General features: G+C 68.1%; 52 protein-coding genes (1 of these 52 cut by a window edge). 20 read left to right on the forward strand and 32 right to left on the reverse strand.

Annotation, left to right across the window (positions count from 1 at the left end):
• Positions 1–655 carry the 5' portion of an SDR family oxidoreductase gene (locus SK803_RS11940; protein ID WP_319966086.1) on the reverse strand. The gene continues 44 nt to the left of window position 1, outside the view, so 655 of the gene's 699 nt are visible here — the first part of the coding sequence; the start codon lies at positions 653–655; its stop codon lies beyond the left edge, outside the window.
• A 102-nt stretch (positions 656–757) separates the two neighbouring features.
• Between SK803_RS11940 and SK803_RS11945 the strand changes: the two genes are divergently transcribed.
• On the forward strand, positions 758–1612 hold the full coding sequence (locus tag SK803_RS11945) for a helix-turn-helix transcriptional regulator (RefSeq protein WP_319965976.1): 855 nt from the start codon (positions 758–760) through the stop codon (positions 1610–1612).
• Here SK803_RS11945 and SK803_RS11950 read toward each other — a convergent pair.
• A complete protein-coding gene (locus tag SK803_RS11950; protein ID WP_319965977.1) occupies positions 1527–2285 on the reverse strand; it encodes an enoyl-CoA hydratase-related protein in 759 nt (252 codons plus the stop codon). The genes SK803_RS11945 and SK803_RS11950 overlap by 86 nt on opposite strands.
• 21 nt (positions 2286–2306) lie before the next feature.
• The gene (locus SK803_RS11955; RefSeq protein ID WP_319965979.1) at positions 2307–4298 is read right to left on the reverse strand and encodes a protein meaA; all 1992 of its coding nucleotides are present in this window, start codon (positions 4296–4298) and stop codon (positions 2307–2309) included.
• Positions 4299–4420: 122 nt separating this feature from the next.
• Between SK803_RS11955 and SK803_RS11960 the strand changes: the two genes are divergently transcribed.
• The gene (locus SK803_RS11960; RefSeq protein ID WP_319965980.1) at positions 4421–4708 is read left to right on the forward strand and encodes a hypothetical protein; all 288 of its coding nucleotides are present in this window, start codon (positions 4421–4423) and stop codon (positions 4706–4708) included.
• On the opposite strand, the gene murA is transcribed toward SK803_RS11960, so the two are convergent.
• On the reverse strand, positions 4698–5966 hold the full coding sequence (murA, locus tag SK803_RS11965; protein ID WP_319965981.1) for a UDP-N-acetylglucosamine 1-carboxyvinyltransferase: 1269 nt from the start codon (positions 5964–5966) through the stop codon (positions 4698–4700). The two genes, SK803_RS11960 and murA, sit on opposite strands and share 11 nt — an antisense overlap.
• Positions 5967–6001: 35 nt before the next feature.
• Between murA and SK803_RS11970 the strand changes: the two genes are divergently transcribed.
• Positions 6002–6574: a cob(I)yrinic acid a,c-diamide adenosyltransferase gene (locus tag SK803_RS11970; RefSeq protein ID WP_319965983.1), complete on the forward strand. Its 573-nt coding sequence runs from the start codon at positions 6002–6004 to the stop codon at positions 6572–6574.
• A 55-nt stretch (positions 6575–6629) separates the two neighbouring features.
• On the opposite strand, the gene SK803_RS11975 is transcribed toward SK803_RS11970, so the two are convergent.
• Both SK803_RS11975 and SK803_RS11980 read right to left on the reverse strand, forming a co-directional pair.
• Positions 6630–7061, reverse strand: a complete 432-nt coding sequence (locus SK803_RS11975; protein WP_319965985.1) for a DUF2550 domain-containing protein — start codon at positions 7059–7061, stop codon at positions 6630–6632.
• Between the two features lie 22 nt (positions 7062–7083).
• On the reverse strand, positions 7084–7449 hold the full coding sequence (locus SK803_RS11980) for a F0F1 ATP synthase subunit epsilon (RefSeq protein ID WP_319965986.1): 366 nt from the start codon (positions 7447–7449) through the stop codon (positions 7084–7086).
• Between the two features lie 106 nt (positions 7450–7555).
• On the opposite strand from SK803_RS11980, the gene SK803_RS11985 reads away from it, so the two are divergent.
• Positions 7556–8044 carry a SigE family RNA polymerase sigma factor gene (locus tag SK803_RS11985; protein ID WP_319965987.1) on the forward strand — a complete coding sequence of 163 codons (489 nt, stop codon included), beginning with the start codon at positions 7556–7558 and terminating at the stop codon, positions 8042–8044.
• Positions 8035–9255, forward strand: coding sequence for a hypothetical protein (locus SK803_RS11990; protein ID WP_319965988.1), 1221 nt, complete (start codon positions 8035–8037; stop codon positions 9253–9255). Before SK803_RS11985 ends, SK803_RS11990 begins: the two co-directional genes overlap by 10 nt.
• Here the strand turns inward: SK803_RS11990 and SK803_RS11995 are convergent.
• The 13 genes from SK803_RS11995 to SK803_RS12055 all read right to left on the reverse strand — a co-directional run bounded on the left by SK803_RS11995 (position 9252) and on the right by SK803_RS12055 (position 23449).
• Positions 9252–10982 carry an ABC transporter ATP-binding protein gene (locus SK803_RS11995; protein ID WP_319965989.1) on the reverse strand — a complete coding sequence of 577 codons (1731 nt, stop codon included), beginning with the start codon at positions 10980–10982 and terminating at the stop codon, positions 9252–9254. The two genes, SK803_RS11990 and SK803_RS11995, sit on opposite strands and share 4 nt — an antisense overlap.
• Positions 10979–12490 carry an ABC transporter ATP-binding protein gene (locus SK803_RS12000; protein WP_319965990.1) on the reverse strand — a complete coding sequence of 504 codons (1512 nt, stop codon included), beginning with the start codon at positions 12488–12490 and terminating at the stop codon, positions 10979–10981. The genes SK803_RS11995 and SK803_RS12000 overlap by 4 nt, the downstream gene beginning before the upstream one ends.
• 15 nt (positions 12491–12505) lie before the next feature.
• On the reverse strand, positions 12506–13672 hold the full coding sequence (locus tag SK803_RS12005; RefSeq protein ID WP_319965991.1) for an MFS transporter: 1167 nt from the start codon (positions 13670–13672) through the stop codon (positions 12506–12508).
• 636 nt (positions 13673–14308) lie between these two features.
• Positions 14309–15745: a F0F1 ATP synthase subunit beta gene (gene atpD / locus SK803_RS12010; RefSeq protein WP_319965993.1), complete on the reverse strand. Its 1437-nt coding sequence runs from the start codon at positions 15743–15745 to the stop codon at positions 14309–14311.
• The gene (locus SK803_RS12015) at positions 15738–16652 is read right to left on the reverse strand and encodes a F0F1 ATP synthase subunit gamma (protein ID WP_319965994.1); all 915 of its coding nucleotides are present in this window, start codon (positions 16650–16652) and stop codon (positions 15738–15740) included. The genes atpD and SK803_RS12015 overlap by 8 nt, the downstream gene beginning before the upstream one ends.
• A gap of 8 nt (positions 16653–16660) precedes the next feature.
• Positions 16661–18307: a F0F1 ATP synthase subunit alpha gene (gene atpA, locus SK803_RS12020; RefSeq protein ID WP_319965995.1), complete on the reverse strand. Its 1647-nt coding sequence runs from the start codon at positions 18305–18307 to the stop codon at positions 16661–16663.
• A gap of 47 nt (positions 18308–18354) precedes the next feature.
• On the reverse strand, positions 18355–19182 hold the full coding sequence (locus SK803_RS12025) for a F0F1 ATP synthase subunit delta (RefSeq protein WP_319965997.1): 828 nt from the start codon (positions 19180–19182) through the stop codon (positions 18355–18357).
• A gap of 9 nt (positions 19183–19191) precedes the next feature.
• Entirely contained in the window at positions 19192–19728 is a 537-nt protein-coding gene (locus SK803_RS12030; RefSeq protein ID WP_319966087.1) for a F0F1 ATP synthase subunit B, read from the reverse strand.
• Positions 19729–19775: 47 nt separating this feature from the next.
• The gene (locus SK803_RS12035; RefSeq protein ID WP_319965998.1) at positions 19776–20027 is read right to left on the reverse strand and encodes an ATP synthase subunit c family protein; all 252 of its coding nucleotides are present in this window, start codon (positions 20025–20027) and stop codon (positions 19776–19778) included.
• 64 nt (positions 20028–20091) lie between these two features.
• On the reverse strand, positions 20092–20868 hold the full coding sequence (gene atpB, locus SK803_RS12040; protein WP_319966000.1) for a F0F1 ATP synthase subunit A: 777 nt from the start codon (positions 20866–20868) through the stop codon (positions 20092–20094).
• Between the two features lie 149 nt (positions 20869–21017).
• On the reverse strand, positions 21018–21464 hold the full coding sequence (locus tag SK803_RS12045) for a hypothetical protein (RefSeq protein WP_319966002.1): 447 nt from the start codon (positions 21462–21464) through the stop codon (positions 21018–21020).
• A 110-nt stretch (positions 21465–21574) separates the two neighbouring features.
• Complete coding sequence (locus tag SK803_RS12050) at positions 21575–22714, reverse strand: glycosyltransferase family 4 protein (protein ID WP_319966003.1); 1140 nt, start codon at positions 22712–22714, stop codon at positions 21575–21577.
• A gap of 84 nt (positions 22715–22798) precedes the next feature.
• Positions 22799–23449, reverse strand: coding sequence for an L-threonylcarbamoyladenylate synthase (locus SK803_RS12055; RefSeq protein ID WP_319966004.1), 651 nt, complete (start codon positions 23447–23449; stop codon positions 22799–22801).
• A 738-nt stretch (positions 23450–24187) separates the two neighbouring features.
• Here SK803_RS12055 and SK803_RS12060 point away from each other — a divergent pair.
• The 8 genes from SK803_RS12060 to SK803_RS12095 all read left to right on the forward strand — a co-directional run bounded on the left by SK803_RS12060 (position 24188) and on the right by SK803_RS12095 (position 29795).
• Positions 24188–24628: a hypothetical protein gene (locus tag SK803_RS12060; protein WP_319966005.1), complete on the forward strand. Its 441-nt coding sequence runs from the start codon at positions 24188–24190 to the stop codon at positions 24626–24628.
• Positions 24625–25149 carry a DUF3558 family protein gene (locus SK803_RS12065; protein ID WP_319966006.1) on the forward strand — a complete coding sequence of 175 codons (525 nt, stop codon included), beginning with the start codon at positions 24625–24627 and terminating at the stop codon, positions 25147–25149. Before SK803_RS12060 ends, SK803_RS12065 begins: the two co-directional genes overlap by 4 nt.
• A 22-nt stretch (positions 25150–25171) precedes the next feature.
• Positions 25172–26398 (forward strand): hypothetical protein, encoded by a 1227-nt coding sequence (locus SK803_RS12070; RefSeq protein WP_319966007.1) that lies wholly within the window; start codon positions 25172–25174, stop codon positions 26396–26398.
• Positions 26395–27147 (forward strand): ESX secretion-associated protein EspG, encoded by a 753-nt coding sequence (locus SK803_RS12075; RefSeq protein ID WP_319966008.1) that lies wholly within the window; start codon positions 26395–26397, stop codon positions 27145–27147. Before SK803_RS12070 ends, SK803_RS12075 begins: the two co-directional genes overlap by 4 nt.
• Entirely contained in the window at positions 27144–27629 is a 486-nt protein-coding gene (locus SK803_RS12080) for a YbaB/EbfC family nucleoid-associated protein (protein ID WP_319966009.1), read from the forward strand. Before SK803_RS12075 ends, SK803_RS12080 begins: the two co-directional genes overlap by 4 nt.
• A complete protein-coding gene (locus SK803_RS12085; RefSeq protein WP_319966010.1) occupies positions 27626–27928 on the forward strand; it encodes a type VII secretion target in 303 nt (100 codons plus the stop codon). The genes SK803_RS12080 and SK803_RS12085 overlap by 4 nt, the downstream gene beginning before the upstream one ends.
• Positions 27925–29169 (forward strand): WXG100 family type VII secretion target, encoded by a 1245-nt coding sequence (locus SK803_RS12090; RefSeq protein ID WP_319966011.1) that lies wholly within the window; start codon positions 27925–27927, stop codon positions 29167–29169. The genes SK803_RS12085 and SK803_RS12090 overlap by 4 nt, the downstream gene beginning before the upstream one ends.
• A 98-nt stretch (positions 29170–29267) precedes the next feature.
• Positions 29268–29795 carry a hypothetical protein gene (locus SK803_RS12095; protein ID WP_319966012.1) on the forward strand — a complete coding sequence of 176 codons (528 nt, stop codon included), beginning with the start codon at positions 29268–29270 and terminating at the stop codon, positions 29793–29795.
• A gap of 112 nt (positions 29796–29907) precedes the next feature.
• Here the strand turns inward: SK803_RS12095 and SK803_RS12100 are convergent, their stop codons facing one another.
• Entirely contained in the window at positions 29908–30864 is a 957-nt protein-coding gene (locus tag SK803_RS12100) for a toll/interleukin-1 receptor domain-containing protein (RefSeq protein ID WP_319966013.1), read from the reverse strand.
• A 217-nt stretch (positions 30865–31081) separates the two neighbouring features.
• Between SK803_RS12100 and SK803_RS12105 the strand changes: the two genes are divergently transcribed.
• Positions 31082–32755, forward strand: coding sequence for a hypothetical protein (locus SK803_RS12105; RefSeq protein ID WP_319966014.1), 1674 nt, complete (start codon positions 31082–31084; stop codon positions 32753–32755).
• A complete protein-coding gene (locus SK803_RS12110; RefSeq protein ID WP_319966015.1) occupies positions 32755–33078 on the forward strand; it encodes a hypothetical protein in 324 nt (107 codons plus the stop codon). Before SK803_RS12105 ends, SK803_RS12110 begins: the two co-directional genes overlap by 1 nt.
• Before the next feature lie 4 nt (positions 33079–33082).
• Here SK803_RS12110 and prmC read toward each other — a convergent pair whose 3' ends face one another.
• From prmC to rpmE, 5 genes are all read right to left on the reverse strand, one after another.
• Positions 33083–33952, reverse strand: a complete 870-nt coding sequence (gene prmC, locus SK803_RS12115; RefSeq protein ID WP_319966016.1) for a peptide chain release factor N(5)-glutamine methyltransferase — start codon at positions 33950–33952, stop codon at positions 33083–33085.
• A gap of 20 nt (positions 33953–33972) precedes the next feature.
• Complete coding sequence (gene lpdA / locus SK803_RS12120; RefSeq protein WP_319966017.1) at positions 33973–35358, reverse strand: dihydrolipoyl dehydrogenase; 1386 nt, start codon at positions 35356–35358, stop codon at positions 33973–33975.
• A 9-nt stretch (positions 35359–35367) separates the two neighbouring features.
• Positions 35368–36576: an acyl-CoA thioesterase/bile acid-CoA:amino acid N-acyltransferase family protein gene (locus SK803_RS12125; protein ID WP_319966019.1), complete on the reverse strand. Its 1209-nt coding sequence runs from the start codon at positions 36574–36576 to the stop codon at positions 35368–35370.
• Between the two features lie 22 nt (positions 36577–36598).
• Positions 36599–37663: a peptide chain release factor 1 gene (gene prfA, locus SK803_RS12130; RefSeq protein WP_319966021.1), complete on the reverse strand. Its 1065-nt coding sequence runs from the start codon at positions 37661–37663 to the stop codon at positions 36599–36601.
• Between the two features lie 100 nt (positions 37664–37763).
• Positions 37764–37976 carry a 50S ribosomal protein L31 gene (rpmE, locus tag SK803_RS12135; protein ID WP_319966023.1) on the reverse strand — a complete coding sequence of 71 codons (213 nt, stop codon included), beginning with the start codon at positions 37974–37976 and terminating at the stop codon, positions 37764–37766.
• Positions 37977–38255: 279 nt separating this feature from the next.
• Between rpmE and SK803_RS12140 the strand changes: the two genes are divergently transcribed.
• A complete protein-coding gene (locus SK803_RS12140) occupies positions 38256–38618 on the forward strand; it encodes a hypothetical protein (protein WP_319966025.1) in 363 nt (120 codons plus the stop codon).
• A 104-nt stretch (positions 38619–38722) separates the two neighbouring features.
• Here SK803_RS12140 and rho read toward each other — a convergent pair whose 3' ends face one another.
• The 6 genes from rho to argS form a co-directional block, all read right to left on the reverse strand.
• The gene (rho, locus tag SK803_RS12145) at positions 38723–40765 is read right to left on the reverse strand and encodes a transcription termination factor Rho (RefSeq protein ID WP_319966026.1); all 2043 of its coding nucleotides are present in this window, start codon (positions 40763–40765) and stop codon (positions 38723–38725) included.
• 320 nt (positions 40766–41085) lie between these two features.
• On the reverse strand, positions 41086–41940 hold the full coding sequence (gene thrB / locus SK803_RS12150; RefSeq protein ID WP_319966027.1) for a homoserine kinase: 855 nt from the start codon (positions 41938–41940) through the stop codon (positions 41086–41088).
• Positions 41937–42989, reverse strand: a complete 1053-nt coding sequence (gene thrC, locus SK803_RS12155; RefSeq protein ID WP_319966029.1) for a threonine synthase — start codon at positions 42987–42989, stop codon at positions 41937–41939. The genes thrB and thrC overlap by 4 nt, the downstream gene beginning before the upstream one ends.
• An 11-nt stretch (positions 42990–43000) precedes the next feature.
• Positions 43001–44293 carry a homoserine dehydrogenase gene (locus tag SK803_RS12160; RefSeq protein ID WP_319966030.1) on the reverse strand — a complete coding sequence of 431 codons (1293 nt, stop codon included), beginning with the start codon at positions 44291–44293 and terminating at the stop codon, positions 43001–43003.
• Positions 44294–44320: 27 nt separating this feature from the next.
• The gene (gene lysA / locus SK803_RS12165; RefSeq protein WP_319966032.1) at positions 44321–45739 is read right to left on the reverse strand and encodes a diaminopimelate decarboxylase; all 1419 of its coding nucleotides are present in this window, start codon (positions 45737–45739) and stop codon (positions 44321–44323) included.
• Positions 45739–47367: an arginine--tRNA ligase gene (gene argS / locus SK803_RS12170; protein WP_319966034.1), complete on the reverse strand. Its 1629-nt coding sequence runs from the start codon at positions 47365–47367 to the stop codon at positions 45739–45741. Before argS ends, lysA begins: the two co-directional genes overlap by 1 nt.
• 169 nt (positions 47368–47536) lie before the next feature.
• Here argS and SK803_RS12175 point away from each other — a divergent pair, with 169 nt between their 5' ends.
• From SK803_RS12175 to SK803_RS12185, 3 genes are all read left to right on the forward strand, one after another.
• Positions 47537–48367 (forward strand): DUF3105 domain-containing protein, encoded by an 831-nt coding sequence (locus tag SK803_RS12175; RefSeq protein WP_319966088.1) that lies wholly within the window; start codon positions 47537–47539, stop codon positions 48365–48367.
• On the forward strand, positions 48367–49074 hold the full coding sequence (locus SK803_RS12180) for a DUF305 domain-containing protein (RefSeq protein WP_319966036.1): 708 nt from the start codon (positions 48367–48369) through the stop codon (positions 49072–49074). The genes SK803_RS12175 and SK803_RS12180 overlap by 1 nt, the downstream gene beginning before the upstream one ends.
• A gap of 803 nt (positions 49075–49877) precedes the next feature.
• A complete protein-coding gene (locus tag SK803_RS12185) occupies positions 49878–51752 on the forward strand; it encodes an acyl-CoA dehydrogenase family protein (RefSeq protein ID WP_319966038.1) in 1875 nt (624 codons plus the stop codon).
• 223 nt (positions 51753–51975) lie between these two features.
• Here the strand turns inward: SK803_RS12185 and SK803_RS12190 are convergent, their stop codons facing one another.
• Positions 51976–53145 (reverse strand): ROK family transcriptional regulator, encoded by a 1170-nt coding sequence (locus SK803_RS12190; protein ID WP_319966039.1) that lies wholly within the window; start codon positions 53143–53145, stop codon positions 51976–51978.
• A gap of 153 nt (positions 53146–53298) precedes the next feature.
• On the opposite strand from SK803_RS12190, the gene SK803_RS12195 reads away from it, so the two are divergent.
• Positions 53299–57528 (forward strand): GH92 family glycosyl hydrolase, encoded by a 4230-nt coding sequence (locus SK803_RS12195; protein ID WP_406601520.1) that lies wholly within the window; start codon positions 53299–53301, stop codon positions 57526–57528.
• Positions 57529–57671: the final 143 nt, after the last annotated feature.

Here is a 57671-nt window from a genome sequence, read left to right on the forward strand (position 1 = left end):
CCTCCGCCGGCTGCGAGATCGCGTAGGCGATGGCGTCACCGATGGCGGACGCGGGCAGCGCGAGCTTGCGGAAGTCCTCCATCATCGACGCCGCGAAGTCCTCGGTGATGGTGTCCGCCAGCTCGGACTCCGTGACGCCGGGCGAGATCACGGTGACGCGCAGGTCGTCGCGCTCCTGGCGCAGGCCCTCGGACAGCGCCCACACCGCGTACTTCGTCGCGCAGTACACGGCGGCGGTCGGCATCACCATGTGCGCGCCGATCGAGGCGACGTTCACGACGTGCCCGCCGCCCGTGAAACGCGGCAGCACGGCGGCGATGCCGTTCAGCACGCCCTTGATGTTCACGTCCACCATGCGGTCCCACTCGTCGACCTTCAGCGAGTCCATGAGGGACAACGGCATCACGCCCGCGTTGTTCACCAGCACGTCGACGCGGCCGTACCGTGCCACGGCCGCGTCCACAAAGGACTGGAACGACTCACGGGAGGTCACGTCCAGCGGCGCGTGGGCGCCGCCGATCTCGTCGGCCAGCGCGGCCAGCCGGTCCTCCCGCCGTGCTCCCAGGAACACCTGGTGCCCGGCCTTGGCCAGGACGCGGGCGGTCGCCTCGCCGATACCGCTGGAAGCTCCACTGATCACCACGACTTTGCTCATGTCCACCACGATGGCCAGCCAGAAGAGCGCCAACCAGGACACCTTCTCCCCAGGTGTGGCACACCCAGGCAAAGCACGGACCGACCGAATAACCTCGACAACGTGCTCGGCGAGTTCCTGAAAGCCCACCGCGCCCGCGTCAATCCTCAGGACGCGGGCCTGCCCAGCCACACCCAGCGCAAGGTCAAAGGCCTGCGCAGGGAAGAAGTCGCTGTGCTGGCAGGCGTCAGCGCGGACTACTACGCCCGTCTCGAACAGGGCCGTGAGACCAACCCGTCGGCCCAGGTCCTGGACGCGCTGAGCCGCGCGCTCCGGCTCGACACCGACGCACGCGCCCATCTGCACCGCTTGGCCGGAGTCGTCGCCGACGAAGGTCACGCGCCGGACGTGGTGAGCCCGGAACTGCGGCAGCTCATCAGCGGCCTGCACGACATGCCGGCGTTCGTGATGAACTCGCTGCTCGACATCCTCGCCACGAACGCGCTGGCCGAAGCCCTGTACGAGCCGTTCACCCCGGCCGACAACGCCGCCAGGATGACGTTCCTCGACCCCGCCGCCGCGAGTTTCTACCCGCGCTGGAACTGGGTCGCGCAAAGCACCGTCGCGCACCTGAGGCAGACCGCGGACCCGAAGTCCCAGCGCCTCAAGCAGATGGTCGAAGCGCTCAACGAGAGCCCGGTGTTCAGAGAGCTGTGGGAACAGCACGAGGTGCGTGGGAAGACCCAGGACGCCAAGGAGTTCGTGCATCCCGCGGTCGGCCCGCTCAAGCTGAACTACCACGCGCTCGACGTGCGCGAGGCCCCCGGCCAGTACCTGGTGATCTACCAGGCGGAGGCCGGCCCGAACGCGGACGCGTTGAAGCTCCTCGCGACTAGTCGGGCCACACGGGCTGCCGCTTCTCCAGGAACGACGCCCGTCCCTCTTTGGCTGACGGGGACTGCGACGTCTCGGCCATGACGGACAGCGCGATCTCGTACCCGTCGATCTCCGGCCGGTCCAGCTGCGCGTAGATCGTGCGCTTGCCGATGGCCTTCGACGCCCGGCTGCCCCGTGTCGCCCGCGCCAGCAACTCGTCCGTCGCCGCGTCCAGTTCGCCGGCAGGCACCGCGCGGTTGATCAGCCCCCACTCCACCGCCGTCGCCGCGTCGATCACGTCACCGGTGAGCACCAGTTCCATCAACCGCTTGCGCCCGATCGACCGCGCCACCGGCACGGCGGGCGTGTGGCAGAACCACCCGGCCTTGCCACCCGGCAAGGAGAACCCGGCCGTGTCCGCCGCGACCGCGAGGTCGCACGACGCCACCAGCTGGCACCCGGCGGCCGTCGCCAGCCCCTGCACGCGCGCGATCACCACCTGCGGTGCGGACTGGATGGTCTTCATCAGCACGGTGCACAGCTCCAGCAGCAGCCGCACACCCTCCTCGTCGCGGGCGTGCACGTCCGCGAAGTCGTGCCCGGCCGAGAAGACCGGCCCTTCCGCGGCCAGCACGATGCCCGCCGCATCCGACGTGCGCACCTCGCGGAACGCGTCCAGCAACTCGCTCAGGTGCTCGGCGGACAGCGCGTTGCGCTTCGCCGCACGGTTCATCGTGATCCGGACTACCGAACCCTCACGCGCAACGTCGACCATCTCAGTGACACTAAGGCCCTGCTACAGCGAATGCACCTCACGGATCACGGTGACGATCTCGTCCATGATCTCGGTCAGCTCGTAGTCCTTCGGCGTGAACACCCGTGCCACACCCCGATCGCGCAGCTTCGCGGCGTCGTCCGGCGGGATGATGCCGCCGACGATCACAGGGATGTCCCCGGCACCGGCCGCGCGCAGTCCGTCGACCACCGCGGGCACGACCTCGAGGTGAGAGCCGGACAGGATCGAGAGGCCGACGACGTGCACGTCCTCCTGCACGGCCGCGGCCACGATCTGCGACGGCGTGAGGCGAATGCCCTGGTAGACGACCTCGAAACCGACGTCGCGGGCCCGCACGGCGACCTGTTCGGCGCCGTTGGAGTGCCCGTCCAGGCCCGGCTTGCCAACCAGCATGCGCAGCCGCTCGCCGATCTCCTCACCGGTCGTGCGCACCCGGTCGCGCACGCGCGCGATCTCCGAGCCGGCCTCTCCCGACGCCGAAGCACCGGAAACGCCCGTGGGCGCGCGGTATTCGCCGAACGTCTCACGCAACGCCTGCGACCACTCACCGGTCGTCACGCCGGCGCGCGCACACGCCAGTGTCACCTCAACCAGGTTCTGGTCGGTCTTCGCAGCCTCACGCAACGCGTCCAAAGAAGCAGCAACAGCAGCGTTGTCGCGGTTGGCGCGCCACTGCTGGATCGCCTCAACGGCGTGCATCTCGACGATCGGGTCGATGGTCTCGATCGCGTTCGCACCCTCGGCCTGCAACGGCGACGGCTCCGTGGTGTCGAACTTGTTGACGCCCACCACGACGTCCTCGCCCGCCTCGACACGGCGACGGCGGTCCGCCAGTGACGACACCAGGTTCGACTTCATGTAGCCGGACTCGACGGCCGCGACGGCACCGCCCATCGCCTGCACGCGGTCGATCTCCTCCCGCGCACCGGCGAGGATCTCGTTGACCTTGGCCTCGATCACCGGTGAGCCGTCGAAGATGTCGTCGTACTCGAGCAGATCGGTCTCGTAAGCCAGGACCTGCTGCATGCGCAACGCCCACTGCTGGTCCCACGGACGCGGCAGGCCGAGTGCCTCGTTCCACGCCGGCAGCTGGATCGCACGCGCACGGGCGTTGCGGGACAACGACACCGCGAGCATCTCCAGCACGATCCGCTGGACGTTGTTCTCGGGCTGCGCTTCCGTGAGCCCCAGCGAGTTGACCTGCACGCCGTAGCGGAACCGGCGGTGCTTCGGGTTCTCGACGCCGTAGCGCTCCAGCGTGATCTCGTCCCACAGCTGGGCGAACGCGCGCATCTTGCACATTTCCTCGATGAACCGCACACCGGCGTTCACGAAGAAGGAGATGCGGGCGACGACCTCACCGAACTTCTCCTGCGGCACCTGACCCGAGTCGCGCACCGAGTCGAGAACCGCGATCGCCGTGCACATCGCGTACGCGACCTCCTGCGCCGGCGTCGCGCCGACCTCCTGGAGGTGGTAGCTGCAGATGTTGATCGGGTTCCACTTCGGCACGTTCGACACGGTCCACGCGACCATGTCGGTGATCAGCCGCAGCGACGGTCCCGGCGGGAACACGTAGGTGCCGCGGGACAGGTACTCCTTGATGATGTCGTTCTGCGTCGTGCCGGCGAGGGCCGACGGGTCCGCGCCCTGCTCCTCGGCCACGGTGACGTACATGGCGAGCAGCCACATGGCTGTCGCGTTGATCGTCATCGACGTGTTGGCGCTGCTCAGCGGGATCTGGTCGAACAGCTGCCGCATGTCGCCGATGTGGCTGATCGGCACACCGACCTTGCCGACCTCGCCCTTCGCGAGCTCGTCGTCGGGGTCGTAGCCGGTCTGCGTCGGCAGGTCGAACGCCACCGACAACCCGGTCTGGCCCTTCGACAGGTTCCGGCGGTAGAGCGCGTTGGAAGCGGCAGCCGACGAGTGACCCGCGTACGTGCGCATCACCCAGGGACGGTCGCGTTCGCGGTCAGCTGGGTACGGCACAGCAGCAACCTCCCACATCGTCGTTCCCCGCTGTGTTGAATTCCTCGAAGGGTACTGGCCGGTAACCATTGCTGCGCGTGCGATTGCTCACTGAATCGTGACCACAAGAGCATGATGAAGAGGTGACGGGCTTCTACCAGACAGCTGTCGTGTTCGGAGTGCTCGGCCTGCTCGCACTGACGTTGAGGTACTTCGCCGGCAACGACAAGCGGCCCGTGCCGGATCTGGACGGCACGGACTTCGGGTTGTTGAGCGAGGTGGCCGTCGTGCCCACGGAAGAGGCCGCGAACGTCCTGGTGCAGAAGTTGAAGCGGAACGGCGTGCGTGCCACGCGTTCGCGAAACGCGCCTTACCGGGTGATGGTGTTCCCGGCGGACGTCGCGAACGCGCGGCTGGTGCTCAGGAGCTGACGCGTTCCACGTCGGCGCCCAGCTTGCGGAGGTTTTCCACGAACCCAGGGTAACCGCGCTCGATGTGGAAGATCTCGTAGACCTCGGTGGCCCCGTCCGCGCACAGACCGGCCAGGACAAGGCCCGCACCAGCGCGAATGTCGCTCGCCCAGACCGGCGCGCTCGACAGCTTCTCGACGCCGCGGATCACCGCGTGGTGACCGTCGGTGCGCGCGTCCGCCCCGAGCCTGATCATCTCGTCGATGAACCGGAACCGCGCCTCGAACAGGTTCTCGGTGATCATCGAGGTGCCCTCGGAAACCGCGGACAACGCGATCGCGAACGGCTGGTTGTCCGTGGCGAAGCCGGGGTACGGCAGCGTCACGAAGTCGACCGCCTTGGGCCGGCCGTCCATGACGACGCGGAAGCCCTCGTCCTCGCCGCCCTCGTAGACGGTCACCTCGGCGCCCGCCATCCGCAGCTTCTCCAGCACCAGGTCGAGGTGGTGCGGGTTCACGCCGCGCACCCGGACGTCGCCGCGCGTCATCGCGGCGGCGAATCCCCAGGTGGCGCCGACGATCCGGTCACCGATCACGCGGTGCTCGGTCGGCTTGAGGCCGGGCACGCCGTGCACCGTCAGCGTGGACGTGCCGGCGCCCTCGATCCGTGCGCCCATCTGGGTCAGCATCAGGCAGAGGTCGATGATCTCCGGCTCGCGCGCGGCGTTGTCGATGACCGTCGTGCCGTCGGCCAGCACGGCCGCCATCAGGATGTTCTCGGTGGCGCCCATGCTCGGGAAGTCGAGCCAGATCTGCGCGCCGTGCAGCCCCTCGGCCTCGGCGACGATGCAGCCGTGCTCGATCCACGTCTTGGCGCCGAGCTTCTCGAGCCCGCTCTGGTGCATGTCCAGCGGCCGCGAACCGATCGCGTCACCGCCCGGCAACGCCACGACCGCGCGCTTGCACCGGCCGACCAGCGGCCCGAGCACGCAGATGGACGCCCGGAGCTTGCCCATCGCCTCGGAATCGGCGTGGTAGCTCAGCTCCTTCGGCGTCGTGATCCTCGCCACGTCACCTTCGAGCTCGACCTCGCACCCGAGGCTCCGCAACGCGTCCGCCATCAGCGGCACGTCGAGGATGTCCGGGCAGTTGGTGAGGGTTGTCGTGCCCTCGGAGAGCAGAGCCGCCGCCATCAACTTGAGGACGCTGTTCTTGGCGCCGACGACATCAACCTCGCCGACCAGACGTGCGCCACCGTGTACCCGGAAATGCTCGCTCACGCGGCAATCCTACGTACGCCCTTAAAGTGCGAGCCATGGCGGTGCATCTCACCAAGATCTACACGCGAGTCGGCGACGACGGCACGACCGGCCTCGGCGATTTCTCGCGCGTCCCGAAGACCGACCCGCGCATCGAGGCGTACGCGGACGTCGACGAGACCAACGCGTCCCTCGGCGTGGCCCTGGCTCTGGGCCAGCTCGCGGAAGACGTCCACGACGTCGTGCGCAAGGTCCAGAACGACCTGTTCGACGTCGGAGCGGACCTGTGCACGCCGATCGTGCCGGACCCGAAGTACCCGCCGCTGCGCATCACCCAGGCCTACGTGGACCGCCTGGAGGGCTACTGCGACACGTTCAACGAACGCCTGGGCAAGCTCGACTCGTTCATCCTGAACGGCGGCACCCCCGGCGCGGCCCTGCTGCACCAGGCCCGCACGATCGCCCGGCGCGCGGAACGGCGTGCGTGGTCGTTGATCGAGGCCGACGCCGAGCACACCAACGTGCTGACGGCCAAGTACCTGAACCGGCTCAGCGACCTGCTGTTCATCCTGGCGCGCGTGGCGAACCCGGACGGCGACGTGCTGTGGCAGCCGGGCGAGAACGCCTGACGAACGACAAAGGGCGCTTCCTCCACCTGACGTGGATGAAGCGCCCTTCGCGTTGCTAGGAAGCCCAGGGAATGGCACGGCCCGGAGGCGATGACTCCAACCAGGACAAGAATCCGGTCAGCGCGTCCGGGCCCATCGCGATCTCGACCACACCGGAAGCGGATCTGCACCGCAGCACCGTCGCGCCCACCGGCATCGCGTACGTCTCCGGCCCTGTCGGCTCGCGGCGCGCGTCGATCTCGAGCCCGTCTCTGGAGATCAGCTGGTTGGGCCCTGACCCGAGCGAGAGCACCCGGAACCAGGCGAACGAGTCGCCCCGGTAGTGCCCCACACCCAGATGCCAGCCACGACCGCGATCGTCGAACTGACTGCGCAGCGCCACGTGCACGCCACCCTCACGCAGCAGCCGGATGCGGCGCCAGGCGAAGTAGACGATGACGATCGCCACTCCAAGCAGGATCAGTCCGGCAATCTCGGTGATCCCCACGGCTTGGCCCTCGCGCCTGTTCTCAGGCCGACTGTTCCACGGCCCGCACGCGCGCTGCCGCACGTGCGCGCTCTGCGTCGTCCGCGTCCTGCAGCGCCGATCGCGCCGCGTCCACGTCGATCTCGCCCGCGAGCTCGGCGTCCTCGGCGAGAATCGAAACGCCGGTGCCGGTCACGGAGAGGAAGCCACCATGCACGGCCGCGGTGACCAGGCCACCGTCCGTCGTGTGGACCCGCACCACGCCACCCTCGACCAGCTGGCCGAGAACGGGCTCGTGACCGGGCAGGATGCCGATCTCACCCTCGGTCGTCTGCGCCGAAACAGAGGTGGCCTTACCGGACCACAGGCGGCGTTCAACGGCGACCAGTTCAACGGTCATCTCGGCCACGCGTATCTCCCTCGTCGTCTGGAGTCGAACTGAGTCTAAACGGTCGCCCGACAACCTTGCCGCCCCGCCCGGTGTCAGTACGTTCGACAACCGCCGGAGGGGGGACATGCAGGACTTCGAGGACTTCGTCGCGTTGCGTTCACAGGCTCTGTTGCGCACCGCGTATCTGCTCTGCGGCGGCGACAAAGGTGCCGCTGAGGACATTCTGCAGGACGTCCTCATGGGCATGTACGGCAAGTGGCGCCGAATCAAGACTTCTCCTGAAGCCTACGCGCGCAAAGCACTGGCCAACACCGCGGCGAACCGCTGGCGGCGACGGTCACGCAAGCCGGAAGCGCCGTTCGAGCAAGCGGTGACGCCCACCACCACGGGCCATGAACAACAGGTCGTGGACGCGGACAGCGTGGTGCGCGCGTTGGCGCAGCTGCCGAACAAGATGCGCGCCGTTCTGGTGCTGAGGTTCTTCGACGACCTCAGCGAGGCCGACACCGCCCGCACGCTCGGCTGCGGCCTCGGCACGGTGAAGAGCCAGACCTCGCGCGGCCTCGCTCGCATGCGGGAACTGATGGGTGAGCAGGTGCTGACGTGGAACTGAAGGACGCAATGGAGGCCGCAACGGCAGACCTGGACGTGCGGCCGGGATTCGTGGGGGACGTCATGACCGGGGCTCGACGACGGCACACGCGCAGGCTGCTGGCGGTGACCGCGGTGGTGGCGCTGCTCGCCGGCGTGACGACGGGAGTGGTGCTGACCCGCCCGTCTCCTGATCAACCCACCACCGGTGACGCACGGCTGACCGCGGCGACGAGTGGAGACCTGTCGGGCGATTCCGAGTTCATCGAACAGACGTTGACCGTGTGGAACAACGCGCAGAAGCAGGGCTGGCGCTCGTACGACAAAGTGACGGACTTCACCGCGCCGTCGAACGTCTTCTGGGCCGCGAACACCCCGAGCGGCCCGGCGGCACTGGTCGCGCAGGCCGTGCGGATCAACGACCAGCCGGAGTCGCACACGGTCGTCGGCCTGGTGGCCGGGGGTGCCCTGGTGCAGCGCGAGGTCGACTACGGCCAGCAGGCGGGGTTGTTCCGGTTCGGGCCGGACAACTCGACGTACGTCGCGCTGGGTCTGGGCAGCGAGGTGTACTGGTCGGTGAATCCGGTGCGCGGCCCGGACCGCCGGCTGACCCGCACGTGGCAACGCGCCGAGATGGGGCCTGGCGGTGTCGCGGTGGTGACCGCGAAGCCGTCGGAACGGCCGGTGTTCGTCCGGGGCAGCAGTCCGCCTGCGGCCGGTGACTTCACGCGCGAACCGCTGCGCGGCGAGTTCGACTCGCGGCCGGAACGCGCCTTCGTGCCGCATCCAGGCCTCGGCTGGTCGGGACAGGAGTGCGCGTCGGACGCGCCCTCCGGCGTGACGTGGCCCGGGATGAAACCGGCGTCGCCGCAGAGCGATCTGCAGAAGGCGGCGTTGCTCGACTACCTGGTCGCCTGGGACGTGACCGGTGACTGGAGCGTCTGCGCGTGGCTGCCCGACGGCCGTTACGCCATGGTGTTCGAGGCGTATGGCGAGGTGTACGGCGGCATCTACAGGCAGGACGGCGCGTTCAACGCCCACCTGCTCGGTGGCCCGACGGTGAAGGGCTCGCCGGTGGTGCTGGTGCTGCCGGACGGCCAGGGCACGCTCGTCGCCGACTTCGAGGCCCGCATCGGCCCGCAGGAACGCCCGCACGCGTGGCTGGCTCCCGCGGGCACGAAAGAGGTGCCGGTGCGGCACGGCGACGCGACCAAGGTCGTGCAGCTGGGCTAACCGCCGTGCCAGGAACGCCAGAGCGTCGCGTAGGTGCCGTCTCTGGCGACCAGGTCGTCGTGGGACCCCAACTCCACGACACGACCCGCGTCGACGACCGCGATCCGGTCAGCGTCACGCGCGGTCTGCAGCCGGTGCGCGATCGCGATCACCGTGCGTCTCTCCCGCACGGCCGCGATCGCGCGCTCGGCGTGCCGGGCCGTCGCGGGGTCGAGTGACGACGTCGCCTCGTCCAGCACGAGCGTGTGCGGATCGGCGACCTCCACCCGTGCGAGCGCGAGTTGTTGTGCCTGCGCGGGATCCAGCTCCACCCCACCCGCGCCGAGAGCCGTGTCCAGCCCGTCCGGCAGATCGTCGAACCACCGCGCGTCAACGGTGCGCAGCGCTTCGACGAGCCGTTCGTCCGGAGCGGCGGGGGCGGCCATCGCGAGGTTCTCCCGCAGCGTGCCGATGAACACGTGATGCTCCTGCGTCACCAGCACGATCCGTTGCTCGCCCGCGGCCGTGAGGTCCGCGACCGGTACCCCGCCCACCAGCACCGAGCCCGCCGCCGGCCGGTCGACGCCCGCGAGCAGCCTGCCGAGCGTCGACTTGCCCGCGCCGGACACGCCGACGATCGCGAGCCGTTCCCCTGGCTGCACAACGAGATCCACGCCGTGCAGCACCTCGTGGCCGTCCACATAGGAGTAGTGAACGCCGCACACCTCGATGCGATCACCGTCCGGTTCGGCGACGACCGGTGCGGGTTCGACGTTGGCGCCGATCCCCTCGACCCGCGCGAACGACGCACCACCGCGCTGCAGGAACTCGATCCAGAACAGGATGCGGTCCATCGGCTCCACGAGCCTCCACACCCACAACGCACCCGTGACGACGACCTCGATGTCAACACCGTCCGCCGCGTAGAACAGGCCGCCGACGAGCAGCACCACCGCGGTCGGCACGGTGTTCATGAAGCTGGTCACCGGGAACAGCCGGTTCCTCAGCCTGAGGGTCCGCAACCGCGCCTGGTAGGAGCGTGCGATCGTGTCGTCGGCGGCCGCCACCATCCGGTCCCGCAGCCCGTACGTCTCGATCGTCCGGCTGCCCTCGCCGACCGCCGCGGAAATCTCCGCCACGTCACCGTTGGCCTCGCTCTCGGCGAGATACGCGTCGCGCGCACGAGCGAGGTACCAGCGCACGACCCACACGACGAACGGCGTGCCGACCAACGCGGCGAGACCCAGCACCGGATCCAGCCAGAACACCGCCGCGAACACGACCACGAGGTGCACCACGCCCGTGAGCACCTCGGGCACGCTGTCCCGCAACGCCTGCCCGATCGTGCCGACGTCGCTCGTCACGCGGGTGAGCAGATCGCCGGTGCTCAGCCGATCGACCACGCGTGCCGGCAACGCCAGCGTGCGCGCCACCGCCTCCTCGCGCAACGAGGCCAGCAACCGTTCGCCGAGCCTGGTCGTCAGCAACGCGCTGTACCGCACCAGCAACAGGTGCGCCACCGCCGCGCCCAGCACGCCCAGCGCGATCCAGTCCACAGTGGAGAGAGTGAGCTCCCCGCTCTCCACCCCGCCGACGATCTTGCCGAGCAGGTACGGCCCGACGAGCCCGGCCAGCGCCGTCAGCACGGTGAGCGCGAGCACCACAGCCAACGCACGTCGTTCGCCCCGCAGCAACCGCACGGCGGCCAGCCGCACCTCGCGCCGGTCGGCGATCGGCAACCGGTTCATCGGCCCTCCTCCAGGTGCACGACCTGATCCGCCTGTCCCGCCCACAACGGTGACGACGACACGACCACGGTGGTCCGGCCGATGCGCGCCTGTCGCACCCGCTCGGCCACCGCCGCCTCGGTCACCGCGTCGAGCGCCGACGTCGGCTCGACGAGCACCAGCACTTCCGGCTCGCTGAGCAACGCCCTGACGAGCCTGAGCCGTTGCCGCTGGCCGCCGGAAACGTTGCGCCCCTGGGACTCCAGGTGTGAGTCGAGCCCGTCCGGCAACGCCTCCACGACATCCGCCGCGACGGCCGCCCAGATCGCCCGGCCGAGTTCGGCATCGCTGTGGCAGCCCACCGACACCGCCTCGCGCACCGGCCCCGCGAACAGGTAGTCGTCGTTGTCCGCCACCACGACCTGCCCCGGCAACCGTTCCACCGCTTCCCGTGCCAGCGTCGCGTTCGCCGAAGCCACCACCGTCAACGCGCCGCTCTTCACGTCCAGGGTCGCGGCACCGGTGTCCTCGCCGGCCGGCCGCAACCGCAACAGGTCCACCACCCGCCGCGCCGACACCAACGCGCGCGGAATCGCGTCGGCGCCCTCCATGAAGAAGCTGACGGGCACGATCAACGTCGTGACGTACAGGTAGACCGCGACCATCTCCTCGATCGAGATGGCGCCGGTCACCACCATCCGCGCCACGATCCACGTGACCACGGCGAGGAACAGCGTCGGCAGCCCCCACGTGAGCGCCTGCACCCAACTCAGCCACGCGGACACCCGGTAGCCGTCCTGCAGCACCTCACGCGACTTCGCCCGAAAACGCGCCTCGAACGCCGGCTTGCCCCCGATCCCGGACAACACCCGCAGCCCGGCCACGATGTCCCCGGCGCGTGAGCTCAACTCCCCCTGACGGTGCCGATACCCGGCCTCCACCGCGTGCAGCCGACGCAACACCGGCCCGGTGACGACCGCGAGCACCGGCACACCGAGCAACACCACCAGGGCAACAAGCGGTGAGATCCGCACCAGCAACACCGCCGTTGCGGCGTAAGCGATCACCGCCCCGACACCGGGCCCGGTGCTCGTGAGCGCATGCGCGATGCGCGCGGTGTCCCCGTTCTGCAGGTACGTGATCTCCCCGGTGGACAACTTCCGCCGCACCACACCACCAAGCCGCGTGACGTGTCTGACGACCAGCTGCGCCGTCCGCAACGAGGCGTCAGTGCGCACCAACGTCATCGTGCGATGCCGCACGATGGAGACAAGTGCCAACGCACCAGCCGCACCGAGCAACGCCCCACACCACCACACCAGTGCAACGCGGTCACCGCCCCGCAGACCGTCCTCAATGGCCCGCGAGATCAGGTAAGGCGGCAGAATCAGCCCGCACATCCACAGCGACCCCCACCACGCCCCGGCAAGCACCCGCCAGCGCTGCATCTTGACCAGCCACCACAGGTACCGCCAGGGCGATCGGAGGTCAGGCGTCCCAGGATCGTCGTACGGAGCATGTCGGGCCACAACCCGACTGTGCCATCACCCGGAGTGCGACACGACCGTTTTCGACCTCAGTCGAACAGCAGCCACCGCCACCGCGCCCAACGCCGCCACCACCGCAAACGCGTAGAACCCCCACGGATGCGCCAGCCCGGCTGTGAGCAACGCCCCACCGAGCAACGGCCCGCTGATGGCACCCAACCGCCCCACGCCCGCGGCCCACCCGATGCCCGTAGCGCGGTTCTCCTCGTAAACCCGCCCGGCATAGGCGTAAACGAGCACCTGCGCACTGAACACGAAGCACCCGGCCAGCAACACCGCCACGTAAATGGTCTGCCCAGGCAACTTGATGCTCAGCAACGCCAAGAACACCACAGCACCAACGAACCACCCGATCACCGCCGGCCTGATCCCGATCCGGTCAGCAACCGCACCCGCGATCAAAAGCCCGATCACCGCACCGACGTTGAGCGTCAGCAACAACGCCAACGCCGTTCCGAGCTCATACCCGGCACTGCGCATGATCTGCGGCAACCAGGTGTTGAGCCCGTACACGAGCAACAGCCCCATGAACGACGCGACCCAGAACGCCACAGTGGACTTCCGCAGCCCAGGCCTGAACAGCGACCCGACCGCCTCCCGCGCCGGAGCCCTGCGCACCACCGTCTCCGGCAAGTACTTGACCATCAACGGAATCAGCACGAGCGCCGGCAACGCACCCGCCACGAACAACGCCCGCCACCCAAGATCCGGAATCAGCACGATCCCCAGCAACGCCGTGATGACAGCACCCACGTGATACCCGGTCATGATCAGCGTGGTGGCCCGCCCACCGGCCTGAGGCCGCGCCTCGTTGACCAACGCGATCGCCGTGGGCAAACACCCACCAAGCCCAAGCCCCGCAAGGAACCTGAGCACGCCGAACGTCGTGGCGTCCTGCGCCACCGCACAGGCCAGCGTGAACGCGGAGAACCCGGCCACCGCGAAAATCATCACCTTGCGCCGCCCGACGACGTCGGTGATGGTGCCGATGATCAGCGCCCCCAGCATCATCCCGACCAGCCCAGCAGTGGACACCGCACTCGCACTGGCCGTCGTGAGCAACTTCTCCTGCAACAGCACCGGAATCACCGTGCCGAGCACGACCAGATCGAATCCGTCGAGCAGGACAGCGGCCCAGCACAGCGGCAACACCCATTTGTTCACGCGCTCTCCTCCTCGCTGAGGGACGGCCTGAGTTGCCGTGAATCCTGCGGCGGAGGCCCAGTCAGCGGGGAGTGCGGTTTCCACTGAACGGAAAGCTGGCTGGGATCGACAGGTGCGGCAACAACCCGGCCACGCCTGGGCAAGCGCGCTGGGCCACGCACGGGCCCGACGCACGGCCGTGCACCTCTCGACCCGCGCATCGCCGCGCACGCCCCGTGTGACGCCGCGCCGGGCACACCCGCGTGCGATACCGCGCCGGGTGAGCCCGCGCAGTGATTCCTCGATGGGTAGCGGTGCATCCCCAGGTCTTGCGATTGGGGCTTTACCTTGAGGGGGCGGGATGCTTCGCTGTTCGGGTTCGGCCGGGGCGCTTTTCACCCCGGCTTTTGAAGGCCGTCCAGCATCCCGCCAGAGGCTCAAGGTCAAGCCCCAATCGCAATCGTCGCGCAGCGGCGATGACCTCCCACGCCTCGTCCATGCCCACGCAACCACGCTGGAACGCGACCACCCAACGCAACGCGCCCCTCCGCTGGAACGCGACCAACCCACGCAAGCCGACCCGCACACCCCCAACAACGCCCGAAGGGCCGCCCCTCCACAAAGGAGGAACGGCCCTTCGGAACAGCCAGACCTAACTCAGTTGCCGGCCAGCTTCTTGGCGTTGGCCTCGACGTCGTCCAACCCGCCGCAGGAGAAGAACGCCTGCTCCGGGAAGTGGTCGAACTCGCCCTTGCACACGCGGTCGAACGCCTCGATCGTGTCCTTGATCGGCACGAACGAACCGGGCTGACCCGTGAACTTCTCGGCCACGATGAAGTTCTGGCCGAGGAAGCGCTCGAGACGACGCGCGCGACCGACGAGGACCTTGTCCTCCTCGGAGAGCTCGTCCATACCGAGGATGGCGATGATGTCCTGCAGCTCCTTGTACTTCTGCAGGATTCGCTTCACCTCCTGGGCGACCCGGTAGTGCTCCTCGCCGACGATCGACGGCTCGAGGATTCGAGACGACGACGACAGCGGGTCGACGGCCGGGTAGATGCCCTTCTGGGAGATCGGACGGGAAAGCTCCGTCGTCGCGTCCAGGTGGGCGAAGGTCGTCGCCGGGGCGGGGTCGGTGTAGTCGTCCGCGGGCACGTAGATGGCCTGCAGCGAGGTGATCGACTTACCGCGCGTCGAGGTGATGCGCTCCTGGAGCTCACCCATCTCGTCGGCCAGCGTCGGCTGGTAACCCACGGCGGAAGGCATGCGGCCCAGCAGGGTCGACACCTCGGAACCCGCCTGGGTGAACCGGAAGATGTTGTCGATGAAGAGCAGCACGTCCTGGCCCTGCACGTCGCGGAAGTACTCCGCCATCGTGAGAGCGGACAGCGCGACGCGCATACGCGTGCCGGGCGGCTCGTCCATCTGACCGAAGACGAGGGCGGTGTCCGGGAGAACACCCATCTCGTCCATTTCCAGCAGCAGGTCGGTGCCCTCACGGGTGCGCTCACCGACGCCGGCGAACACCGACGTACCGGAGAACTCGCGGGCAATACGCGTGATCATCTCCTGGATGAGCACGGTCTTGCCGACACCCGCGCCGCCGAACAGGCCGATCTTGCCGCCCTTGACGTACGGGGTGAGCAGGTCGATGACCTTGATGCCGGTCTCGAGGATCTCGGTCTTGCCCTCGAGCTGGTCGAAGGCGGGCGCCTTGCGGTGGATGCCCCACTGCTCGCCGTCCCGGCCGAGGCCGGGCTGGTCGAGGCAGTCACCGAGGGCGTTGAAGACGTGGCCCTTGACGATGTCGCCGACCGGCACCGAGATGGCGGCGCCGGTGTCGGTCACGGTCGCACCGCGGACGAGACCGTCGGTCGGCTGCATCGAGATGCAGCGAACCAGGTTGTCGCCGAGGTGCTGCGCGACCTCGAGGGTCAGCGTCTTGGCGACCGCCTCGAAGGTGATCTCCGTGTGGCAAGCGTTGAACAGCTCCGGCACGGCGTCGCGCGGGAACTCCACGTCGACGACCGCACCAATCACCCGGACCACACGGCCGGTGCGGGTGGTGGTGGCAGTAGCACTCATGTCACTCATCACTTCCTGCGCCACCGGTAAGCGCGGAGGCGCCACCGACGATCTCGCTGATCTCCTGGGTGATCTGGGCCTGACGGGCCGAGTTCGCCGCCCGGCTGAGGTTCCGGACCAGCTCCGTCGCGTTGTCCGTCGCGGCCTTCATGGCCGTACGACGAGCAGCCGACTCCGAAGCCGCCGCCTCCAGCATGGCGGAGAACAGGCGAGTCTTCACGTACTTGGGCAGCATCGCACCGAGCAGCGCCTCGGCGCTGGGTTCGAAGTCGTACACCGCGCGCGGGCCCTTGGGGGTCTCGCCGGTGTACTCGACCTCCATCGGTGCGATCCGCCTGGCGGTCGGCGTCTGGCTCAGCATGGACTTGAACTCCGTGTACACGACGTGGATCTCGTCCACGCCCTGCGCACCGTTCTCCGTGCCCTCCAGGAACGCCTCCACCAGTGCGTCACCCGCCTCGACGGCGTTGACGTAGTGCGGGGTCTGCGAGAACCCGCTCCACGAGGCGGTGACCTCACGACGACGGAAGTTGTAGTACCCGATCGCCTTGCGGCCGGTCACGTACAGCACCGGCTCCTTGCCCTCGGACTTGAGCAGCTGGATCAGCTGCTCCGCCGCCTTGAGGACGTTCGCGTTGTAACCACCGCACATGCCCTTGTCACTGGTCACGACCAGGACGGCGGCGCGCTTGGGGTTCTCGCGTTCGGACAGCAGCGGGTGGTCGAGGTTCGCCGAGGCCTCGGCCAACGCGGAGAGCACGTTAGTGATCTCGTCCGCGTAGGGACGCGAGGCCGCGACCCTGGTCTGCGCCTTGGCGAGGCGAGACGTGGCGATGAGCTCGTAGGCCTTCGTGATCTTCTTGGTCGAGTTGACCGTTCGGATCCGCTGGCGGAGCTCCCGAATCTGTGCGCCCATGGCTCAGATCACTTCTTGGTGGGCTCGGGCTTGTGGAGCTTCACCGATTCCTGGGCGACCTTGTCGGCGTCCATCGCCTTCTCGGGCGCCTCGTTGACGATCGTCGTGCCGTCAGAAGCGGTGAACTGCTTCTTGAACTCGGACACGGCGGCGGCAACGCGCTTCTGCGAGTCCTCGGGGAACTTCTTGGTCTCGACGATGCTGCTCAGCAGGTCCGCGTGGTTGCGGCGCAGCGAGTCCTTGAAGTCCGCGACGAAGCGGCGGATGTCGGCGACGGGCACGTCGTCCAGGTGGCCCTTGGTCGCGGTGAAGATCTCGACGACCTGCTCCTCGACGGGGACCGGGGAGTACTGGCCCTGCTTGAGCAGCTCGACCAGACGGGCACCGCGGTCCAGCTGGGCGCGCGACGCGGCGTCGAGGTCGGAGGCGAACGCGGAGAAGGCCTCCAGCTCGCGGAACTGCGACAGGTCGAGACGCAGCGAACCCGCGACGTCCTTCATCGCCTTGATCTGCGCGGCACCACCGACGCGGGAAACCGAGATACCCACGTTGACGGCCGGGCGGACACCGGCGTTGAACAGGTCGGACTCGAGGAAGCACTGACCGTCGGTGATCGAGATGACGTTGGTCGGGATGTACGCCGACACGTCGTTCGCCTTGGTCTCGATGATCGGCAGACCCGTCATCGAACCGCCGCCGAGGTCGTCCGACAGCTTCGCGCAACGCTCGAGGAGACGCGAGTGCAAGTAGAAGACGTCGCCGGGGTAGGCCTCGCGGCCCGGCGGGCGGCGCAGCAGCAGCGAGATCGCGCGGTACGCCTCAGCCTGCTTGGTCAGGTCGTCGAAGATGATCAGGACGTGCTTGCCCTGGTACATCCAGTGCTGGCCGATGGCGGAGCCGGTGTACGGCGCCAGCCACTTGAAGCCGGCCGAGTCAGAAGCGGGGGCGGCGACGATCGTCGTGTACTCGAGTGCGCCCGCCTCCTCCAGCGCGGTCTTGACGCCCGCGATGGTGGAGCCCTTCTGGCCGATGGCGACGTAGACGCAGCGGACCTGCTGCTTCGGGTCGCCCGACTCCCAGGCCTTCTTCTGGTTGATGATCGTGTCGATGCAGACCGCGGTCTTGCCGGTCTTGCGGTCACCGATGATCAGCTGACGCTGACCGCGACCGATCGGGGTCATCGCGTCGATGGCCTTGATGCCGGTCTGCATCGGCTCGGACACCGGCTGACGCTGCAGCACGGACGCGGCCTGCAGCTCCAGGGCGCGGGTGTCGTCGGCGACGATGTCACCGAGACCGTCGATCGGCTGGCCCAGCGGGTTGACGACGCGACCGAGGAAGCCGTCGCCGACCGGCACGGACAGGACCTTGCCCGTCCGGCGGACCTCCTGGCCCTCTTCGATCTTGTCGAAGTCACCGAGGATGACCGCACCGATGTTGCGGACCTCGAGGTTCAGGGCGACGCCGAGGACGCCACCGGGGAACTCGAGCAGCTCGTTGGTCATCGTGCCCGGAAGGCCCTCGACGATGGCGATGCCGTCGTAGGTCTCGGAGACGGTACCGACCTCTTCCCGGCTGACCTCCGGGGAGTAGCTCGAGACGTACTTCTCGATCGCACTGCGGATCTCGTCCGACGAGATCGTCAGCTCCGCCATGTCGTTCCTGCTCTCACTTCTTCGTTCTTGGGAAAGGGCGTCGGGGGCTAGCTGGCGAGATTGCGGCGCAGTGCCGCCAACCGGCCGGCGATGCTTCCGTCGATGAGCTCGTCGCCGATCTTGATCTGAAGACCACCCGCGAGCGAGGCGTCCACCTCGACGTGCAGGGCGATCGGGCGCGAGTAGATCGTGGTCAGCGTCGCGGTCAAGCGGTCGACCTGCTCCGCGGTCAGTGCCACCGCGGAACGGACGTGCGCGACGGAACGCTGACGGCGCTTGGCCGCCAGGTCGGCGAGTTCGCCGAGGCCGTTCGCGACGCGAACACCGCGCGGGTGGCGGACCAGCTGGTCCACCAGCGTCTTGGTGACCGGGCTGACCTTCCCCTCGATGAGGGTGTCGACCAGCGCGACCTTGCCGTCGACGGCACCGGCGGGGTCGCCCAGCAAGCGCTCGAGGTCGTGCGAACCAGCCACGATGCGGCCGAGCCGGAACAGCTCGTCCTCGACCGAGTCGAGCTGACCGTCGCGCTCGGCACGCACCAGCAGCGTGGTGCGGGCGAGCGACTCGACACCGTCGACGAGCTCACGCGGGCTGGACCAGCGCGCGGCCACGACGGCGGCCAGCACCTGCAGCGTCGCGTCGCTCACCTTGCCCGCGAACAGACCGCGGACGAGCTGCTCGCGACCGGCGGGCTCCGACGAGGCGTCGGCGGCCGCACGGCGCAGCGCGGGCTGCTCGATCAGCAGGCCCAGCACGGCGAAGAGCTCCTCGCCCAGCTTGGCGAGGTCGTCCGTCGACGTGGTGGCGTCGGCGAGCTCCAGCAGCCGCAGTTCCGCGGCTGCCAGAGCTTCACGACTAGCGGCATGCAACGTCATCGGCTGCCTCTACTTGCTCGCCGGCGCCGCGACGGCGTCCAGCTCGTTGAGGAAGCGGTCGACGGTGCCGCGCTGGCGGGCCTCGTCCTCGAGGGACTCGCCCACGACCTTGCTCGCCAGTTCGACGGCGGTGCGACCGAGGTCGGCACGCAGCTCGGCGACGATCTGAGCGCGCTGCGCGTCCAGCTGGTGCTGGCCCTGCGCGACGATGCGGGCGGACTCGGCCTGCGCCTGCTCGCGCAGCTCCTCGATGATCTGCAGGCCCTCGGCCCGCGCGTCATCACGGATGCGCGCGGCCTCGGCGCGAGCCTCGGCCAGCTGCTCCTTGTACTGCTCGAGCGTGCGCTGAGCCTCGGCCTGGGCCTGCTCCGCCTTCTCGATGCCACCCTCGATCTTGGCCGTCCGCTCCGCGTACAGCGCCTCGAAGCGCGGCGACACGAACTTCTTGACGACGAAGAGCAGGATCAGGAACGCGACCAGGCCAAGGATGATCTCCGCGGGGTGCGGGATGACCGGGTTGACCTTGGAGGGGTCCTCCGCGGCCATGATCAAGGCGTGGAACACGACGTCTCCTAACGCGTTGAAGGGTTAGGTCAGGCGCCGGCGGTCGCGATGAAGTACACGACGAAGCCGATCAGCGCGAGGACCTCGACGATGGCGAAGGTGGTCCACGCGAGGCCGAGCAGCACGCCGCGGGCCTCGGGCTGGCGGGCGGTGCCGCTGATGACCGAGGAGAAGATCAGACCGACACCGATGCCGGGGCCGATCGCGGCGAGGCCGTAACCGATGGCCGCAAGACCCGGGTTGATGTTGGCGGCGTCCTGGGCGATCTGGAGAGCGCTCACTGTTGCTGTTCCCTTTCCAACTCGGTCCGCGAGAGTTCGCGGATCGGAGGCTTTGTGCTGTTTCTCAGTGCTCTTCTGCCAGCGCCATGCCGATGTAGCTGGCAGACAGCAGCGCGAAGATGTAGGCCTGCAGGCACATGATCAGTGCCTCCAGGAAGGTCAGCGCGATGGCGAAGGCGAAGGACACCGGCGCCACGATGACGGTCAGCCCGCCGTTGAGCAGCAGGAACTCACCGGCCAGGGTGAACACCAGCAGCAGGAGGTGACCCGCGAACATGGCCGCGAAAACTCGGATCGCCAGCGTGAGCGGGTTCAGGATGAACTTCTGGAAGAACTCGATCGGGATCAGCAGCGGGAGCACGAACCACGGCGCGCCCGGCGGAACCGTCTGGTGCTTCAAGTAGCCCACGAAGCCGTGCCGCTTGAACCCGACGAAGTGGTACACCGGGTAAACAACGAGCAACGAAACGGCGAGCGGGAAGCCGATGTGCGACATCGTGGGGAACTGGACGATCGGGATGAGACCGAACAGGTTGTTCACCAGGATGAAGCAGAAGATCGTGAGGATCAGCGGGACGAAGGGCTTGAAGTCCTTCGCGCCGATCTGCTCCCTGGCGATGTTGTTGCGCCCGAAGTCGTAAAGCGACTCGGCGGCGAACTGGAACTTGCCGGGAACGACCTTGAGGTTGCGGGTGGCCGCAATGAAGAAGGCGCCGATGATCACGATCGACAGCACCAGCAGGACCATCGGCTTCGTGACCGAGCCGAAGATCGGCGGGAGGAAGAAGTCCTTCACACCGGGAGCGACGAACTCGCCCCCCGAAGCCAGCAACTTGGTCACTGTGTTCCTTCCGGTTCTCCCGGCCGGCGTTCACTCCGCCGGGGGAATCGTCACGATCTGGACTTAACGTACCTTACGGTTCGCAAGCGACTACCAGAGGCACCCTGCTATCGGGTGTCCCTGGTCTGCGCGGACCATATCAGCAGGTCTCAGGGGCCTTCGGAGGCGGGGACCACCATCTGACTACGGCTGCGCTTGGAGGCTCTGGCCTCCAGGAACGACGTCACGAGCACCGTCGCCACCAGGGTGATTCCCAGTGCCTTGGGTTCGAGCCACGACTGGTTCCGCAGCAGGATCACCGCGAGTAGCAACACGATCAGCTTGCCCATGAATCCACCGAGTGCGGCGACCATCACGAACATCGGATCAAGTGCCGCGGTCTTGCGCATCAACAACAGCGTGGCAAGGCTCGAACCGATGGCGATCGCACCACCGATCAATGATCCGAAGAGACCAGCGGTCCCCCAGATCACAGTTGACACGACGACGCCGAGGACAAACGTGCCGAGCGCGGCCCATGCGGCCTCGCGGAACATTTCCCCGGCGAGTCGCTGGACGGTCAGCTCGTGCGTGACGGCCTTGTCCGCGTCGCTCATGTCCCGAAGTGTAGGAACTCGCTTTCCGGCACCTGCGGGCAGCCCCGGGTTAACGGTGGTTAAGCGGCCCCAAACAAGATGCCGGACCAATTTCCGGCCGCCGCCGTTCCTCAGGACTTGCGGGCTTCCCTGAGCCGCGGGATCACCGACACCACGAACGTCACGATGAGCCCGATGACGAAGCACGTCGCCACGATGACCGGGTCGAACAGCGTGAGCGCCACCGCGCCGAACGCCAGCACGCCCGCCCACAAGTAGATGAGCAGCACGGCGCGACGCTGCGAATGCCCGATCTCCAGCAACCGGTGGTGCAGGTGCATCTTGTCCGGCGAGAACGGGCTTTCGCCGCGGCGCGTGCGGCGGATGATGGCCATCAGCAGGTCGAGCAGCGGCACGAACAGCACCGCGGCGACCACGATCAGCGGCGAAAGCAGACCGAGCAGGTCCACCGCGCTGCCGGTGGCCTGGTTGATCTTGCCGGACGCGCTGGTGGTGGCGGCGGCGAGCATGAGGCCGATGAGCATCGAGCCCGAGTCGCCCATGAAGATGCGCGCGGGGTTGAAGTTGTGCGGCAGGAAGCCCAGGCACGCGCCGGCGAGCGCGGCGGCGATCAGCGCGGGCGGGTAGGCCTCGACCGCGCCCTGGCGTTCGACGAGCAGGCCGATCGAGAAGGCACAGGTGGCCGCGGCGGCGATGAGCCCGATGCCGGCGGCCAGGCCGTCGAGGCCGTCGACGAAGTTCATCGCGTTGATCATCGTGACCGCGAGCAGCACGGTCAGCAGCGCGCCCTGGTTCTGGTCCAGCGAGATGGTCGCGCCGCCGTCCCACGGCACCCACGCGATCATCCACTGCAGGCCGAACAACACGAGGATGCCCGCCGCCGTGACCTGGCCGGCGAGCTTGGTGAGCGAGTCGAGCTCGAACCTGTCGTCGATCGCACCCACGAGCACGATGACGCCGCCCGCGACGATGACACCCCACGGGTCGTTGGAGAAGTCGAACGCCGTCCGCAGCACCGGCAGTTGGTGCGCCACGAACATGCCGCACAGCACGCCGCCGTAGATGGCGACACCGCCCATGCGCGGCATCGGCTGCACGTGCACGTCACGTTGCCGCGGGTAGGCCACCGCCCCGAGCTTGAACGCCATCGCGCGCACCAGACCGACGAGCAGGAACGTCACCACGGCAGCGATCAACGCGACGAGCAGGTACTCGCGCACGGGAAGGACGAACGAGGATGCGGGCCCCACGGGCCTACCAATCAATCGGGAGCGATTCGGGGGTGCTCGCCACGGTACCCCCGCGGCGACATGATCAATTCTGGCAGCAACGCGTCACCGCGCGACGTCGACCTCGATGCCGAGCACCTCGTTGACCTCTTCCTTGCTGACCGCGCCCTCACGCAGGATCAACGCGTCCGGCCCGGTCAGATCGACGATGGTCGAGGCGATGTTCTCACCGCTGAGCCCACCGTCGAGGTACACCGGCACGGCGTCACCGAGCTGGTCCCTGGCCTCCTGCGCACTGGACGCGGGGGCGAACCCGGTCTTGTTCGCGCTGGACACGGCCATCGGACCGACATCGCGCAACAACTCCAGCGCGACCGGGTGCAACGGCATGCGCAGCATCACCGTGCCGCGCGTCTGCCCCAGATCCCAGGCCAGGCTCGGCGCGTGCGGCAACACGATGCTCAACCCGCCGGGCCAGAACGCCTCGATGAGCGCCCGAGCCTGCCGAGGCACGCTGAGCACCAGCCCGTCGATGGTGGTCCAGGACCCCACCAGCACCGGCACCGGCATGTCGGGCCCGCGCCCCTTGGCGTCGAGAAGACTCCGGACGGCCTCCGCGTCGAACGCGTCGCAGCCGATCCCGTAAACCGTGTCGGTGGGCAGGACGACAAGCCGCCCGCTCCGCACCGCACCGGCCGCGGCGGCGAGTCCAGCCGCGCGGTTGCTCGGTTCGCTGCAGTCGTAAACCGTGCTCACCTCGCTGAGCCTAGCCAGCCGCCCTGACCGGGTGATGCAAGGCCCGCCTTAGTCACGCAGCGTTCTCACAGTCCCTTCAACCCCAGGCCGCTGCGGTGAGGTCGATCCGGGGATTGACGACACAACACGAGGACCTCTGGGCGAGCCCGCCCGAACCGCCGCCGACATCCCCGCAGAAGCCGCGATCACGCCAGGCGGCCGCGAAGCAATCAGCCGAGGCTCCTACGCGCTGTCCAACAACAACAGCCTGTACGTGCGCGTGCACCAGACCCCGTTCAACTCCCCAGCCGAACTGATCGCCATCCACGAACGCGCCGCCGCCCCGATCCGCACCGAATCGGGCCTGTCCGTGGCTTCGTGGCACAACGACCAGTCCAGTTCGAAGTACATCCTGCTCTGGCGCGCCGATCGGTTCCGGCAAATCCTGCCTGGCCGACGACGCGTCCGACTGGGTCCTCGAGTTCCAGCAGGACGGGGTGAACGTGAGCGTCAGCGACGCGGACACCGGCAGGAGAACTGCGGCGAGGTGGCGTTGACCACCCCCGTGTAGATGCCCGAGACTCCAAGACCGAGCCTGGACCTGCGCGTTCATTCTCACTTAGTGCATTCAATGCCGCCCTGACCAGGCAAAGTTTTAGCCCAAACAGGGTTGAGTAGTTCAACGCATCCCCCAAACGGGCGCACAACTGTAAGGTCATGAGCCGACCACAGAGCGCAATCGGGGAGGGTCGAGCTTCTGTGTCCGAGGAAGCAACATCATGGGGGAAGCCCGCACGCAGCCTGACGAGCAAGTCCGTCCAGGCCGTGCTGGGCACGGGGGCTGCTGACATCTCGGCGGCCAGCAAGGCGGTAGCGGCAGCCACCGGGTCCGGAACGTTCTCCGTCGACCCGGCTGTCGTGGACAGCATGATCAAGAAGCTGCTTGAGATGCAGGACGCTGTTGCCGACATCCGAGGCAAAGCCAGCATTCTCAGCCAAGACACCAAACTTGGCGGTGGATACGCTGCCTCGATCAGTCAGATCAACAAAGATTTCGGCCAATCGGCGACGCAGCAGCTCAAAGACGTCGAGCGCGAGATCGAATCCTTGCGTACGCAGATTGAGAAGAGCCGCGCTTCTTACCGCAGCGTGGACCAGGCACACTCCGACTCGCTCAAGAACCTAAACGGGAAGTCATGAAACGCACTCTGATCGCGGCTGCAGTGGGTTTCGCAGCGCTCTCCGCCGGCTGCTCCGGCACCGCTGGCCAGGCAAAACCAGACCCCACCGGCACGACGCCAACCTCAGGAGCCGCAAGCGGCCTTGATTCGATCAAGCCTTGCGAGTTGCTGAGCGACACCGAAATGAAGCAACTCGGCATCACTGATGCCGGCAAGCCCGAGAAGCTCGGCTCTGCGGACTCCTGCTCTTGGAACATCAGCGGCAACGGCGGCGTCCACGTCGGCGTCCGCAAAGACAGGGGGGTCAAAGATCTGACTCTCGAAGGCAACAAGAAATACGAGGTCCCGGTCGGCAAGTTCACCGCCACCAAGGTCGAAGGTCAGGACGGCAGCGCCGACACGTGCAGCATCGTGATCTCCGTGACCGAAGGCTCGTCGGTGTCGGTCGTGTCGAACCTGAGCGGTGGCCGCGAGGACACCGCTGCATCGTGTGAACGCGCCACCAAAGCCGCAACGCTGGTCGCGGCGAAGCTGCCGTAACGACGCCCGAGGGGGGAATCTCATGGCGCCCGTCAAACCCGCCGTCCAGCCGTCGGCGGAGAACTACCCGGCCCAAGAGCACGAGCACATGCAGAACCTGACGACCCAGAACTACGACCCCAACGCCGCGACCGAAGTGATCGATGCGTGGACGAAGTTCGGCACGAAGTTCAGGGAACTGGCCAACGACTTCCACAAGATCGTCAACGACTCGCAGGGCGGGTGGAACGGTGCGGCTGCCGAGGGGGTTCGGCAGGCGCTGACCAAGGTCAGTAAGTTCGCTGACGAGACGGGCACGGCGTTCCACAGCACGGCCGGCGCCATCGCGGTGCAGCGAGACGCGGCGGTCCAGGCGAACCGGAGCATGCCCACGCCGGTCGAGTTCAGCCCGCTGAAGATCGCGGGCAAGTGGGGTGCTGCCGCCGTGATCGCGCCGCCGGCGATGATCGGCGGGGCCGTCGAGATGATCTCCACGCACAACGAGAAGCAAGAGGCCAAGCAAGAGGCCGTGCGGGTCATGCAGCAGCGTGACACCACGATGATGTCCGCGGCGCAGTCGATGCCCGCCATGGACGCCACCCCTGAGGTCACCAAGGACCAGGGCGTCACGCAGACGAGCAGCACCACGCACTCGCAGAGCCTCAGCAACGCCAGCACGTTCCGGCCGCCGGCCAACACCGGCATGCCGCCCGGCAGCAGCAACAACGGCACCACCAACCCGGCGTGGGTGGCACCGCCGTCCACGCCGCCGAACGTGCCGCCTGGCAACAACCAGAGCCTCCCGCCCGGCGGTCAGAACAGGCCGTTGATCGCGCCGCTCAGCGGGTTTCCGCCGGGCAGCAGGCCTCCTGGCGGTGGCCAGGCCGGCAGGCCACCCGGCGGCGGGGCCGGCAGGCCTCCTGGTGGTGGCCCCGGCATGCGGCCTGGCGGTAGTGGTGGCACTGGCGGTGGCGGTGCTGGTCGTGGCATGGGGCCCGGCGGCATGGCTGGAGCGGCCGGTCGTGGCATGGGCAGCTTCGGGCCGGCCACCCCCGGCGGTGGTGCGGGCGTCATGGGGCCCGGTGGTGGTCCTGGCGGCGCTGGTGCCGGGGCGGCGCGCGGGGGCGCGGCCGGTGCCGGCGGCATGGGCGCTGGAGGTGGTGCGGGCAAGGGCGAGGAGGACAAGGAGCACAAGTCCAACTACCTGATCCCGACTGACGAGTTCTTCGACGACGATCGCATGGTCGCGCCGCCGGTGATCGGCGGATGAGGCAGATCGCCCAGCTCTCCCTGCCCGCGTTCGAGGTCCTCTGGGAGGACCTGCGGGCGGGGAGCATTCCCTATCCGTTCGACGTCAGCCAGCACGGCGAGACGCTGGACGAGCGCGCCCGCATCAAAGCCGCCGTGCACAGCGACCTCGAACGCAGGGGGCTCGCGCGGCGCGGCAGGCCGGAGCCCGACCTCGAGGACGCGCTGAACCTGTTGGCACGGCCCGAGTTGCGCGTCATCGCCATGTGCATTCCGGACATGAACCAGCAGAAGCTGGTCCGGGCCAGCGTGGTGGCGCGCGGCGGCTACGCGGTGCTGGTGACCCAGGAGGACACCAGCGTCACGTTGAAACTGGTGCAGCCCAACGAGATCGCCACCAGCCTGGCGAACGCCATGCCGCCAGGACGCCCCGGCCCCGGCAAGCCGGTGACGGTGCCGGGCGAGGCCTTCGAAGCCCAGGCACCACAACAGCAGGGCTTCCGGCAGGCGGTCCGCACGGCGGAGAACGACGACGTCCGTCTCGCCAAGCAGATGCTGACCGGCCCGGCCATCGGCAACGGCCACTTCGTCGTCCAGCTCGCACAGGGCCGCACCAAGCGGGACTTCCCGCCGGTCACCTGGATCGACACGAGCCAGGGCCGCTATTCCAACGTGGAGACCCGCAGCGGCTGGTTCACCATCAGCCCCGCGGACAACATCGGCCTGGCACGACACCTCGGGCAGGTACTGGCGATGACGAGCGAACGATGAACCCGGAACAGATGATCGCGGACCTCGAGTCCAGGGCGCAGCAGCTCCAGCAACGCTCCCAGCAGATGCAGGAGCAGATCCAGAACGCCAGCAGCACCGTCACCTCCCCCAACGAGGCGGTGACCGTGCGCGTGGCACCCAACGGCGCGCTGCAGCACATCGAGTTCTCACCAACGGCGATGCGCCTGACGCACGTCCAGCTGAGCCAGCTCGTGATGCAGACCGTGCAGAAGGCCCAGATCCAGTCGGCAGAACAGGTGGCGTCCATTGTGGAGCCCGAGTTCGGCGGCACCGAGGCGATGGACTTCCTGCGCAGCTTCATCCCGCAGCCCGACGAAGAGGAACCGCCGCCGCCACCCGAGGACGGCCAGGTCATGCGCGAGGTGTCCTGGAACGGCCCGGCGCAACAGCCCACGCCACCGCCACGGCCCCCGCGGCCCGCGGATGACGATGACGACGGCTTCGGGAGCGTGCTCCGATGACCGGCTTCAGCGTTGATCCGAGCGAGCTGCACTCGTTCGCCACGGGCCAGTTCTCGCGTCAGCAGGCACTCGACGCAGCAGCGGAGAAGGCGTCCGGCGTGAACCTCGGCGGGGACACCTTCGGCGTGCTGCTGCAGTTCTTCGCCAACGACGCGGAAGAGACGGCGCACAAGACGGTCGAGGCCATCCGCCGGCTCGCCACAGGCGTCGGTGAAGCAGCCGAGAACACAAAGACCACGGCGTTGTTCTACGAGCAGAACGAGGACACCAACCGCGACCGGTTCGGCGGGCGGCGATGAACACCTGGACCGGGTGGGACTCCACCGGCAACGCCCTCGGACCTGACAACTTCGCCGGCGCCGGTGTCGTCGAGTCGTTCTTCCAGACGGCTGACTCGATGAAACGTCTCGGCGAGGGCGACGTCACCGAGGTCGGCCTCAACGCGGCAGCGCTGAGTCTCGACCTGCTCGGCGTGATCATGGACCCGGTCGGGGCGCTCGCGACCGCCGGCATCGGCTGGCTCATCGAGCACCTCAGTTTCCTGCGTGAGCCGCTGGACTGGCTCGCGGGCAACGGCGACAAGATCAAGGCCGCGGTCGGCACGTGGAACCAGGTGTCGGTCGCGATCGCGCAGATCGCGGACGAGCAGAACAAGGCGGTGCAGAGCCAGGTCGGTTCGTGGCAGGAGGCCGCGGCCGAGCGCTTCCGATCGAGTCAGGGACAGCTCGCCGCCGAGATCACCGCGGTCAGCAAGTCCTGCTCGGCGGCCGCCGAGCAGATCGCCACGGCGGGCACGATCACGGCCGCGGTGCGCGGCATGCTCCGTGACCTCATCGCCATGTTCATCTACGAGGTCATCCGCAACGCGATCATCGCGCTCGCTTCGTCCTACGTGTCGCTTGGCAGCTCGATCGCGGCGTTCTCGGCGTGGGCGGTCGGACGTGGTGCGGCAGTGCTCGGCAAGATCACTCAGCAGATCGCCAAGCTGATGAAGGTCATCACCAGGATCGCCGGCAGGCTCAAGGGACTCTTCGTCAAACTGGGCGATGTGCTCGCAAGACTCGCGCGGTTCGGCAAGGGCGGCGGCCGAGCGGTGGACGCGCCGAGCGTGCCCCGCACACCGAAAGCCGACGCCGTGAGCGACGCGGGCAAACGGCTGGAGGACTGGGGACAGTCCCGCCCGACCGCGGGCGAGGCGTTCGACAAGCTCAAACAGGGTGGCCGGGAGCTCAAGGACGGCTACCTGGACGCCGGCAACACCTGGAAGAACAAGTACGAGGAGCCCTACGGCGAGAAGGTTCCGTCCAAGCCGTGGCAGCAAGACGCCGTTGATGCCTACACGCCGTTCAAACCGATCACGAAGGCTGACGGATCCGTCACCCCGCACTCGGTGCCGAACGTGATGGACGGCGGCTACCAGATCAAACTGGGCGCGGACGTCCTGCGCGAAACGTCCAAGCAGGACGAGCTGCAGACGGAAGGCATACCGGACAACGAGAAGAAGGCGTTCGAACGACAGCAGGGATATCTGGATCTGTGACACCTTCTGACGATCGGCCACCCCGCACTGGCCGGACGCGCTGGGCGGCGCTCCTGACGGTCGCGCTCGGTTGTGCCGTCGCAGCGCCAGTTCTGGCGATGAACGGAGACCTGACATCCCTTCTCGCCATCGCCGTCGCACTGGCGTGCGGGGCTGCCGCCTGGTTCGCGACGAAAAAGCTGCGTCCTTGGAGCCAGTCATCGGCGTGGGCCCTGCTCGTCGTCATCGCGATCGCGTTCGTGTCGTCGTTCGGCATGAAGTCGCTGTGGCTCTCCGCTTTCGGCGAACCTGAGAACAACTGCGTGGTGACCAAGCAGTCGTCCCACACTCCTCGCCGATCACCGACCTACTTCTGGAACGACCTGAGCTGCGGCACCCGGCAGATCACCTACCGGCCCAGCCCTGGTCACACGACGAAGCCGGTCGGCGAGCGGATCGACCTGGTGGTGGACAGCAAGGGAATCGCGGGCTACGCGGAGCCGGACACGATCAAACCGATGATCAGCGCCCTGGTCGGAGTGGCGGCGCTGGCGGGGTTCGGGTTCATCGCCTCGGTGCTCTGGTGGCCACCGAAGAAGCCGAAGAAACGGCCGGACAAGCCGAAGCTCGAGCGCGGCTTCCTCTAGGTGGCGCACACGCGGTCGCGCGCGAGGCGGCGGATCCTCGTAGCGCGCGACCGCGTGCCCTCCCCAGCATCAGAACATACGACCGTTTGCCCCAATGCGATGAAACGTCGTGTTATTGGCCAGGATTTGGCAACTCCGCCCACGACTCCACCACCCGCAGGCCGCTGCGCAGGGCGGTGAGGCCCTCGCGGAACACCATCATCATGCGGCGGATGGGCACGTCGGACGCTTCCAGGCGATGGGTGCTCGTCAGCAACGCTTCTACGCCCGGCACCAACTCCGCCAGCTCGGAGACGAAGGCTGCCTGGAAGGACTCACCGGCGGCGCGCAGGAGTCGGTCCGTCTCGAAGGCGCGGCGCTCGAACGAACGGCCCGCGTCGCGCAGGCGCCCTGCGGCGGGGGCCAGCGCCGGCCAGTCGATACCCAGCAGGGACTGGAACTCCGCGACGACGTCAGACGTCGAGCGGATCACGGCCTGGACGTCGCGGGAGAAGCGGTCCAGCTCCAGGGCGACGTCTACCTCGATCGCGGGCGCGTCAACCAGAAGCGCGCGCTCGGCGGCCTCTACGCGGTCTACGAGTTCGCCGGCCAGCGAGAGCATTGTGCGGCGCCACAAGGGAGACGAAGGGCCTTCCAGCCACGCGTCCTGGACGCTGCGGTGCTGGCGTTCCACCACCAGTTGCACGGCCAGGTCCGGGTTGTCGGCGGTCAGGTGGCCGGCGCCCAGCAGGACGACCGGGAGCAGGAGGCCGCGGACGCCGTCCACGAAGGCCTGGTTGTAGAAGAGGAAGAGTTCCTCGCGGCAGTACGGGCGGTCGAAGTAGCGGCGGGTGAGGACTGGCAGGAAGACGGTTGTGCCGCGGACCGCGGCGCGCAGGGTTGGCTGGACCAAATCTCCCCAGCCGATGGACTCGCGGTCGAGGAAGATCTCCAGGGCTCGGCCGCGGTCGGCGTAGGCGTAGTGGCGCAGCGAGGACGCGAACGGGGTCACGAAGTCCATGACGATGTCGTCCTGGCGGGCGTAGCTCAGGAAACAGCGGATCGGCGGGGCGTCCGAGAAGGGTGTCATCTGCCCTCGTTCGGCGCATTGACAATTCGCAATTCGTCCACCTTTGACAGATTCCGATCTGGACCCACTATTGTGCCAGCAACAGCGAAAAATACGCGTTGTTCGTTGTCGCATCATGTCCCTGACCAGCACAAACACAGAGTGCTTGATTCAATGACAGAAAGTGGACAGGACAATGTCAACTCCTGCGGCGACGACGGGAAGCGATTCTCCGAAGTTGCGCGACGACACGACGCGCTTCCTCTGCGGAGCCGCGCACCGCGACGAGGAGTTCGCGGACTCGGCCATTCGCGAGTACCTCGTGGAGGCCACTCGGTCGATTCCTCGTTCGCCGGGCGTCAACGCCGGCGCGGTGTTGCGGGAGGCGGTGGCGGCTCGCACGAGGCGCAAGGTGCGCGACGCCGTGCTGCTGGTGCTGGCGGTCGCGGTGCTCTTCGCCGGGAGTGGAACGCTGCTCGGGTTGTGGCTGCTGATCGCCTTGACCGTCGCGCTCGGGACCGGGGCGCGGGCGGGGCTCGGCCAACGCGTGCGGCGAGCGTCGCCGCACGTGCGCGGGCCGCTCGCGCTCGGCTCGGTGGCGGGCGGGATCGCGCTGTTGTTCGTGCTGTACAAGCTCACCGACGAGTTCTCCGCGAGCAGCAGCTACGAGCGGTACTACGAAGAGTACGAACAGCAGAGCGGCGGCGGCGCGATCGCGGTCGTGATCATCGGGATCGCGTTGATCTTCGCAGTGCTGCTGGCCGACCGGGTGATCACGTGGCTGCTGATGACGAAGAGCTTCCGCCGCGCCCACTTCCGCACCGGCAGGCCAGAGGAGGAGCTGTGGCGCAACGAGTGGAAGTTCCGGCAGGCTGGGCACTCGAACTACGCCGAAGCGCTCGCGCTGTATCCGATCGACGACGACGAGCCTGACGACCCGGACGAGGCGCAGGTGATCGTCTACCACGGTTATCGGCCGTTCGTCGGCTCCGGCGTGATGTTCGAACCGTGGTCCATGGCGCTGCCTTTGAAGCCCGCCGAGGAGAAGACCGGCGCACCACTGCCCGGTTTCGCCCTGCCCGAGCTGTACGAGCACCTCACCGCCGAGCTGGTCAAGACGGGCCGCTCACCCTCGCTCTCGCCCGGCCACCGGCTGCGCGGACTCAAGACGGGCGACCGCGTCGTCATCTCGTCCATCGAGCTGATCGACCACATCGACGACGACGAAGCCCGGATCGTCCTGCCGGACAAGGACCACTCGCCGGAGACAGCGGTCGGCAGGTCCGTTGTGGACGATCTGATCGCCAGGCCGATGGAGTGGATGCGGTACTTCCGCTCGTTCCAGGTCGAGACGTGGGACCGCGACGTCGTGGTGTCCGCGTACCTGACGTTCGGACTCGACGAGGAGATGCTCTACGTCGAGTGGACGCCCTGCATCCTGTACCCGATCCAGGCGCGGCACCGCGAGATCGACGTGCTGCCCGAGCAGTCGATGCGCCCGTTCAACGAGGCGATCGTCGACCTGCTGAAGTTCCCCGCCACGCTGCCCAAGCGGTTCGCGACGGCGGTGGGCTGGATGAACCCGATTCACCAGGCGGAGAACACGTTCGTCGCCGCGCGGTACGGCGCCAGCATCAGCCTGCGCGAGCTCGCCAGCGAGAACCAGGTGGACAACTACTTCCAGCTCACCGACGTCGAGCGCTACATCAAGGTGCTGGAGTCACGGCTGCTCCGCACGATGGGCGAGTTCCTGCAGAGCAAGGGCATCTCGGTCACCGAGTTCATGGAACAGGCCATGCAGGTGACGAACAACAACGTGCACATCACCGGCCCGGTGATCTCCAGCAACATCGCCACGGCCGGCAAGGCACGCACGGGCAGCACGAAGGTCGGCACAGCCAAGGAAAGCTGATGAGCGAACGGAACTTCGAAATCCACGGGCCGGTGATCGGAAGCAACGTCGGCACCAGCGGACGCGCCAGAACCGGGAACGTCCACATCGGACGCATCAAGGACGTCGCCGCCGTGTTGCGGCTCCTCGACGAGCTGCGCGAGGACCTGAACGCGGCCAAAGCGCCGACCGCGACCATCGAGGCCGTCGACGACCTGCGGGTGGAGGCGCGCAAGCCCCAGCCCAGCAAGGACGTCACCGGGCATCTGATGGAGAAGCTGGCCGACCGCGGCCTCGGCGAACAGATGAAGGACCTGGCGAAGGCCTTCGACGCCCTCTTCTGAGGGACTAGGGCGAGATCCTGCGGGCGGTCGCGAACCGCGGCCGCCCCGCCAGGTCGGCGTGGTCGGCGACGTCGGTGAGCACCCGGCGCGCCGACAGCAGTGCCGGCACGGACTCGCCCTGCGTGTCGTCGTGCTCGATCCCGACGGCCCCACCCGGCTTGAGCCACCGCGCGGCCGCCGACACGACGTGCCGGATCACGTCCAGCCCGTCCGCACCGGAGAACACCGCGTGGTGCGGATCGTGCACGCCGACCTCGGGCTGCACTTCAGTTCCCTCTGGCACGTAAGGCGGATTGCACACCACGAGATCCACCAGACCGTCCAGATCGGACAGCAGCGAGGGATTCGTGGCGTCACCCGAGTGCAACCGGATCGGCGTGTCCCCTGCCGCGATGCGCGCCTCGGCGTTGCGGCGCGTCCACGCAAGCGCTTGCGGGTCGATCTCGACCGCGTGCACCACCGCGTCCGGCCGGGCCTGCGCGATCGACAGCGCCAACGCCCCGGTTCCCGTGCAGAGATCCACGACAACCGGCGAAGACACGCCTACCAGCGACTTCAGGCCCCACTCCATCAGCAGCTCGGTCTCCGGCCTCGGCACGAACACGCCGGGCCCGACCTCGACCGAGATCGCCCCCATCGGCGCCCAGCCGAGGATGTGCTGCAACGGAATCCGCGACGCCCGCGTCCGGACGAGCTTGTGCAGCTGGTCGATCACCGACGGGTCGACCAGCGGGATGAGCGGCAGCCGCCCGCGCTCCACACCGAGCACGTGCGCGGCGAGGTACTCCGCGTCGACGCGCGGACTGTCCACGCCCGCCTCGGCGAGGATCTTCGCCGCCTCGGAGACGGCGAGGCGGAGCGGCTGCCGGTTCATCATGAGAAGGGGAAGTTACCTCAGAAGTTGATCATGTGCCCGGCCAGGCCGTGCACGGCTTCCTTGACGGCCTCGCTCAGCGTCGGGTGCGCGTGCACGTTGCGCGCGACCTCGTGCACCGTGAGGTCCCACTGCTGCGCCAGCGTGAGCTCGGGCAGCAGTTCGGTGGCCTCCGGGCCGATGATGTGGCCGCCGAGCAGCTCGCCGTGCGTGCCGTCGCTGATCAGCTTCACGAACCCGGCGAAGTCGCCGAGACCGTGCGCCTTGCCGTTCGCGGTGAACGGGAACTTCGCGACCTGGACGTCGAAGCCCTTCTCGCGGGCCTGCGCCTCGGTGTAGCCGAACGACGCGATCTGCGGCTGGCAGAACGTCGCCCGCGGGATCATCACGTAGTCGAGTTCCATGGTCTCGGCGCCCGCGATGGTCTCCGACGCGATGATGCCCATCGACTCGGCGGCGTGCGCGAGCATCAGCTTCGCGGTGACGTCACCGATCGCGAAGATGTGCGGCACGGAGGTGCGGCAGCGGCCGTCGATGTCGATGGCGCCGCGCTCGGTCAGCTTCACGCCGGTGTTCTCGAGGCCGTAGCCGTCGACGCGCGGCACGAAACCGATGGCCTGCATGACCTTGTCGGCCTCCAGCACCTCGGTCGCGCCGTTCTTCGACACGGACACGCGCACCTTCGGGCCGGACTCGTCGATCGACTCGACGCGGGTGCCGACGCGCACGTCGATGCCCAGCTTCTTGTAGCGCTTGAGCAGCTCGGCGGAGATCTCGGCGTCCTCCAGGGGCACCATCCGGTCGAGGAACTCGACGATGGTGACCTTCACGCCGTAGTTGTGCATCACGTAGGCGAACTCGACGCCGATCGCACCCGCGCCGGCGATGATGATCGACTCGGGCAGTTCCTCGGTCATGATCTGCTCTTCGTAGGTCACGACGCGGTCGGACTTCTGCGTGTTCGGCAGCATCCGGGTCGTGGCGCCCACGGCGATGATCGCGTGGCCGAACGTGATGGTCTCGTCCCCGACGGTCAGCGTGTGGTCGTCGGTGAAGTTGGCCCACCCGTTGTACTCGGTGATGCCGTTCTTCTTCATGAGGAAGTGCACGCCCTTGACGCGCCCGTCGGCGACCTTGCGGCTGCGCTGCCACGCCGCGCTGTAGTCGAAGCTGACGGTGCCGTCGACCTTGATGCCGAACGTCTTCTGCTCGTGCGTGAAGATGTGCGCGAGCTCAGCGTTGCGCAGCAGCGCCTTCGACGGGATGCAGCCGACGTTCAAGCAAACGCCGCCCCAGTACTTCTCCTCGACGATGGCGGTCTTCAGCCCCAGCTGAGCCGCACGGATCGCGGCGACGTACCCGCCGGGACCCGCACCCACGACCACGACATCAAAGTGTGCGCTCATAAGCACACCCTAGGTCCCGAGCTGCTCCTGCAAGAACTCAACCGTCCGTTTCCAAGCGTTCGCCTGAGCGTGCGCCGTGGCGTGCGGAACACCACCACCCGAGAAGGTGACACCGGGCCCCGGATAGGTCACGTCGGTGGCGGGCCGGTGCGGCGGGCCCGCGATCAGGTGTCCTGCCTCGGGATACACGACGTGCTCGTGCGGGAACGGGTGCTCGTGGTCCTTCAGCCGCCGCAGCGCGACCTCGCTCAGCTCGGCGGACGGCCACCCGTCGTCGTGCCCGGACGAGATGAGCAACACACCCCCGACGATGTTCTCGACGCGGATCTCGGTGTCCTCCGGGATGCCGTCGCTCAGGTCGAACGCGAGCCTGAGCGGCACCGGTTCGTCGTTGACGATCTTGGCGCGCAGCTCGTCGCTCACGTAGTAGGGCAGGTACGGCAGCGGTTCGCCCTTGAGCGTCCACGACGCGGCTTCGTGCGAGAGCTTCTGCAGCAGGTTCGCGCCCGGCCCGATCGCCTGGGTGACCACGCCGCTGCCGACGATGCTCACAACCGCCCTGACCTGCGGGAACGTGGCGCCCACGAGGAGCGCCAGCTCACCGCCGCGCGAGCCGCCGATCACCCCGATCTCGCCCGCGCGTTCGGCCAGGTACTCGATCGCGGTGCCGAAGTACTCCAGCGGGATGTCTTCGAGGTGCTTCGGCAGACCCTTCATGCCGAAGTAGCCGAGCGCCAGCGTGACGAACCCGTGCGCGGCCAGCAGAGCGGCGTCAGTCTCGTGGATGCCGCCTTCGGAGCCGCTGAGCACGATCACGCCCGGCAGGTCGCCTCCGTCGTCCTCAGGGGCGAACAGCGTGCCCACGAGACCGTTCTCGCGCACTTCCTGCCGTTCGACGCCCTCAGGCACGGTCAGACGCTTCAGTTCGATCTCGCCGGCGCCCTCGGCGGACAGGCACATCGGGCCCGGTTTGCCGCCGGTGCGTTCGAGGGACCAGAACAGGCCCATCGGATCGACACCGGAGTAGGTGCCTTCTTCCGGGGCGTGCCTGGTGAGGTCCACGACGCCGCGTTCGTCGGCTTTGAAGACGCCGTGGGAAGCGCGGTCTCCTGTGGACAGTTGGACGGTGATCTCGTCGCCAGGGGGAAGGCCCACGACGACTATGTCGACCGGTTGGTCGAGGGGCGCTGTCCGCGGGTTCACCAGAATCTCGGCCACAACGCGCCCCTCTCACGTCGGATTATCCGCCTGCGAGCCGTTCTGCCCGGTCAGCGGCGGCCAGAGCGTCCACCACCGCGTCCAGGTCGCCGTCGAGCACCTGGTCCAGGTTATGCGCTTTGTACCCAACCCGGTGATCAGAGATGCGTGATTCGGGGAAGTTGTAGGTCCTCACCCGTTCACTCCGGTCGACCGTCCGGATCTGGGTGCGACGTGCGTCACTCTGCTCCTGCGCCTTCTGCTCCTCGGCGAGCGCCACCAGGCGGCTCTGGAGGACCTGCATGGCGCGGGCCTTGTTCTGCAGCTGGCTGCGCTCGTTCTGGCAGGACGTGACGATGCCGGTCGGCAGGTGCGTGATGCGGACCGCGGAGTCGGTGGTGTTGACCGACTGCCCGCCCTTGCCGCTCGACCGGTAGACGTCGATGCGCAGGTCCTTCTCGTCGATCTCGACCTCGGCGGTCTCCTCGGTCTCAGGGAAGACGAGGACGCCGGCGGCGGACGTGTGGATGCGGCCCTGCGACTCGGTGACGGGCACGCGCTGCACGCGGTGCACGCCGCCCTCCCACTTCAGCCTGCTCCAGACGCCGTCCGGGGTCGTCGCCTTGGCCTTGATGGCGACCGTGACGTCCTTGAACCCGCCCAGGTCGGAGTCGGTGCCGTCGAGCATCTCGACCTTCCAGCCCTGACGCTCCGCATACCGCGTGTACATGCGCAGCAGGTCGCCGGCGAACAGCGCGGACTCCTCGCCGCCCTCACCGGACTTGATCTCCAGCAGCACGTCGTCGCTGTCGTGCGGGTCGCGGGGCAGCAGGAGTTCGGTGAGCTTCTCCTCCAGCTTGGGGAGCTGCTGTTCGAGTTGCTCGGCCTCTTCCTGGAACGACCGGTCCTCGGCGGCGAACTCCTTGGCCGCCTCGAGGTCGCTCTTGACCCGCTCGATCTCGCGAGCGGTCTGCACGATCGGCCCGAGCTGGGCGTATCGCTTGCCGAGCTTGCGCGCACCCGCCTGGTCCGCGTGCACGCCGGGGTCAGCGAGCTTCTTCTCGAGCTCGTCGTACTCGGCGAGCAGGCTGTCCAGCGACTGCGACACGGTCTGTGGCTCCCTGCGTTGGGTTCCTGATGATGGGCGCTGAAACGGCAACGGCGCCCGACCTCGGCTTGCTTGCCGAGGTCAGGCGCCGTGAAAGCAGCTACTTGTTGCGCTTGCCGTAACGCGCCTCGAAGCGCGCGACGCGACCGCCGGTGTCCAGGATGCGCTGCTTGCCCGTGTAGAACGGGTGGCAGTTCGAGCACATCTCGACACGGACCTCGGACGCCGAGGTGGTGCTGCGGGTGGTGAAGCTGTTGCCACAGCTGCACGTCACCTGAGTATTGGTGTACTCGGGGTGGATTCCAGTCTTCAAGATCTTGTCCCTTTCAAGGATGGCCGCCGGGTCCCTGTTTGTGAGCGGGTGAACCGGAGCCGGACTCGACCGTTTAGTTTGCCAGACCGTGCAACACGTGCAAAAACGCGGTTGTTCCCGAGGGGTTCTCCTGCCCTTTGGGGTGGCTGAAGTCACAACCGCTTAACCTCCCTGATACGCCGTTCGGCGCAAGGTGTGGCCGTTCAACCGCATACGGCTCGGTGGTGGTGGTTGTCACCCTCCAAACTGTGTGCCGTGTTCTGCACCGCCGAGCGGCCCATGAGCCAGCGCCTGTGGCTTGCCGTGCCGCTCCTGTTCTCCGCCGCCGTGTTCGGCCTCATGGGGTCGGCAGGGCTGATCACCACGTCCTGGAGCACGGTGCCGCTGTCGCCGGTCGTGTCCGGTGCCGGCGTGGCGGTCGCGGCTGCCGTGTCCGGCGGCGTGCACTGGAGGCGGCCGTGGCAACGGCACTGGCTGCGGTGGCCCTACCTGGCAGCGGTGCTGACGTTCGGAGTCCTGGTGGGCGCGGTGGAGGTTCCCGCGCTGGTCACGACCGTGGTGGGGCTGCCGGTGCTGCTCGGGCTGGTGTTCCAGTGCCTGGTGCAGAACGACGAGAGCCGGCCCACCGCGCACTGCCGCTGACCCTCGCGCACGCCGGGAACAGTTCGGCGTTCGAGTGAACAGACGTGAAAAGACCCCCGGTGACCTGCACCGGGGGTCTTTTCACGTGAAACTTGCGCGGGCTGTCAGTCCTGCTCGGAGCCCGGCGTCGTCTTCGCCACCTGCATCAGGAACTCGATGTTGGTGCGCGACTTGCGGAGCCGGTCGAGCAGCAGGTCGATGGCCTGCTGGCCGTCCAGGGCGTGCAGCACGCGGCGAAGCTTGTGCGTGACCGCCATCTCGTCCGGGGAGAGCAGGAGCTCTTCCTTGCGAGTGCCCGAGCTGTCGACGTCGACGGCAGGGAAGGTGCGCTTGTCGGCGATCTTGCGGTCGAGCTTGAGCTCGGCGTTGCCGGTGCCCTTGAACTCTTCGAAGATCACCGAGTCGCCGGCAGAACCGGTCTCGACCAGCGCCGTTGCGATCACCGTGAGGGAGCCGCCGCCTTCGATGTTGCGGGCGGCGCCCAGGAAGCGCTTCGGCGGGTAGAGCGCCGTGGAGTCGACACCACCGGACAGGATTCGTCCGGAGGCCGGGGCTGCCAGGTTGTAGGCGCGGCCCAGGCGGGTGATCGAGTCCAGCAGGACGACGACGTCGTGGCCCATTTCGACCAGGCGCTTGGCGCGCTCGATCGCGAGCTCCGAGATGGTCGTGTGGTCCGACGGCGGACGGTCGAAGGTCGAGGCGATGACCTCGCCCTTCACCGAGCGCTGCATGTCGGTGACCTCTTCCGGACGCTCGTCCACCAGGACGACCATCAGGTGGCACTCGGGGTTGTTCGTCGTGATCGCGTTCGCGATCGACTGCAGCACCGAGGTCTTGCCGGCCTTCGGGGGCGACACGACGAGGGCGCGCTGGCCCTTGCCGATCGGCATCACGAGGTCGATGACGCGGGTGGTGAGGATGTGCGGCTCGGTCTCCAGGCGCAGACGCTCGTTCGGGTAGAGCGGCGTCAGCTTGGTGAAGTCCGGGCGGTTGCGCGCCTCTTCCGGGTCCAGGCCGTTGATCTTGTCGACACGGACCAGCGGGTTGAACTTCTGGCGCTGCTGCTCACCGTCGCGCGGCTGGCGGACGGCGCCGGTGAGGGCGTCGCCACGGCGCAGGCCGTACTTGCGGACGAGCGAGAGCGAGACGTAGACGTCGTTCGAACCGGCCAGGTAGCCGGACGTGCGGACGAACGCGTAGTTCTCCAGCACGTCGAGGATGCCCGCGACGGGGAGCAGGACGTCGTCGTCGCGGACCTCGGTCTCGCGGTCCGGACGCTCGCCGCCCTCGTTGCGGCCACCGCGGCGGCGACGGTCGCGGAAGCGGCCACGACGGCCATCGCCGTCGTCGTCACCCTGCGGGCCACCACCCTGGCGGTCGTTGCGGTCACCGCGGTCGCCGCGGTCGCGGTTGCGGTCACGGCCGCCCCGGTCACCGCGGTCGCCGCGCTCGTTGCGGTCGCCACCACGGTCCTGACGCTCGGAACGCTCACCGCGGTCCTGGCGCTCGGTGCGCTCGCCGCGGTCCTGGCGCTCGCCGCGGTCGGAACGCTCAGCGCGCTCCGGACGCTCGGTGCGGTCCGGACGCTCGCTGCGCTCGGGACGTTCGGCGCGCTCAGGACGCTCGGAACGCTGCTGCTCCTGCTGCAGCTGCTGGCCGTCGCCCGCTTCGGCGTTGCCGCCACCACGGCCGGAACGGCGGCGACGGTTTCCACGGCGCCCGCCCTCCTCGGAGGAGCGGCCACCGTCGTCGGCAGCGACGGACTCGGCGGCGGCGGGCTTGTCCGCTACCTCGAGCTGCTGCTGAACAGGCTTTTCAGCGACCTTTTCGACCACTTTGGCGGCAGGCTTCTCGGCAGGTGCCTTCGCGGTGGCCTTCTCGGCTTTCGCGGGCTTCTCCGCTTTGGCAGGGGCGCCAGAGCCCTGCTTCTCCTTGATGGCCGCGATGAGGTCGCCCTTGCGCAGACCTGCGGTTCCGGTGATGCCCATTTGGCCGGCGAGCTCGCGCAGTTCAGCGAGCACCATGCCGGACAGACCCGCGCGGCGGCGCGGCGTCGTGCCGTTCGATGGGGTGGACAGAGCGTTCTCCTCGGCTCCAGAACCAGCGGCAGCTGCGACTTCGCTGCTCAGCAAATCGGTGTTGGTCACACAAGTCCTTCCTGACCAGGCCCCGCCTCCTACGCGGCCCAGCGGACCCGCCTTCCCACTTCAGCGGGGAACGGCGGTCAAGTCCGATGAAGACGGAAGCACGACGGCTTCCCTCAAGCACGGGACTTTTCTCAGATCACACGGCGATCGGGTGCCTCTTTTGCGTCCGCCCCGCCCGCACGGCACAGAGCCGGAACACAAAAGGATTGCGACTCGGAACGAGTGTCCGAGCGCGACACCGGCGCCCGTGCGCGCGGTGACTGATCGCCCCCGAGGGTAGACGCCGGTCCCCCGGCATGCAACAACCGGGGTCGGGCGTGTCAGTCCAATGGCCGAACGCGCACGCCGGAGGCGTCGACGTCGAGTCTCCGCACGTCGAAGCCGTGCACGTCGACCTCCGCCGGGAGATCGCCGAACGCGATCACGGTGGGTCCCGCTCCGGACACGCAGGCGGGAACACCGAGCTTGCGAAGATCGTTGATCACCCGAACGGTGTCGGGCCACGCGGGCTCGCGGTAGTTCTGGTGGAGTCGATCCTCAGTCGCAGCAAGGAGAACGGACGGGTCCCTCGTCAACGCGTGCACCGCCAGGGCGGCTCGCCCCGCGGCGTGCGCGGCGTCCGCATGCGGTACTTCGGCCGGAAGCAGCCCGCGCGTGGTCTTGGTGGACGACTCCTGCGACGGGATCAGCACGACCGGGCGCACCCGTGCGTCAGGTTCCGCCCGGACCGCGCGGTAGCGCTCTCCCTCGGACCACGCAACGACAACGCCGCCGTACAAAGAAGCAGCCGCGTTGTCCGCGTGCCCCTCGAACTCGGCAGCGATTTGCAACGCGTCCGTGTCCAACTCGCGACCCATCAGGGTGAATCCGGCTACGACACCCGCCACGATCGCGGCGGCCGACGAGCCCAGCCCCCGTGCGTGCGGAATGGTGTTGTGACACCTCAGGGCGAGGCCGCCGGTGTACCCGGTCGCGCGGACGGCCCGCACGACGAGATGGGTCTCGTCGAGCGGGACCTCACCCGATCCGGCGCCGTCCACGACGATCGAGAGGCCGTCGACACCTTCGCCGCCGGCCACCTCGACCTCGTCGTACATCCCGAGCGCCATGCCCAGCGCGTCGAACCCCGAACCGAGGTTCGCGGTCGACGCGGGGACGGAGACGAGGAACTTCACGCGAGCTCCAGCGCGTGCGCGACCGCACCGGGGTCGACCGGGACCGGCTCGACCTCGGTGGTGCCGAGCAACGCGGTGTCGGGGTCCTTCAGACCGTGACCGGTGACGGTGCACACAACCGTCGAGCCCTTGGGCAGGCGCCCGTCCTCGGCGGTCATCAGCAGACCGGCGATGGACGCGGCCGAGGCTGGCTCCACGAAGATGCCCTCGGACGACGCCAGCAGCCGGTACGCGGACAGGATCTGCTCGTCCGTGACGGCGTCGATCAGGCCGCCGGACTCGTCGCGGGCGTTGATCGCACCCGTCCACGAGGCCGGGCTGCCGATCCGGATGGCGGTCGCGATGGTCTCCGGGTTCGCCACCGGCTGACCGGAGACGAGCGGAGCCGCGCCCGCGGCCTGGAAGCCGAACATGCGGGGCAGGCCCGAGTCGTACGACGTGTAGCCCTTCCAGTACGCGGTGATGTTGCCCGCGTTGCCGACCGGCAGGCAGTGCACGTCCGGAGCCTGGCCGAGCACGTCGCAGACCTCCCACGCGGCGGTCTGCTGGCCGATGAGCCGCACCGGGTTGACCGAGTTCACCAGCGTGACCGGGTACTCGGCCGCGGTCTTCGACGCCAGTTCCAGGCAGTCGTCGAAGTTGCCGTCGATCTGCAGGATCTTCGCGCCGTGCATGACGGCCTGCGCGAGCTTGCCCATCGCGATCTTGCCGCTGGGCACCAGCACCGCCGCGGTCAGACCGGCCTTGGCCGCGTAGGCGGCGGCGGACGCCGACGTGTTGCCGGTGGAGGCGCAGATGACCGCCTTGAGACCGGAGGCGAGCGCGTACGTCATGGCCACGGTCATGCCGCGGTCCTTGAACGACCCGGTCGGGTTCGCGCCCTCGACCTTGACCCAGACGTCGGACCCGGTGGCAGCGGAGAGGCGCTTCGCGTGCACCAGAGGCGTGCCGCCCTCGTGCAGCGTCACGACCTCGGCGCCCGCCGGAATCTCGATGCGGTCCCGGTAGGCGTTGATGAGACCGGGCCAGCCTGCTTTCGCAGTGCTCATTCCTTCTGGGCTCACTCTTCGCCCTCCACCCTCATGACGCTGACGACGTCCCGCACCACGGGCAGGCCACCGATTTTGTCCACAGTGGACCGCAGCGCGGCGTCGGTCGCCGCGTGCGTGACGATCACCAGGCTGGCGTCCTCGACGCGGCCTTCCTGGCGCACCGCGGCGATGCTCACGTCGTGCTCGGCGAACACCGCGGCGACCTGCGAGAGGACACCGGGCTTGTCCGCCACGTCGAGGCTGATGTGGTAGCGGGTCGGCGTGTTCCCCATGGGCTGCGCGGAAAGCGCGGCGTAGGCGGACTCGCGCGGACCACGTCCGCTCGCGACCATGTTGCGCGCCACGGCGACCAGGTCACCGACGACCGCACTCGCCGTGGGGGCGCCACCGGCGCCCTGCCCGTAGAACATCATCTCCCCCGCCGCGTCGGCCTCGACGAACACCGCGTTGAACGCGCCGTTGACGCTCGCCAGCGGATGCGTCCTGGGGATCATGGCCGGGTGCACTCGAACGGCGACTGATTCCTGGCCGGACGGGCTGGTGACGCGCTCGCAGATCGCGAGCAGCTTCACCGTGCGGCCGAGGCCCTTGGCCGCCGCGATGTCCGCCGCGGACACCGCACGGATGCCCTCGCGGTACACGTCCGACGCCGTCACGCGCGTGTGGAACGCAAGGGACGCAAGGATCGCGGCCTTCGACGCGGCGTCGAAACCGTCGACGTCCGCGGTCGGGTCGGCCTCGGCGTAACCGAGGCGCGAGGCCTCCTCGAGCGTCTCGGCGTAGCCGGCACCCGTGGCGTCCATCGCGGACAGGATGAAGTTCGTGGTGCCGTTGACGATGCCCATGACGCGCGTGATCCGGTCTCCCGCAAGGGATTCCCGCAACGGGCGCAGCAACGGGATCGCACCGGCGACGGCGGCCTCGAAGTAGAGGTCCGCCCCGGACGCGTCGGCTGCCTCGAACAGGTCGGGACCGTGCTCGGCCAGCAGCGCCTTGTTCGCCGTGACGACGGACTTGCCGTTGCGCAGCGCCTCCAGCAGGAGGCCGCGCGTCGGGTCGATGCCGCCGATGACCTCGACGATCACGTCCACGTCGTCCGACTTCACGAGCGCCGCGGCGTCCGTGGTGAGCAGGTGCTCCGGTACTTCACGATGCTTGTTCGGCCTGCGCACGGCGATGCCGGCGAGCTCAACCGGCGCGCCGATGCGCTGGGTGAGGTCCTCGGCCTGGTCCGTCAGCAGCCGGACTACCTCGGTGCCCACCGTGCCGCACCCGAGCAACGCGACACGAATAGGTTTCACGGGGCCCGTCTCTTTGACTGACACTGCCTATACCTCCAGACGGAACAGATCGTCCTCGGTCTCACGACGCAGCAACAGCCGCGCCTCACCGTCGGTCACCGCGGCGAGCGCGGGCCTCGGAAGTCGGTTGTACCCGCTCGCCATCGAGTAGCAGTAGGCCCCGGTCGCAGCGATCGCCACCAGGTCTCCCGGCGCGAGGTCGTCCGGCAACCAGCAGTCGCGAACCACGATGTCACCGGACTCGCAGTGCTTGCCGACGACGCGGCACAGCACGGCGCGCGACTCCGGCTCCGCGGCGCGTGAGACCAGTTTGCAGTCGTAGACCGCGTCGTAGAGCGCCGTGCGGATGTTGTCGCTCATGCCGCCGTCGACGCTGACGTACCGGCGCCGCGCGCCACCGTCCAGCTCGACGTCCTTGATGGTGCCGACCTCGTACACGGTGACCGTGCCGGGGCCGACGATCGCGCGGCCGGGCTCGACCGCGATGCGAGGCATCTCCAAGCCGTTGTGCTCGCACTCCTTCTGCACGATGTTGTGCAGCTGCCGCGCGAGCTCGGCGGGCGGGGGCGGGTCGTCGTCCGGCGTGTACGCGATGCCGAGGCCGCCGCCGAGGTCGACGACGTTGAGCGTCGGGATGTCGCCGTGCTCCTTGCGCACGTCCGCGAGCAGGCCGATGACGCGGCGGGCCGCGACCTCGAAGCCGGACGCGTCGAAGATCTGCGAGCCGATGTGGCTGTGCAGGCCGACCAGCTGGAGGCCGGTCGTCTTGAGCACGCGGCGCACGGCTTCCGCGGCGTCGCCGGAGGACAGCGAGAAGCCGAACTTCTGGTCCTCGTGCGCGGTGGCGATGAACTCGTGCGTGTGCGCCTCGACGCCGACCGTCACGCGGATCAGCACCGGCTGCACCACACCGCGTTCGCGCGCGATCTGGTCGAGGCGCGCGATCTCGTGGTACGAGTCGAGCACGACCCCGCCGACGCCCGCCTCGACGGCCGCCGTCAGTTCCGCGACGCTCTTGTTGTTGCCGTGCAACGCAATGCGCTCGGCCGGGAAGTTCGCCCGGAGCGCGATCGCGAGTTCGCCGCCGCTGCACACGTCGATCGAGAGGCCCTCTTCGGCCACCCACTTCGCGACCTGGACGCTCAGGAACGCCTTGGAGGCGTAGTGCACGAGCGTCGGGTCGCCGAACGCCTCGGCGTGCTCACGGCAGCGTGCGCGGAAGTCCTGCTCGTCCATGACGAACAGCGGGGTGCCGTACTGCTCGGCGAGCCCGCGCACGTCCACGCCCGCCAGCTCCACGACGCCGGAAGCGTTGCGGGAGGCGTTGCGCGGCCACACCGTCGGGTGCAGGTAGTCGAGCTGGTCGGCGGTGCTGGGGCGGTCGCCGGCGGTGCTGCCGGGAACCATGACGTCGGCGTGCCGGGGTCCGGCCGGGTGCGCGCGCATCACATGCGCTCCGGGGCGCTCACGCCGAGCAGGCCGAGGCCCGCGGCGAAGACACGCCTGGTGGCGTTGACGAGCTGAAGCCTGACCTGGTGCAACGGAGTCGTCTCCTCGTCGCCGCGCGGAAGGACGCGGCAGTCCTGCTGGAAGCGGTGGTACGTGCCCGCGAGCTCTTCGAGGTAGCGAGCGACGCGGTGCGGTTCACGCAGTTCGGCGGCGGTGGCCACCACTCGCGGGAACTCGCCGATGGTGCGGATGAGGTCGCCCTCGCGCTCGTGGGTGAGCAGCGCGAAGTCCTCTCCAGGGGTGATGCCGAGGTCGCCGGCGTTGCGCAGGATCGACGACGTGCGCGCGTGGGCGTACTGCACGTAGTAGACCGGGTTCTCGTTGCTGTGCTTGCGCAGCAGGTCGAGGTCGATGTCCAGGCTGGAGTCGACGCTCGACCGGATCATGGCGTAGCGGGCGGCGTCCACACCGACCGCGTCGACCAGGTCCTCCATCGTGATGACGGTGCCCGCGCGCTTGCTCATCCGCACCGGCTGACCGTCGCTGACGAGGTTCACGAGCTGGCCGATCAGCACCTCGACGCTGTCCGGGTCGTCGCCCAGCGCCGACGCGGCGGCCTTGAGGCGCGCGATGTAGCCGTGGTGGTCCGCGCCGAGCATGTAGATGCAGAGGTCGAAACCGCGGCCGCGTTTGTCGACGAGGTAGGCGATGTCGCCGGCGATGTAGGCCGGGATGCCGTCGCTCTTGATGACGACGCGGTCCTTGTCGTCACCGAAGTCCGTGGACCGCAGCCACCAGGCGCCGTCCTTCTCGTACAGCGAGCCGTTGGCCTTGAGCTTGGCGATCGCCTCGTCCACGCGGCCGCTCTGGTGCAGCGAGTCCTCGTGGAAGTAGACGTCGAAGTCGGTGCCGAAGTCGTGCAGGCTGCTCTTGATCTCCTCGAACATCAGCCCGACGCCGACCCTGCGCACCGTCTCGGGGTCGTTCAGCGCACCCGGCTCGCGGCGCAGCACCTCGGCCGCGATGTCGCTGACGTACGTGCCCGCGTAGCCGTCCTCCGGGGCCGGCTCGCCCTTCGCGGCGGCGATCAGGGACCGGACGAACCTGTCGATCTGCGCGCCAGCGTCGTTGAAGTAGTACTCGCGGGTGACCTCGGCGCCACGGGCTTCGAGGACCGTGCCGAGCGCGTCACCGACCGCGGCCCAGCGCGCGCCGCCCAGGTGGATGGGGCCGGTCGGGTTCGCGGAGACGAACTCCAGGTTGATCCGCTTGCCGCCGAGTTCGGTGCCGGTGCCGTAGCCGTCCTCCAGCGCCGCGCGAACGATCGCGCCCTGGGCCTCGGTGGCGATGGTGAGGTTCAGGAAGCCCGGACCGGCGACATCGGCCTTCGCGATGGCGGGCTGGGCGAGCAGGGCCTCGGCGAGCCACGTGGCGAACTCGCGGGGCTGGACGCCGGCCTTCTTGGCGAGCTGGAGCGCGATGTTCGTGGCGTAGTCCCCGTGCTCGGGGTTCCTGGGTCGCTCGACCGTCACCTGCCGCGGGGCGGCGGTGACGTCCAGGCCTCGGTCCGCCAGCAACTGGGCAACCGTGGTCCGGACGAGATCGGCGAGCGCTTCAGGGGTCACGGACGATGAGTTTAGAGAAGCGTTGTCGCAGGTCTCGACCGGGTTACCGGGTCTCGGAGGGTGAGACGGCAAGTGTTAACGCGGACGTGGTATCGCCCTGCGCTGACAGTGATCAGACACGATGTCCCTACACTGGCGCCGGTTGACCAGGACGACATCTGAGGCGGACATGACCAGCGGCAAGAAGACGAAGGCCACACGCAGCAGCGTGGCCGCAGCCCGTTCCTCGGTGGTGGCGAGCAAGCCGAAGCCGTGGGGCACGATCATCGCGGTGATCGCCGTGCTGGGGCTCGCGGGTGGCGTTTTCGGATATGCGTACTCGCAGATCCACGCGAACAACGTCAAAGAGGCCGCCCTGGCCAAGTGGAAGCCCTCGGACACGAACAAGGACCCGTCGGCGCAGCTCGCGGGCATCGTGACCAAGGAGTACAAGGGTTCTCGCCACGTAGAGCCGACCCAGCGCGTCGCCTACGACCAGACCCCCGCTTTCGGCGGCCCGCACGACTCGCAGTGGGCCGACTGCACCGGCGTCGTCTACGACAAGGCCGTGCGCACCGAGAACATGGTCCACGGCCTCGAGCACGGCGCCGTCTGGATCGCCTACAACCCGGACCAGGTCAAGGACGACGCGCTCGCGAAGCTCAAGGCCAAGGTCGAGGGCGTCCCGTACATGATGCTGTCGCCGTTCCCCGGCCTCGACAAGCCGATCTCGCTGCAGTCCTGGGGCCACCAGCTGAAGCTCGAGAAGGCCGACGACGAGCGCGTGGACCAGTTCATCTCCTCGCTGCTGCGCAACCCGAACACCTACCCCGAGGTCGGCGCGTCCTGCGAGAACACGCAGTTCCTGTCGAACCCGGCCCCGTTCGTCGCCGAGAAGCCGGGCGCCGACGCGGTGCCGATGGACGGCGGCAAGGACGAGTCGACCACCGAGGGCCAGCAGGGCCAGGCGCCCGCCAGCACGCCTCCGTCGGGCTCCGCCTCGACGCCTCCGTCGAGCTGATGACCGCGCCTTCCGACACCGATTCTGCAGAGACCGAGGTGTCCGAGCGCCCTTCCGGGGTGGCTCGGACCCTGGTCATCGGCGCCGCCGTACTCGCCGTGCTCTTGCTGGGCGCGGCAGTCGGTCTGCTGGTGAAGCTGCCCGGCTCGACGGGCTCCGCGGTCCCGGCCTCCGGCTCCGTGGACGTCGGCTTCTGCCAGGACATGGCCCAGCACCACCTGCAGGGCATCCAGATGGCGAACATCGCCCGTGATCGCTCCACCGATCCGGCGATCCGCCAGCTGGCGTTCGACATCTCCTCCACCCAGCTGGAGCAGGTCGGCCGCATGAAGGGCTGGCTGATGATGTGGAACGAGCACGAACAGAACGTCTCCGGCGTCTACATGGCCTGGATGAACGACTCGGGCGTGCACGGCCACGGCGCCACCACCCCCGAGGCCGGCAAACCGCTGATGCCGGGCATGGCCGTCACCGACGAGCTGGCCAAGCTGCGGACGATGCCCGCCGGACGCGACTTCGACGTGTACTTCCTGCAGCTCATGCTCCGCCACCACGTGGGCGGGGCACCGATGGCCGAGTACGCCGCGACGAAGGCGAGCCAGCCGTTCGTCCGGACGCTGGCCGACAACATGCTGAAGTCGCAGTCGTCCGAGACCGAGCTGATGAAGGACTACCTGGCGAAGCGCGGAGCCGCCCCGCTGCCGTAGCCATCCGGTTGTCCGTGCGTGAGGGCCGTCCCCTGGTGGGGGCGGCCCTTTCGCTTTGCGCGCGGGCTGCTGGGTGGGTGGCAAGCCGTGGAGGGCGGGCGGACAGGTGACGGGCGGGCAGGTGACGGGCCAGCAGGTGACGGGCGGGCGGTGGCGGCTGGGACGTGGTGAACGGCGGCGGCCGACATGTGCCGGGCGCGGCTGGGCGGCGGTGGCGTGACAGGCAGGCCGTGCTGGGCCGCGCAGGCCGCGGGCCGTGCGTGCCGTGCGGGCCGTACAGGTCGCGGGCCGTGCGTGCCGCAGGTCGTGCGTTCCGCATAGGTCGCAGGCCGTGCAGGCCACAAGCCGTGCAGGCCGTACGCGCCGCGTAGATCGCAAGCCGTGCGTGCCGTGCAGGCCGTACGCGCCACGCAGGTCTCAAGCCGTGCGTGCCGCGCACGCCGTACGCGCCACACAGGTCCCAAGCCGTGCGTGCCGCGCACGCCGTACGCGCCACACAGGTCCCAAGCCGTGCGTGCCGTACGCGCCACACAGGTCCCAAGCCGTGCATGCCGCGCACGCCGTACGTGCCACGTAGGTCACAGGCCGTGCGTGCCACGCAGCTCGCGCCGAGCCGACCGTGCCAGGCAAGCCACGCCAGGCAGGGCGGGAGGCGCAGGCCGTGCCAGGTAGGCCGTGCCGGGCACCTGGCGCGGTAGCGACCGAGCGGCCCCGCTGCCCAACAGCCCCGTTTCACCCTCCGAGCCGGTGGACATCCGCCTACCGCCGAGTAACGTAGGTCACACCCCTACTCGGAGGTAACCATGACCGTCGACGAGCGCGCGGCCAGGCAGGTCGCCGAACAAGCACGGGAAACCCGCTGGCAGCGACCGAGCTTCGGCAAAGAGCTCTTCCTCGGTCACTTCCGCATCGACCTCATCCACCCGCATCCCAGTGGCACCCCGGAAGACCGCGAACGCGGTGAAGCGTTCCTCGAGAAGCTCCGCAAGTTCACCGAGTCGCAGATCGACAACACGGTGATCGAGCGCGACGCGCAGATCCCGGACGAAGTGCTGAAGGGCCTCAAGGACCTCGGCGCGTTCGGCATGAAGATCAAGCCCGAGTACGGCGGCATCGGCCTCACCCAGGTCTACTACAACAAGGCCCTCATGCTCGTCGGCTCCGCCAGCCCCGCGATCGGCGCCATCCTGTCCGCGCACCAGTCCATCGGCGTGCCCCAGCCGGTCGCGATGTTCGGCAGCCCGGAGCAGAAGCAGGAGTTCCTGCCGCGGTGCGCGAAGGGCGAGATCACCGCTTTCCTCCTCACCGAACCCGACGTCGGCAGCGACCCGGCCAGGCTCGGCACCACGGCCGTGCTGGACGGCGACGACTACGTCCTCAACGGCGTGAAGCTGTGGACCACTAACGGAGTCGTGGCCGACCTCCTGGTCGTCATGGCCCAGGTGCCGGACCGGGGCATCACGGCGTTCGTCGTGGAAGCCGATGCCGAGGGCATCACCGTCGAGAACCGCAACGCGTTCATGGGACTGCGGGGCCTCGAGAACGGCGTCACGCGGTTCCACAACGTCCGCGTGCCCAAGAAGAACGTCATCGGCAAGGAGGGCGCCGGGCTCAAGATCGCTCTGGCCACCCTGAACACCGGGCGCCTCAGCCTTCCCGCCCTCTGCGCCGGCAGTGCCAAGTGGTGCCTGAAGATCGCCCGCGAGTGGTCCACCGAACGCATCCAGTGGGGGCTCCCGGTCGGCAGGCACGAGGCCATCGCCGGGAAGATCGCCTACATCGCGGCCACGGCGTACGCGCTGGAGGCCGTGCTGGACCTCAGTTCCGAGCTCGCGGACGCCGGCAAGCACGACATCCGCATCGAGGCGGCGCTGGCGAAGCTCTACGCGTCCGAGAAGGCGTGGCTGGTGGCCGACGAACTCGTCCAGGTCCGCGGCGGGCGCGGGTACGAGACGGCGGAAAGCCAGGCGGCGCGCGGAGAACGTGGCATCGCGGCCGAGCAGGTGTTGCGGGACCTGCGGATCAACCGGATCTTCGAGGGCTCCACGGAGATCATGCACCTGCTGATCGCCCGCGAGGCCGTCGACGCGCACCTGTCCGTCGCGGGCGACATCATCGACCCGGACGCGGACCGTCAGCGGAAGATGAAGGCGGCGGCGAAGGCCGGTGGGTTCTACGCCAAGTGGCTGCCGACGCTGGTGGTGGGCAAGGGGCAGAGCCCGGCCGCGTACACGGAGTTCGGGCCGCTCGCCAAGCACCTGCGGTTCGTCGAACGGTCGGCGCGCAAGCTGGCGCGGCAGACGTTCTACGCCATGTCGCGGTGGCAGGGGAAGATGGAGCGCAAGCAGCGGTTCCTCAGCCGGATCGTGGACATCGGGGCGGAGCTGTTCGCGATCAGCGCCGCCTGCGTGCGGGCCGCGCAGGACAAGAACCCCAACTCGCAGCTGCTGGCGGACGCGTTCGCCAAACAGGCGCGCGTCCGGGTCGACGAGCTGTTCGAGAAGTTGTGGAAGAACACCGACGACAGCGATCAGGTGCTGGCCAAGCAGGTCATGGACGGCGACTACACGTGGCTGGAGGAGGGCGTGATCGACGCGTCGATCCCGGGTGCGTGGATCGCGGACTCGGCGCATCGCGAATCGACCGCGACGAACGTCCACCGGCCCACGCCACGCTAGGCCGTTGACTGCACTGGGCAGGCTGATGGTGGTGCGGGCGCGGCACCTGCCCAGTGCACGGCCGGTAGGGGGCTACGTCCCCCGCATCCCCCTACCGACTCCCCTTGCAACGGAAGGACACAACAACCCTCCAGGTGGAGGTTCCGGTAACGCTAAGCCACCCATCGCTGTTCACAGATACGACAAATGAGTGAATTACCAGGTGAGGCCCATTCGACTACTCTCAGAGAGTAACTTCAAAGACCAATTCACGAGCGGCTTCCAGGCCCATCGCGATGGCTCCGGACAGCACTGCGCCGTCACCGAGCGAGCCGGCCACGATCGGGGGCGCGAGCGGCGTCATGGTGCGCAGCGCGGCCTCCAAAGGGGACAGCAGCAGGTCCACGTTCGACCCGACGCCGCCGCCCAGCACGACCAGCTCCGGATCGATCACCGCGGACACCGACGCGACGAGGAACGCGAGCCGTTCCGCCTCGACCCGCACGACGTCCAACGCCTGCACATCTCCCGCACGTGCGGCGGCGAACACCTCACGGGCCGACCGCGCCGACAGGCCACGCTCCCGTGCCAGCGCCACAACGGATTCCGCCGCGGCAGCGTCCTCGAACTGTCCACGTTGGACGTCCGAAGCGGACTTCCCGAACGGCAGGAAACCGACCTCGCCCGCCGCCCCGTGCGCACCGCGGAACAGCGCGCCGTCGACGACGATCCCCATGCCGACACCGGTACCGACCGTCACGCACACGAACACGCGAGCACCTTGAGCCGCCCCGTAGACGTGCTCCCCCAGCGCGGCCAGGTTGGCGTCGTTCTCCACGACCATCACCGGCCCGAGCGACGTCTCCAGCCCGTCCAGCACGCCGGCGGACTCCCAGCCCGGCAGGTTGGGCGCGTGCCGCACGACCCGCGAGCGCTGGTCGATCACGCCGGGGCTGCCGATCACCTTCACCACGACGTCGGCCAGGGCGAGACCCGCGTCCGCCACCGTCCGCGACGCCAGGTCGGTCACCGTGCGCACCAGACCCGCAGCCGACCGCCCGCGGTTGCGCTCGTCCACGCGGGCCACGACGGACCCGCCCAGGTCGGCCACAGCCGCCCGGATCCGCTCGCGGCCGATGTCCACGCCCAGCACGTAGCCCGCCGCCGGATTCGGCTCGTAGACCACCGCGGAACGGCCGGGACCGGCCGTCGTCCTGCCGATCGGGCGCACCAGCGCGTGGCGTTCGAGATCGACGAGAGCCTGCCCGACCGTCGGCTTGGACAACCCGGTGTCCTTGGCGATCTGCGGGCGCGTGGCGGCACCCAGACGGCGCAACCGATCCAGCACAGCGCGTTGGTTGAGCACGCGCATGCCCGCTGGTGTACCCACCTCTGGCGGCTTGCGGTCGGTCACCGGCCGAGTCTAGATCTTGATCGGTGGTCCTCGTGCGCAACTGTTGAGAGGACAGGTTCGAAGACAATTTCTGTCGGGTCCCTTGACAACGATGTCACGTGCAGAAACGCTCCCACGCAAATGGGGCAGGTGTAAGGCGGCGGAAGGGTTGCAATGAGGCAACTGGGGAAAAGACGAACCAGAACTCTGTTGAGCGTTGCGATCACTGCGACACTGGCGTGCGGCGTCACCAACGGCTACGCGGCCGCCGCACCAGAGGAGCAAGGCGTGGGTTTTTCGTCGTCCTTTGAGGACGGTCAACCGCAACCGTCGTGGGTCAGCACGGTCGAGACCGACGCGGCGGGGCAGCCGAAGGCGGCGGGCGTGATCGGCTCGAGCGGCACAGGCCTCCCCGGCAACGTCGCCGAAAAGGCGGACGTGGCGGCCAACGGGGAGAACGCCGGCTCGGGCGAAGGCGTCGACAAGATCAACGACGGCAACGTCAACACCAAGTGGCTGGTCTTCGCCACCACCGGCTGGGTGACGTTCGACTTCAAGACGAGCCCTCAGACGATCAAGAAGTACACGCTCTCATCGGCCAACGACGCGCCCGAGCGCGACCCGAAGGACTGGACGCTGCAGGGTTCGAACGACGGCACGAACTGGACAGTCCTCGACACCCGCACCGGTGAAAGCTTCGCCGAGCGGTTCCAGACCAAGCTCTACGACATCGCCTCTCCGGCGTCGTATCGGCATTACAAGCTCGACATCACGGCGAACCACGGCACGGACATCGTGCAGCTCGCCGAGGTCGAACTCTCCGACGGTTCCACGAACCCCCCGGCGCCGAACATGCGCAGCCTCGTCGGCACCGGTCCCACGGGCGGCTACACGGCCAAGTCGCGGGCCGGCTGGACCGGCCTCAAGGCGTTCCGTGCCCAGGGCAAGCACACGACCGAGGGCCGCGCCTACAGCTACAACAAGGTCTTCGACGTCGACGTGAAGGTCGAGCCCAAGACCGAGCTGTCGTACATGGTCTTCCCGGACTTCGTGACCGACAACCTGAACTACCCGAGCACGTTCTCGTCGGTGGACCTCGCGTTCTCCGACGGCACGTACCTGAGCGACCTCAAGGCCGTCGACCAGCACGGCGCGGTGCTGTCGCCGCAGGGCCAGGGCGCGGGCAAGTTCCTGTACGCCAACCAGTGGAACAAGGTGGCGTCGACGATCGGCGCGGTCGCGGCCGGCAAGACGATCAAGCGGATCCTGGTCGCCTACGACGGTCCCAAGGGCCCGACGGAGTTCGGTGCCTGGTTCGACGACATCAGGATCGGCGACGTCGTCACCAAGCAGTACGCGAAGCCGTCGGACTACGTGCTGACCACGCGCGGCACGAACTCGAACGGCTCGTTCTCGCGGGGCAACAACTTCCCGGCGACCGCGGTGCCGCACGGCTTCAACTTCTGGTCCCCGATGACCAACGCGGGTTCGATCTCCTGGTTGTACGAGTACCAGCAGCGCAACAACGCGCAGAACCTGCCGACGCTGCAGGCGTTCACGACGTCCCACGAGCCCAGCCCGTGGATGGGTGACCGCCAGACGTTCCAGGTCATGCCGTCGGACAAGGCGCCGACCCAGGACCGCGCGCTGCGTTCGCTGCCGTTCAAGCACGACAACGAGGTCGCGAAGGCGCACTACTACGGCGTGACCTTCGAGAACGGCATGAAGACCGAGATCGCGCCGACCGACCACGCGGCGGTCTTCCGGTTCACGTTCGCCGACACGGGCGAGAAGAACCTGGTGTTCGACAACGTCAGCAACCTCGGTGGTCTCACACTGGACGCGGCGAACGGCGTCGTCACGGGCTACTCGGACGTCAAGAGCGGCCTCTCCACCGGTGCGACCCGCCTGTTCGTCTACGGCAAGGTCGACAAGGCGGTCACCGCGAGCGGCCGGCTGACCGGCGCGGGCCGCGACAACGTGGGCGGCTACTTCTCGTTCGGCGACAAGACCGTCGAGCTGCGCATCGCCACCTCGCTGATCTCGGTCGACCAGGCGAAGTCGAACCTGGAGCAGGAGGTCTCGGCGTCCGACACGTTCGACGCGGTGCGTGACCGTGCGCAGGCCGCGTGGGACAAGATCCTCGGCGTCATCTCGGTCGAGGGTGCGTCCGAAGAGCAGCTGATCACGTTGTACTCCAACATGTACCGGCTCTACCTGTACCCCAACTCGGGCTACGAGAAGGTCGGCGACAAGATCCAGTACGCGTCCCCGGTGGCGCCCGCGACCGGCCAGAACACGCCGACGCAGACCGGCGCGAAGATCGTGGACGGCAAGATCTACGTCAACAACGGGTTCTGGGACACCTACCGCACGACCTGGCCCGCCTACAGCCTCTTCACCCCGTCCAAGGCGGGCGAGATGGCCGAGGGCTTCGTCCAGCAGTACAAGGACGGCGGCTGGATCTCGCGCTGGTCCTCCCCCGGTTACGCGGACCTGATGACGGGCACGAGCTCCGACGTGGCGTTCGCCGACGCGTACCTGAAGGGCGTGTCGAACTTCGACATCAAGGCCGCCTACGACGCCGCGGTGAAGAACGCGTCCGTCGTGCCGCCGAGCAACAACGTCGGCCGCAAGGGCATGGACAAGTCGATCTTCCTCGGCTACACCGGCAACGACCAGCTGGACGAGGCGTGGTCGTGGGCGATCGAGGGCTACGTCAACGACTTCGGCATCGCGTCGATGGCGAAGGCACTGCACCAGAAGACGGGCGAGAAGCGGTACGCGGAGGAGTACGAGTACTTCCTCAACCGCGCCCAGAACTACGTGCTGACGTTCGACAAGCGGATCGACTTCTTCCAGAACCGCAACGTCGACGGGTCGTGGCGGGTCGAGGACCCGGCGAAGTACAACCCGCAGGACTGGCGTTACGACTACACCGAGACGAACGGCTGGAACATGGCGTTCACGGTGCCGCACGACGGGCAGGGTCTCGCGAACCTGTACGGCGGGCGGGACAAGCTGGCGCAGAAGCTCGACTCGTTCTTCACCGTGCCGGAGACCGCGAAGTTCCCCGGCGGCTACGGCGGCGTGATCCACGAGATGATCGAGGCGCGGGACGTGCGGATGGGCCAGTACGGCCACTCCAACCAGCCGTCGCACCACATCGCCTACATGTACAACTACGCGGGCAGGCCCTCGGGCACCCAGGAGAAGGTGCGCGAGATCCTGTCGCGCCTGTACGTGGGCTCGGAGCAGGGCCAGGGCTACGCCGGTGACGAGGACAACGGCGAGATGTCGGCCTGGTACCTCTTCTCCTCGCTGGGCTTCTACCCGTTGCAGATGGGCAAGCCGGCCTACGCGATCGGTTCGCCGCTGTTCACCAAGGCGACCGTGAAGCTGGAGAACGGCAAGAAGCTCGTCATCAACGCGCCGAAGAACAGCGCGAAGAACGTCTACGTGCAGGGCGTGAAGGTCAACGGCAAGGCGTGGAACAAGACGTCCCTGCCGCACGACGTGCTCGCGGCCGGTGCCACGATCGACTTCGACATGGGCCCGAACCCGTCGAAGTGGGGCACGGGCGTCAACGACGTGCCGGACTCGATCACCACCGGTGACGCGGTCCCGACGCCGCTGCGCGACGTCTCGGCCGGTGTCGCCACCGCTGCTCTGGTGGACAACACCTCCGCGACCTCCGCGACGGTCCGCGCGTTCGACTTCAAGGCGGCGGACGCCAAGGAGAAGGCGGAGTTCTACACGCTGACCAACGCGAAGACCGGCAAGTCCCCGTCGTCCTGGGAGCTGAAGGCCTCCTACGACGGCAAGACGTGGGCGACGGTCGACAAGCGTTCCGGCGAGAACTACCAGTGGCAGCAGTACACCCGGTCGTTCAAGATCGCCTCGCCGGGCCGCTACAACTTCTACCGGCTGGAGTTCTCGGAGGACGTCGCACTGGCGGAGTTCGAGCTGATGTCGAAGCCGCTGCCGGCGCCCGCCACCACGGTGACGGGCACGGTCAACGGTCCGCTGCAGGTCAAGGGCGTGACCTATGTGGACGGTGCCACGATCAACGGCCCGGTCACGGTCACCCGCGGCGCCACGCTGTACGTCTTCGGCGGCGAGATCAAGGGCCCGATCTCGGCGGCGGACGCGGCCTCCGTGGTGCTGATTGGCACCAAGGTCGGTGGTCCGGTGACGGTGCACGGTTCCGCCACCGAGGTGGCGATCGAGAACACCTCGGTCGGTGGCCCTGTGTCACTGACGTCGAACAAGACCAGGTCAGTGGTGGCCTTCTCCACGGTCGGCGGCCCGTTGTCCTGCACGGGCAACAACCCGGAGCCGTCGAACAACGGCTTCCAGAACGACGTGAAGGGGCCGAAGGCAGGACAGTGCGCTGGTCTGTAATGGCTAACTGATCCTCGGTCGAACCCGGAAGGCCGCGTTCCGTCACGGAGCGCGGCCTTTCCCGTTCACCTGAAAGGATCTATCCCTTTAAGACATACTTCGATGAGATCTTGGCAATTCATCTGTGGTGACTGGGGAGGCGT

Origin of the sequence: Lentzea miocenica, assembly GCF_033949945.1 — a bacterium.
GTDB lineage: Bacteria > Actinomycetota > Actinomycetes > Mycobacteriales > Pseudonocardiaceae > Lentzea > Lentzea miocenica.

Coding starts and splice junctions, on each gene's coding strand:
- SK803_RS12070 (WP_319966007.1), top strand. CDS start 25,172: ATGGCGCCCGTCAAACCCGCCGTCCAGCCGTCGGCGGAGAACTACCCG.
- SK803_RS12090 (WP_319966011.1), top strand. CDS start 27,925: ATGAACACCTGGACCGGGTGGGACTCCACCGGCAACGCCCTCGGACCT.
- SK803_RS12185 (WP_319966038.1), top strand. CDS start 49,878: ATGACCGTCGACGAGCGCGCGGCCAGGCAGGTCGCCGAACAAGCACGG.
- SK803_RS12065 (WP_319966006.1), top strand. CDS start 24,625: ATGAAACGCACTCTGATCGCGGCTGCAGTGGGTTTCGCAGCGCTCTCC.
- SK803_RS12045 (WP_319966002.1), bottom strand. CDS start 21,464: ATGAGCGACGCGGACAAGGCCGTCACGCACGAGCTGACCGTCCAGCGA.
- SK803_RS12110 (WP_319966015.1), top strand. CDS start 32,755: ATGAGCGAACGGAACTTCGAAATCCACGGGCCGGTGATCGGAAGCAAC.
- lysA (WP_319966032.1), bottom strand. CDS start 45,739: ATGCGCGCGCACCCGGCCGGACCCCGGCACGCCGACGTCATGGTTCCC.
- SK803_RS12030 (WP_319966087.1), bottom strand. CDS start 19,728: ATGGCCGCGGAGGACCCCTCCAAGGTCAACCCGGTCATCCCGCACCCC.
- SK803_RS12085 (WP_319966010.1), top strand. CDS start 27,626: ATGACCGGCTTCAGCGTTGATCCGAGCGAGCTGCACTCGTTCGCCACG.
- SK803_RS12100 (WP_319966013.1), bottom strand. CDS start 30,864: ATGACACCCTTCTCGGACGCCCCGCCGATCCGCTGTTTCCTGAGCTAC.
- prmC (WP_319966016.1), bottom strand. CDS start 33,952: ATGAACCGGCAGCCGCTCCGCCTCGCCGTCTCCGAGGCGGCGAAGATC.
- atpA (WP_319965995.1), bottom strand. CDS start 18,307: ATGGCGGAGCTGACGATCTCGTCGGACGAGATCCGCAGTGCGATCGAG.
- SK803_RS12140 (WP_319966025.1), top strand. CDS start 38,256: ATGAGCCAGCGCCTGTGGCTTGCCGTGCCGCTCCTGTTCTCCGCCGCC.
- SK803_RS11970 (WP_319965983.1), top strand. CDS start 6,002: ATGGCGGTGCATCTCACCAAGATCTACACGCGAGTCGGCGACGACGGC.
- SK803_RS12175 (WP_319966088.1), top strand. CDS start 47,537: ATGACCAGCGGCAAGAAGACGAAGGCCACACGCAGCAGCGTGGCCGCA.
- SK803_RS12195 (WP_406601520.1), top strand. CDS start 53,299: ATGAGGCAACTGGGGAAAAGACGAACCAGAACTCTGTTGAGCGTTGCG.
- SK803_RS12025 (WP_319965997.1), bottom strand. CDS start 19,182: ATGACGTTGCATGCCGCTAGTCGTGAAGCTCTGGCAGCCGCGGAACTG.
- SK803_RS11950 (WP_319965977.1), bottom strand. CDS start 2,285: ATGGTCGACGTTGCGCGTGAGGGTTCGGTAGTCCGGATCACGATGAAC.
- atpD (WP_319965993.1), bottom strand. CDS start 15,745: ATGAGTGACATGAGTGCTACTGCCACCACCACCCGCACCGGCCGTGTG.
- SK803_RS12075 (WP_319966008.1), top strand. CDS start 26,395: ATGAGGCAGATCGCCCAGCTCTCCCTGCCCGCGTTCGAGGTCCTCTGG.
- SK803_RS12180 (WP_319966036.1), top strand. CDS start 48,367: ATGACCGCGCCTTCCGACACCGATTCTGCAGAGACCGAGGTGTCCGAG.
- SK803_RS12015 (WP_319965994.1), bottom strand. CDS start 16,652: ATGGGCGCACAGATTCGGGAGCTCCGCCAGCGGATCCGAACGGTCAAC.
- lpdA (WP_319966017.1), bottom strand. CDS start 35,358: ATGAGCGCACACTTTGATGTCGTGGTCGTGGGTGCGGGTCCCGGCGGG.
- thrC (WP_319966029.1), bottom strand. CDS start 42,989: ATGAGCACTGCGAAAGCAGGCTGGCCCGGTCTCATCAACGCCTACCGG.
- SK803_RS12080 (WP_319966009.1), top strand. CDS start 27,144: ATGAACCCGGAACAGATGATCGCGGACCTCGAGTCCAGGGCGCAGCAG.
- SK803_RS11995 (WP_319965989.1), bottom strand. CDS start 10,982: ATGAACCGGTTGCCGATCGCCGACCGGCGCGAGGTGCGGCTGGCCGCC.
- SK803_RS12095 (WP_319966012.1), top strand. CDS start 29,268: ATGAACGGAGACCTGACATCCCTTCTCGCCATCGCCGTCGCACTGGCG.
- SK803_RS11985 (WP_319965987.1), top strand. CDS start 7,556: ATGCAGGACTTCGAGGACTTCGTCGCGTTGCGTTCACAGGCTCTGTTG.